The sequence below is a fragment of the Brevibacterium sp. LAARM2_SD2 genome (assembly GCF_057364785.1).
Map to the genome: position 1 here is coordinate 1 of NZ_JBNFOM010000001.1, position 56,848 is coordinate 56,848.

General features: G+C 68.4%; 47 protein-coding genes, 2 tRNA genes and 5 pseudogenes (1 of these 54 cut by a window edge). 22 read left to right on the top strand and 32 right to left on the bottom strand.

Going from position 1 to position 56,848, the window contains the following annotated elements; genetic code table 11:
* The 8 genes and pseudogenes from AC2W7K_RS00005 to pknB form a co-directional block, all read left to right on the top strand.
* Positions 1-207: pseudogene (locus tag AC2W7K_RS00005) on the top strand (hypothetical protein); the annotation flags it as partial.
* A 181-nt stretch (positions 208-388) separates the two neighbouring features.
* Entirely contained in the window at positions 389-1,264 is an 876-nt protein-coding gene (locus tag AC2W7K_RS00010; RefSeq protein WP_486005638.1) for a DUF3662 and FHA domain-containing protein, read from the top strand.
* Positions 1,261-1,806, top strand: a complete 546-nt coding sequence (locus AC2W7K_RS00015; protein ID WP_344250008.1) for an FHA domain-containing protein FhaB/FipA — start codon at positions 1,261-1,263, stop codon at positions 1,804-1,806. The genes AC2W7K_RS00010 and AC2W7K_RS00015 overlap by 4 nt, the downstream gene beginning before the upstream one ends.
* Positions 1,803-3,257, top strand: a complete 1,455-nt coding sequence (locus tag AC2W7K_RS00020; protein WP_344250006.1) for a PP2C family protein-serine/threonine phosphatase — start codon at positions 1,803-1,805, stop codon at positions 3,255-3,257. The genes AC2W7K_RS00015 and AC2W7K_RS00020 overlap by 4 nt, the downstream gene beginning before the upstream one ends.
* Entirely contained in the window at positions 3,257-4,870 is a 1,614-nt protein-coding gene (locus AC2W7K_RS00025) for an FtsW/RodA/SpoVE family cell cycle protein (protein WP_344250004.1), read from the top strand. Before AC2W7K_RS00020 ends, AC2W7K_RS00025 begins: the two co-directional genes overlap by 1 nt.
* On the top strand, positions 4,867-6,336 hold the full coding sequence (locus AC2W7K_RS00030; protein ID WP_344250002.1) for a peptidoglycan D,D-transpeptidase FtsI family protein: 1,470 nt from the start codon (positions 4,867-4,869) through the stop codon (positions 6,334-6,336). Before AC2W7K_RS00025 ends, AC2W7K_RS00030 begins: the two co-directional genes overlap by 4 nt.
* On the top strand, positions 6,333-8,144 hold the full coding sequence (locus AC2W7K_RS00035) for a protein kinase domain-containing protein (protein ID WP_344259029.1): 1,812 nt from the start codon (positions 6,333-6,335) through the stop codon (positions 8,142-8,144). Before AC2W7K_RS00030 ends, AC2W7K_RS00035 begins: the two co-directional genes overlap by 4 nt.
* A gap of 100 nt (positions 8,145-8,244) precedes the next feature.
* Positions 8,245-10,164, top strand: a complete 1,920-nt coding sequence (gene pknB, locus AC2W7K_RS00040) for a Stk1 family PASTA domain-containing Ser/Thr kinase (protein ID WP_344259027.1) — start codon at positions 8,245-8,247, stop codon at positions 10,162-10,164.
* A gap of 58 nt (positions 10,165-10,222) precedes the next feature.
* Here the strand turns inward: pknB and AC2W7K_RS00045 are convergent, their stop codons facing one another.
* From AC2W7K_RS00045 to AC2W7K_RS00060, 4 genes are all read right to left on the bottom strand, one after another.
* The gene (locus tag AC2W7K_RS00045) at positions 10,223-10,735 is read right to left on the bottom strand and encodes a GyrI-like domain-containing protein (RefSeq protein ID WP_344249996.1); all 513 of its coding nucleotides are present in this window, start codon (positions 10,733-10,735) and stop codon (positions 10,223-10,225) included.
* Between the two features lie 64 nt (positions 10,736-10,799).
* Positions 10,800-11,450: an anthranilate synthase component II gene (locus AC2W7K_RS00050; protein WP_344259025.1), complete on the bottom strand. Its 651-nt coding sequence runs from the start codon at positions 11,448-11,450 to the stop codon at positions 10,800-10,802.
* On the bottom strand, positions 11,447-11,617 hold the full coding sequence (locus AC2W7K_RS00055; protein ID WP_198500121.1) for a hypothetical protein: 171 nt from the start codon (positions 11,615-11,617) through the stop codon (positions 11,447-11,449). The genes AC2W7K_RS00050 and AC2W7K_RS00055 overlap by 4 nt, the downstream gene beginning before the upstream one ends.
* A 1-nt stretch (position 11,618) precedes the next feature.
* Positions 11,619-12,983: a class E sortase gene (locus tag AC2W7K_RS00060; RefSeq protein WP_486005639.1), complete on the bottom strand. Its 1,365-nt coding sequence runs from the start codon at positions 12,981-12,983 to the stop codon at positions 11,619-11,621.
* 297 nt (positions 12,984-13,280) lie between these two features.
* Between AC2W7K_RS00060 and AC2W7K_RS00065 the strand changes: the two genes are divergently transcribed.
* Positions 13,281-14,027, top strand: coding sequence for a cell division protein CrgA (locus tag AC2W7K_RS00065; RefSeq protein ID WP_344259021.1), 747 nt, complete (start codon positions 13,281-13,283; stop codon positions 14,025-14,027).
* Between the two features lie 193 nt (positions 14,028-14,220).
* On the opposite strand, the gene AC2W7K_RS00070 is transcribed toward AC2W7K_RS00065, so the two are convergent.
* On the bottom strand, positions 14,221-14,922 hold the full coding sequence (locus AC2W7K_RS00070; RefSeq protein WP_344259019.1) for a rhomboid family intramembrane serine protease: 702 nt from the start codon (positions 14,920-14,922) through the stop codon (positions 14,221-14,223).
* 35 nt (positions 14,923-14,957) lie between these two features.
* On the bottom strand, positions 14,958-15,500 hold the full coding sequence (locus tag AC2W7K_RS00075) for a peptidylprolyl isomerase (RefSeq protein ID WP_269780030.1): 543 nt from the start codon (positions 15,498-15,500) through the stop codon (positions 14,958-14,960).
* Between the two features lie 176 nt (positions 15,501-15,676).
* Here AC2W7K_RS00075 and AC2W7K_RS00080 point away from each other — a divergent pair, with 176 nt between their 5' ends.
* Positions 15,677-16,396, top strand: coding sequence for a hypothetical protein (locus AC2W7K_RS00080; RefSeq protein ID WP_232623786.1), 720 nt, complete (start codon positions 15,677-15,679; stop codon positions 16,394-16,396).
* Between the two features lie 78 nt (positions 16,397-16,474).
* Here the strand turns inward: AC2W7K_RS00080 and AC2W7K_RS00085 are convergent, their stop codons facing one another.
* From AC2W7K_RS00085 to argS, 3 genes and pseudogenes are all read right to left on the bottom strand, one after another.
* Positions 16,475-17,899 (bottom strand): FAD-binding oxidoreductase, encoded by a 1,425-nt coding sequence (locus tag AC2W7K_RS00085; protein ID WP_344249985.1) that lies wholly within the window; start codon positions 17,897-17,899, stop codon positions 16,475-16,477.
* A gap of 140 nt (positions 17,900-18,039) precedes the next feature.
* Positions 18,040-19,302: an MFS transporter gene (locus AC2W7K_RS00090; RefSeq protein ID WP_376870110.1), complete on the bottom strand. Its 1,263-nt coding sequence runs from the start codon at positions 19,300-19,302 to the stop codon at positions 18,040-18,042.
* 29 nt (positions 19,303-19,331) lie between these two features.
* Positions 19,332-21,067, bottom strand: a pseudogene (gene argS, locus AC2W7K_RS00095) (arginine--tRNA ligase).
* Between the two features lie 78 nt (positions 21,068-21,145).
* Between argS and AC2W7K_RS00100 the strand changes: the two are divergent.
* Entirely contained in the window at positions 21,146-22,564 is a 1,419-nt protein-coding gene (locus tag AC2W7K_RS00100) for a hypothetical protein (RefSeq protein ID WP_486005640.1), read from the top strand.
* Entirely contained in the window at positions 22,480-24,453 is a 1,974-nt protein-coding gene (locus tag AC2W7K_RS00105; protein ID WP_486005641.1) for a S41 family peptidase, read from the top strand. The genes AC2W7K_RS00100 and AC2W7K_RS00105 overlap by 85 nt, the downstream gene beginning before the upstream one ends.
* Positions 24,454-24,549: 96 nt before the next feature.
* On the opposite strand, the gene AC2W7K_RS00110 is transcribed toward AC2W7K_RS00105, so the two are convergent.
* The 4 genes and pseudogenes from AC2W7K_RS00110 to AC2W7K_RS00125 form a co-directional block, all read right to left on the bottom strand.
* Positions 24,550-25,209 carry a hypothetical protein gene (locus AC2W7K_RS00110; protein ID WP_344249977.1) on the bottom strand — a complete coding sequence of 220 codons (660 nt, stop codon included), beginning with the start codon at positions 25,207-25,209 and terminating at the stop codon, positions 24,550-24,552.
* Positions 25,206-25,472 (bottom strand): dihydrofolate reductase family protein, encoded by a 267-nt coding sequence (locus AC2W7K_RS00115; protein WP_486005675.1) that lies wholly within the window; start codon positions 25,470-25,472, stop codon positions 25,206-25,208. The genes AC2W7K_RS00110 and AC2W7K_RS00115 overlap by 4 nt, the downstream gene beginning before the upstream one ends.
* Positions 25,473-25,588: 116 nt before the next feature.
* Positions 25,589-25,999, bottom strand: a pseudogene (locus tag AC2W7K_RS00120) (dihydrofolate reductase family protein); the annotation flags it as partial.
* Positions 26,000-26,035: 36 nt separating this feature from the next.
* Positions 26,036-27,067, bottom strand: coding sequence for a Dyp-type peroxidase (locus AC2W7K_RS00125; protein WP_344249973.1), 1,032 nt, complete (start codon positions 27,065-27,067; stop codon positions 26,036-26,038).
* 252 nt (positions 27,068-27,319) lie between these two features.
* On the opposite strand from AC2W7K_RS00125, the gene AC2W7K_RS00130 reads away from it, so the two are divergent.
* Positions 27,320-27,697, top strand: coding sequence for a DUF488 domain-containing protein (locus tag AC2W7K_RS00130; protein WP_344249971.1), 378 nt, complete (start codon positions 27,320-27,322; stop codon positions 27,695-27,697).
* Positions 27,698-27,787: 90 nt separating this feature from the next.
* Here AC2W7K_RS00130 and AC2W7K_RS00135 read toward each other — a convergent pair whose 3' ends face one another.
* On the bottom strand, positions 27,788-28,516 hold the full coding sequence (locus AC2W7K_RS00135) for a 3-keto-5-aminohexanoate cleavage protein (protein WP_344249969.1): 729 nt from the start codon (positions 28,514-28,516) through the stop codon (positions 27,788-27,790).
* Positions 28,517-28,606: 90 nt separating this feature from the next.
* Positions 28,607-28,816, bottom strand: a complete 210-nt coding sequence (locus tag AC2W7K_RS00140) for a DUF5808 domain-containing protein (protein WP_344249967.1) — start codon at positions 28,814-28,816, stop codon at positions 28,607-28,609.
* Between the two features lie 200 nt (positions 28,817-29,016).
* On the opposite strand from AC2W7K_RS00140, the gene AC2W7K_RS00145 reads away from it, so the two are divergent.
* The 3 genes from AC2W7K_RS00145 (at position 29,017) to AC2W7K_RS00155 (ending at position 34,486) form a co-directional block, all read left to right on the top strand.
* On the top strand, positions 29,017-29,655 hold the full coding sequence (locus AC2W7K_RS00145) for a TetR/AcrR family transcriptional regulator (RefSeq protein ID WP_344249965.1): 639 nt from the start codon (positions 29,017-29,019) through the stop codon (positions 29,653-29,655).
* Between the two features lie 206 nt (positions 29,656-29,861).
* Positions 29,862-31,508, top strand: coding sequence for an MFS transporter (locus AC2W7K_RS00150; protein ID WP_344249963.1), 1,647 nt, complete (start codon positions 29,862-29,864; stop codon positions 31,506-31,508).
* A 398-nt stretch (positions 31,509-31,906) separates the two neighbouring features.
* The gene (locus AC2W7K_RS00155) at positions 31,907-34,486 is read left to right on the top strand and encodes an HNH endonuclease signature motif containing protein (protein ID WP_344249961.1); all 2,580 of its coding nucleotides are present in this window, start codon (positions 31,907-31,909) and stop codon (positions 34,484-34,486) included.
* 80 nt (positions 34,487-34,566) lie between these two features.
* Here AC2W7K_RS00155 and AC2W7K_RS00160 read toward each other — a convergent pair whose 3' ends face one another.
* Positions 34,567-34,968 carry a VOC family protein gene (locus AC2W7K_RS00160; RefSeq protein ID WP_211978507.1) on the bottom strand — a complete coding sequence of 134 codons (402 nt, stop codon included), beginning with the start codon at positions 34,966-34,968 and terminating at the stop codon, positions 34,567-34,569.
* 195 nt (positions 34,969-35,163) lie between these two features.
* Between AC2W7K_RS00160 and AC2W7K_RS00165 the strand changes: the two genes are divergently transcribed.
* The 3 genes from AC2W7K_RS00165 to AC2W7K_RS00175 all read left to right on the top strand — a co-directional run bounded on the left by AC2W7K_RS00165 (position 35,164) and on the right by AC2W7K_RS00175 (position 39,835).
* On the top strand, positions 35,164-36,537 hold the full coding sequence (locus AC2W7K_RS00165) for an NAD-dependent succinate-semialdehyde dehydrogenase (RefSeq protein ID WP_211978508.1): 1,374 nt from the start codon (positions 35,164-35,166) through the stop codon (positions 36,535-36,537).
* Between the two features lie 274 nt (positions 36,538-36,811).
* Positions 36,812-37,072, top strand: a complete 261-nt coding sequence (locus AC2W7K_RS00170) for a hypothetical protein (RefSeq protein ID WP_198500101.1) — start codon at positions 36,812-36,814, stop codon at positions 37,070-37,072.
* A gap of 180 nt (positions 37,073-37,252) precedes the next feature.
* Positions 37,253-39,835, top strand: coding sequence for an excinuclease ABC subunit UvrA (locus AC2W7K_RS00175; protein ID WP_211978509.1), 2,583 nt, complete (start codon positions 37,253-37,255; stop codon positions 39,833-39,835).
* Here the strand turns inward: AC2W7K_RS00175 and AC2W7K_RS00180 are convergent.
* Complete coding sequence (locus AC2W7K_RS00180) at positions 39,805-40,260, bottom strand: MarR family winged helix-turn-helix transcriptional regulator (RefSeq protein WP_137824615.1); 456 nt, start codon at positions 40,258-40,260, stop codon at positions 39,805-39,807. The genes AC2W7K_RS00175 and AC2W7K_RS00180 overlap by 31 nt on opposite strands.
* A gap of 152 nt (positions 40,261-40,412) precedes the next feature.
* Here AC2W7K_RS00180 and AC2W7K_RS00185 point away from each other — a divergent pair, with 152 nt between their 5' ends.
* The gene (locus AC2W7K_RS00185; protein WP_211978510.1) at positions 40,413-41,636 is read left to right on the top strand and encodes an MFS transporter; all 1,224 of its coding nucleotides are present in this window, start codon (positions 40,413-40,415) and stop codon (positions 41,634-41,636) included.
* Positions 41,637-41,643: 7 nt separating this feature from the next.
* Here the strand turns inward: AC2W7K_RS00185 and AC2W7K_RS00190 are convergent, their stop codons facing one another.
* The 5 genes and pseudogenes from AC2W7K_RS00190 to AC2W7K_RS00210 all read right to left on the bottom strand — a co-directional run bounded on the left by AC2W7K_RS00190 (position 41,644) and on the right by AC2W7K_RS00210 (position 45,438).
* A complete protein-coding gene (locus tag AC2W7K_RS00190) occupies positions 41,644-41,955 on the bottom strand; it encodes a FeoA family protein (protein ID WP_486005676.1) in 312 nt (103 codons plus the stop codon).
* 3 nt (positions 41,956-41,958) lie between these two features.
* Positions 41,959-42,078 (bottom strand): annotated as a pseudogene (locus AC2W7K_RS00195) (metal-dependent transcriptional regulator); the annotation flags it as partial.
* Complete coding sequence (locus AC2W7K_RS00200) at positions 42,024-42,308, bottom strand: metal-dependent transcriptional regulator (RefSeq protein WP_486005642.1); 285 nt, start codon at positions 42,306-42,308, stop codon at positions 42,024-42,026. The pseudogene AC2W7K_RS00195 and the gene AC2W7K_RS00200, both read right to left, overlap by 55 nt.
* Positions 42,309-42,333: 25 nt before the next feature.
* Entirely contained in the window at positions 42,334-43,611 is a 1,278-nt protein-coding gene (locus AC2W7K_RS00205) for a sodium:proton exchanger (RefSeq protein ID WP_249120964.1), read from the bottom strand.
* Between the two features lie 387 nt (positions 43,612-43,998).
* The gene (locus AC2W7K_RS00210; protein ID WP_249121096.1) at positions 43,999-45,438 is read right to left on the bottom strand and encodes a DHA2 family efflux MFS transporter permease subunit; all 1,440 of its coding nucleotides are present in this window, start codon (positions 45,436-45,438) and stop codon (positions 43,999-44,001) included.
* 264 nt (positions 45,439-45,702) lie between these two features.
* Between AC2W7K_RS00210 and AC2W7K_RS00215 the strand changes: the two genes are divergently transcribed.
* Positions 45,703-46,773 (top strand): Atu2307/SP_0267 family LLM class monooxygenase, encoded by a 1,071-nt coding sequence (locus AC2W7K_RS00215; RefSeq protein ID WP_211978514.1) that lies wholly within the window; start codon positions 45,703-45,705, stop codon positions 46,771-46,773.
* 19 nt (positions 46,774-46,792) lie between these two features.
* Here the strand turns inward: AC2W7K_RS00215 and AC2W7K_RS00220 are convergent, their stop codons facing one another.
* On the bottom strand, positions 46,793-47,296 hold the full coding sequence (locus AC2W7K_RS00220) for a MarR family winged helix-turn-helix transcriptional regulator (protein ID WP_211978515.1): 504 nt from the start codon (positions 47,294-47,296) through the stop codon (positions 46,793-46,795).
* Positions 47,297-47,388: 92 nt separating this feature from the next.
* Here AC2W7K_RS00220 and AC2W7K_RS00225 point away from each other — a divergent pair, with 92 nt between their 5' ends.
* Positions 47,389-48,174: an SDR family NAD(P)-dependent oxidoreductase gene (locus AC2W7K_RS00225; RefSeq protein ID WP_211978516.1), complete on the top strand. Its 786-nt coding sequence runs from the start codon at positions 47,389-47,391 to the stop codon at positions 48,172-48,174.
* A 244-nt stretch (positions 48,175-48,418) separates the two neighbouring features.
* Here the strand turns inward: AC2W7K_RS00225 and AC2W7K_RS00230 are convergent, their stop codons facing one another.
* From AC2W7K_RS00230 to recF, 9 genes and pseudogenes are all read right to left on the bottom strand, one after another.
* A complete protein-coding gene (locus tag AC2W7K_RS00230; RefSeq protein ID WP_211978517.1) occupies positions 48,419-48,817 on the bottom strand; it encodes a VOC family protein in 399 nt (132 codons plus the stop codon).
* 283 nt (positions 48,818-49,100) lie between these two features.
* Positions 49,101-49,173, bottom strand: a tRNA-Ala gene (locus AC2W7K_RS00235).
* Positions 49,174-49,324: 151 nt separating this feature from the next.
* Positions 49,325-49,398, bottom strand: a tRNA-Ile gene (locus AC2W7K_RS00240).
* 146 nt (positions 49,399-49,544) lie between these two features.
* Complete coding sequence (locus AC2W7K_RS00245) at positions 49,545-50,414, bottom strand: DUF3566 domain-containing protein (RefSeq protein WP_249120965.1); 870 nt, start codon at positions 50,412-50,414, stop codon at positions 49,545-49,547.
* Positions 50,411-52,991 (bottom strand): annotated as a pseudogene (gene gyrA / locus AC2W7K_RS00250) (DNA gyrase subunit A). Before gyrA ends, AC2W7K_RS00245 begins: the two are co-directional and overlap by 4 nt.
* A gap of 244 nt (positions 52,992-53,235) precedes the next feature.
* A complete protein-coding gene (locus AC2W7K_RS00255) occupies positions 53,236-53,862 on the bottom strand; it encodes a toprim domain-containing protein (protein ID WP_486005643.1) in 627 nt (208 codons plus the stop codon).
* Positions 53,748-55,232, bottom strand: a complete 1,485-nt coding sequence (locus AC2W7K_RS00260) for an ATP-binding protein (RefSeq protein WP_486005644.1) — start codon at positions 55,230-55,232, stop codon at positions 53,748-53,750. The genes AC2W7K_RS00255 and AC2W7K_RS00260 overlap by 115 nt, the downstream gene beginning before the upstream one ends.
* A 190-nt stretch (positions 55,233-55,422) precedes the next feature.
* Positions 55,423-55,935 carry a DciA family protein gene (locus AC2W7K_RS00265; RefSeq protein WP_198500091.1) on the bottom strand — a complete coding sequence of 171 codons (513 nt, stop codon included), beginning with the start codon at positions 55,933-55,935 and terminating at the stop codon, positions 55,423-55,425.
* Positions 55,932-56,848 carry the 3' portion of a DNA replication/repair protein RecF gene (gene recF / locus AC2W7K_RS00270; RefSeq protein ID WP_198500090.1) on the bottom strand. 238 nt of this gene lie beyond the right edge of the window, so 917 of the gene's 1,155 nt are visible here — the last part of the coding sequence; its start codon lies beyond the right edge, outside the window — the gene reads right to left on this strand; its stop codon occupies positions 55,932-55,934. The genes AC2W7K_RS00265 and recF overlap by 4 nt, the downstream gene beginning before the upstream one ends.

Sequence of the window (56,848 nt, forward strand, 5' to 3'; positions counted from 1 at the left end):
CAAAGAAGGCCTGACATGGCTCCCATCGTCCGTCCCCGTCGCCTGCGGTCGACCGCGGCCCTCCGCCGCCTCCGCTCTCCGAGGCTCCACCTCACCCCCGCCACCGTCATGCCCCCGCACCCGCCACCCCACCCCGCCGCCGCGCTCCACTCCCCCGCCAGCGACGGACCGCTCAACGCGTCCTGCCAGGCTGAACGCGCACAGTGAATCCCCGCCGAGGTGCGCCCCGAGATCGCGCAGGACGTGAGATGAGAGCGCCTCCGCGTTAGGATTGGGTGTTGGTGTACCCGAAACGGCGCCTCGCGCCGGATACGGTCACGCCCACGCGAAAGAGCAGTGCAGACCATGTGCCCACGTTCTGGCCGACCGCCCGAACACGAGACAGACGATGCCGAACCGGAGGAGGTGCCATGGGAATTCTCGATCGCTTCGAGAAGGGACTGGAGAACGTCGTCAACGGCGCTTCGCGAAGGCCTTCCGCTCCCAGGTCGAACCCGTCGAACTCGGCGGGGCCCTGCGCCGCGAAGCCGACAACAAGGCAGCCGTCGTCTCCCGCGGACGCACCCTGACGGCGAATCACTACACGATCGAGCTCTCACCCGCCGACTTCGAGCGCCTCTCCGGCATCGAGACCGAACTGCGGGCCGATCTCCGTCAGGTCATCGGCGACCACGCGATCGAGCAGGCGTACAGCTTCGTCGGGCCGGTGTCCGTCGACTTCGTCGAGGCCGACGACCTCGACACGGGCATGTACCGCGTCGTCTCGAGCACCCAGCGCCCCGACGGGTCGCCGGCGGCTCAGCCGGCCAACCGCGGCGGCTACGATCCGGTCTCCCGCTCCCACAACATCGTCGAACCGGCCCCGGCGTCGTCTTCCCGTCCCGTGCCGCAGCGCCAGGCCGCGCCGCGGCGCTCGAGCGAGCCCGCCAGGTCGGCGACCCCGATCCGCCAGGCCGCCCCGGCCCGGCAGCGCACGATCAAGGCGAGCGTCGACATCAACGGACAGACCTACCCCCTGCGTCAGGGCAGCAACGTCTTCGGACGCTCGTCGAACAGCTCGGACTTCGTCATCGACGACCCCGGTGTCTCGCGCCGCCACTTCGAGATCGTCGTCGAGGGCGACCATGCCGTCGCCAACGACCTCGGCTCGACGAACGGCACGCTGCTCCACGGACGCAAACTGACCTCCGCCAACCTCAGCAACGGTGATGTGCTCACGGCAGGCGATGCCGATGTGCGCTACACCGAACAGGACACTCTGTGAGCGAATTCACCGTCACCGTCTTCCGGTTCGCGTTCTTCGTCATCCTCTGGCTCTTCGTCTTCGGGGTGGCAGGCGTGCTCAGGCGGGACATCTTCGGCGCGCGGCGCGGACCCCGCAAGTCGAAGAAGAACAAGGCCGCGCGGGGCTCCTCGCGCCAGTCCGCCCCCGCCCAAAACCAGCAGGCGCAGAACCAGACCCAGAACCGCCCGGCCCAGCAGCCGCCGGCGCCCTCGCGTCCGGTGCCGCGGGCGAATCCCGGCTCGATCCGGGTGACGGCCGGTCCGATGGCCGGCACCTCGCTCATCCTCTCCGGGGCACCCGTGACCTTCGGGCGCGCGCCGGACAACACGATCGTCATCGACGACGACTTCGCCTCGAGCCACCACGCCCGCATCATCGCGCGGAACGGCGCCTGGGTGCTCGAGGACCTCAGCTCGACGAACGGCACGTTCGTCGACGGCTCGCGCATCACCGCCCCGTTCGACCTGGGCATCGGCACTCAGATCACCATCGGACATACGACGTTGGAGACCCAATCGTGACGACCGACGGAACGATCACCCTTCGCTCCGCAGCCCGGTCCCACACCGGGCTCGTGCGCAAGAACAACCAGGACTCCGGGTATGCGGGTCCCAACTTCCTCCTCATCGCCGACGGCATGGGCGGGCACGCCGGCGGTGACGTCGCCTCGGCGATCACCGTCGCCCGCCTCGCCGAACTCGACCGCGAGACCGGGGGCGAGGACGCCCTCGAGATCCTCCGCACCTCGATCCTCGACGCCAACGACCGCATCTGCCGCGGCGTCGCCGAACAGCCCGAACTCGCCGGCATGGGCACGACCGTCACCGCCCTCCTGCGCGCGCCGGGCAACCGCTTCGCACTCGCCCACATCGGCGACTCCCGCGGATACGTCTACCGCGACGGCGAACTCCACGCCGTCACCCACGACCACACCTTCGTCCAGATGCTCGTCGACGAGGGCCGCATCACCGCCGAGGAAGCCGACACCCACCCGCAGCGCTCCGTCGTCATGAAGGTCCTCGGCGACGTCGGCACGTCCCCTGACCTCGACCTCTCCCTGCGCGAGGCCCACGTCGGCGACCGCTGGCTGCTCTGCTCCGACGGCCTCACCGGGTTCGCCGACATCGGTGACATCACCCGGGTCCTCGCCGAGGTGGCCGACCCCGACGAGGCCTGCCGCCAGCTCATCGACCTCGCTCTGGCCGGGGGCGGCGCCGACAACGTCACCGTCGTCATCGGCGACGTCATCGAGGGCACCGTCGAGACCGCCCAGGGCAAGTCCGTGGGCTCCGTCCACCTCAACCCGCAGTACGCGACGATCGGCACCCGCCCGGAAGGCGACGGCGCGACCGCGCAGCACGACTTCGCGAACACCGATATCCCCACCGATACCGTGCCCCTGCAGACCGTGACCGATGCCGGGTCCGGTGATTCCGGGCAGGAACCCACCGCCGAGGTGCCCGCCGGGTCCGTGCGGACGCTGACCGAGGACGAGACCGAGGATGCGGCCGAGTCCGACGAGGACGACGAGCCTGAGGACGTCGAGAATCGCTCCTACCTCGGGTGGATCATCGCCGCCATCGTCATCATCGCCCTCGCCGTGGCCGGCTTCTTCGCCTACAACTACATCAACAACCACTACTACCTGACGAACGAGAACGGCCAGGTCACGCTCTACCGCGGGCTCGACACGACGCTCGGCCCCATCGAGCTCAGCCGTCTCGAGGACACCACCGACATCCAGGTCGACTCGCTCAACAGCTTCTCCCAGGACCGGCTGCGCAGCTCGATCCAGGCCGACTCCCGCGAAGAGGCGGACCGGATCATCGACAATCTCCGTCGGGAGGCCGAGAGCGCCGGCACCGTCTCCGGGAACGCCGAGGATGCGACCGCGCCGAGCGATCCCGCCCCCTCCCCGCCGAACGGGCAGAGCGCCGAACCCAGTGACGCGATCACTGAGGAGTCGCAGTGATGTCAGACTCCGTCTCCCAGGCAGCCCGGCCCAGGCCCTACCGCCTGGCCGAGCTCGGGCTCATCATCCTGGCGATCGTCGCCTCGACGAGTGCCTACGCGCTCGTCGGGCTCGGCGTCGATGATGCCATGCCGACCGACATCTACGGCTATATGGCGTGGCTGACGGCTCTCGCCCTCCTCATCCACATCGTCGTGTGGTGGAAGGCGAAGTACGCCGACCCCGTCCTCGTGCCCATCGCCGTCCTCCTCAACGGACTCGGCCTGGCGATGATCCACCGCGTCGACCTCGGTCGCGTGGAGTTCCTCGACAGCGCCACCCAGCAGCTCATCTGGATGACGCTCGGAGTGGGTCTCGCGATCGCCGTGCTCATCGTCCTCCGCGACCACCGCTGGCTGCGCCGCTACACCTACGTCTCGGGCTTCCTCGCCCTATTCTTCCTCCTGCTGCCCCTCATTCCGGGCCTCGGCAGGACGATCAACGGCGCCCGCATCTGGATCGGCATCGGACCGCTGTCGTTCCAGCCCGGTGAGGTCGCGAAGATCCTGCTCGCGATCTTCTTCGCCGGCTACCTCGTCGCCTACCGCGATCAGCTCGTGCTCGCGGGCCCGAAGATCCTCGGCATCCGCTTCCCGCGGCTGCGCGACTTCGGCCCCATCGTCATCGCGTGGATCGCCAGCGTCGGCGTCCTCGTCTTCGAACGCGACCTCGGCACCTCGCTCCTCTTCTTCGGCCTCTTCGTCGCCATGCTCTACGTCGCGACCTCGAAGGTCTCGTGGATCATCATCGGCATGTCCTTCTTCGCCGCCGGCGCCGTCCTCGCGACCCTGCTCTTCTCCCACGTCCAGCAGCGCATCGACGGTTGGCTCAATGCGCTCACTGCCGAGGAGTACAACAAGACGCCGGGCGGGTCCTACCAGCTCGTCCAGGGTCTGTTCGGGATGGCCAACGGCGGTCTCGTCGGCACCGGACTCGGCGAGGGCCGACCGAACATGGTCCCCTACGCGGAATCCGACTTCATCTACGCGAGCTTCGGCGAGGAGCTCGGTATGGCCGGTCTCTTCGTCATCCTGCTCTGCTACCTCCTCATCTTCGAACGCGGCATCAGGACCGCGCAGAAGCTGCGCGACGGCTTCGGCACGCTGCTCGCCGCAGGACTGTCGTTCACGATCGCCCTCCAGGTCTTCGTCGTCGTCGGCGGGGTCACCCGCCTCATCCCGCTCACCGGTCTGACTACGCCGTTCCTCGCCCAGGGCGGCTCGTCCCTGGTCGCGAACTGGGTGATCATCGCCCTCCTGCTGCGGATGTCGGACAATGCCCGCCGCCCGGTCGATGAATTCCACACCGGCGTCCTCAAGATCACCGAGGACCCCGACTCCACGACCGCCTCGGCGCGCCGCCGGAAGAAGTCCGACGACGACGGCGACCAGGTCGACGCTGATCACCGGAACAACCCCGGCGACCGGATCAACCCCGCCGCCGATGAGTCGCCGACGACGGTCCACGCGACGACTCCCGCCGACGAGGCGGTCACGACGAACCTCAGCACCCGCCGCCCCAGCGGCCCCGACCAGCGCCCGACCGACGAGCCCTCCCAGGGAGGAGACCGATGAAGAAGTCGCTCACGCACATCGGAGTCGTCGGCTTCGTCATGTTCGCCCTGCTCTTCGGCTCGACGAGCTGGGTGCAGTTCGTCACCGCCGACTCCCTCAACGCCAACCCGCTCAACAACCGGCAGATCCTCGATCAGCTCTCGCGCGACCGCGGACCGATCCTCGTCGACGGCACGCCGATCGCCTATTCCGAGCCCGTCGACGACCGCTACCGGTTCCAGCGTCAGTACGGTTCGGACGGCCTCGACCCCCGTGCGTACGCGTCGATGACCGGGTACTACTCGATCGTCTCCGGTGCCTCGGGCATGGAGCGCGCCGCCGGTGACTACCTCTCCGGTGACTCCGACGCCCTCTTCTACGACAAGGTCGGCAGCTTCTTCACCGGTGAGCAGCCGCGCGGTGCCGCGGTCGAGCTCACCGTCGACCCCGACGTCCAGCAGGCGGCCTGGGACGGCCTCGGCAACCAGACCGGTGCGGCGGTCGCGCTCGACCCGAAGACCGGGAAGATCCTCGCGATGGCCTCGACGCCGGGCTGGGACCCCAACCCGATCGCCAGCCACAACCCGGACGAGGCGCGGTCGGCGTTCGAGCAGCTCAACAACGACCCGGAGAACCCGGCCTACAACCGCGCGATCGGCGGCAACCTCTACCCGCCCGGCTCGACCTTCAAGGTCCTCGTCGCGGCCGCCGCCCTCGAATCGGGCGACTACACGCCGGACTCGCGGCTCAACGGCCCGGCCACCCTCGATCTGCCGCAGACGACGGCGACGATCAGCAACTCGCACGCCGGGGCCTGCCGCGGCGGCGGTCGCCCCACCCTTGCGGAGTCGCTCGCCGAATCGTGCAACACGTCGTTCGCCTCGCTCGGCATGGATCTCGGTGAGGACGCGATCGCCGAGCAGGCCGCGAAGTTCGGCTTCGGCCAGGACCTCTCGATCCCGCTCACCGTGACCCCGTCGACGTTCCCCTCGGACCTCAACCCGCCGCAGCTCGCGCAGTCCTCGCTCGGCCAGTTCGAGGTGCGCTCGACGCCGATGCAGATGGCGATGATGACCGCCGGCATCGCCAACGACGGCAGAATGATGAAGCCGGAGCTCGTCAACCGCGTGCTCAACGCGAACACTCTCGAGCCGATCACGGAGACGAGGCCGACGGAGCTCTCGCGTCCCGTCTCCGGTCAGACGGCCGAAGAGCTCAATACGATTATGCAGGGCGTCGTCACCGACGGTACCGCCTCGGTGGCGCAGATCCCCGGCGTCCAGGTCGCGGCGAAGACGGGCACCGCCCAGCACGCGCAGGGTGCGGCCCCGCATGCGTGGTTCATCTCCTTCGCCCCTGCCGACGACCCGCAGATCGCGGTCGCGGTCGTCGTCGAGAACGGCGGCAACGCCGGCAATGAAGCTTACGGTGCGACGGTCGCAGGACCGATCGCCAAGGACATGATGGAAGCGGTGGTCGACAAATGAGGCCGAGTGAAGGCACTCAGCTGGGGAACCGGTACACTCTGACCTCGCGGATCGCCGTGGGCGGCATGGGCGAGGTGTGGAAGGGCGTCGACTCCGTGCTCGGACGCGAGGTCGCCGCAAAGATCCTCAAGGACGAATACCTCTCGGACTCGACGTTCCTCGCCCGCTTCCGCGCCGAGGCACAGAACATGGGCCGCGTCTCCGATCCCGGCATCGCCGGCGTCTACGACTACGGCGACGAGGACGGCTCGCCCTACCTCGTCATGGAGTACGTGCCCGGCGAACCCCTGTCGACGATCATCGAACGCAGCGCCCCGCTGTCCGAAGAGGACACGCTGAGCATCGTCTCGCAGGCCGCACAGGCGCTCGGCGCCGCGCACAAGGTCGGTGTCGTCCACCGCGACATCAAGCCCGGCAACATCCTCATGACCCCGGACTTCCGGGTGAAGATCACCGACTTCGGCATCGCCCGGGTCACCGACCAGGCGCCGCTGACGAAGACCGGTCAGGTCATGGGCACCGCCCAGTACCTCGCCCCCGAACAGGCCACCGGCAAGGGCTCGGGTCCCGGATCCGACCTCTACGCGCTCGGCATCATCGCCTACGAGGCGCTTGCCGGCCAGCGTCCCTTCACCGGGGACTCGCAGGTCGCGATCGCGATCGCCCAGGTCAACCAGCAGCACCCGCCGCTGCCGGACACGGTCTCCGAGCCGATGCGCCGGTTCGTCGACTCCCTGCTCGAGAAGAAGCCCGAACGCCGGCCCGACGATGCGATGGCCGTGGCCAAGGCCGCCGAGGCGCTGGCCGTGGGCAACGTCGCCGCCGCCGAGGCCGCGCTGCCGCAGATGCGCCACGGCAACGCCGCATCGGAGGCGCTCACGCAGGTCTTCAACGACCCCGACCCGGTGCCCTCGACGCAGGTCCTGCCGACCACCTCGAGCAATGATGCGACCCGCGTCTACAGCGCCGACCAGCAGCCCGGCTACGGTCCGCCCACGGGAACCGGTTACAACCAGGCCGTCGCCGCGGGTGACCCGAACGATCCCAACGCCACCGATGATGAGCTGGAGAAGAAGCAGTCGAAGAAGGGCAGGATCCTCATCTGGGTCCTCGCGATCCTCGCGCTCATCGCCGTCGGGTCCCTCCTCTGGTACTTCCTCGGGCAGAACGGCGAGGAGCCGGCTCCCGCCCCGTCGACGAGTGCGACGACCTCGCAGGCGCCGCAGGAGATCGAGATCGACAGAAACGACTACATCGGGCAGTCCGAGTCCTCGGCGACGCAGAACCTCGAACGGCAGGGCCTGCGCGTCGACACGGAGACGATCGACTCGAACCGCGCCCAGGGCACCGTCGCCGATGTCGGCGAGGCCGACGGCGGCGGCTACACCTTCGAAGAGGGCGACACCGTCACCCTCTACATCTCCTCAGGGCCTGCCGAAGAGCCGGCACCCGAGCCGACGCGGACCTCGCGGCCGAGCGAACCGAGCAGCGACTCCGGCTCGAATTCGGGCTCGGGCAGCGGTTCGAACTCGGGCTCATCGTCCGACTCCGGGTCGTCGTCGAACTCGAACAGCGGATCCTCGTCGAACTCCGACTCCGGCTCGTCGTCGAATTCGGACAGCGGCTCCTCCTCGGACTCGAACTCAGGCTCGTCCTCGGAGTCGGGCTCGGAGAGCGGAGCGTCCTCGAATTCCGGCAACGGCGCGAACTCGAATCCCGGGTCGAACCCGAACGGCGGAGCGAACGCCAACGGCAACAACGGAAACGGCACGAACGCAGGCGGGGACTCCAGCGGAGACGAGGGTTAGCCGCCGAGGCGACTGGGACATGGGACGAGCGAAGAATAGTAATCTTGAGGAACTGCCCGGACTGCTCAACGCGTCCGGGTGACATACGCGGAGGAAGTACATGACTGAGCCCAAGGTGCTGTCGGAGAGGTACGAAGTCCGTGCCCTCCTCGGCCGTGGGGGCATGGCAGAGGTGCACGAGGGCGTCGACACCCGTCTGGGTCGACGCATCGCGATCAAGCTTCTGCGGTCCGATCTTGCGCGCGACCCCTCCTTCCACACGCGACTCAAGCGCGAAGCGCAGTCCGCTGCCGGACTCAACCATCCCGGCATCGTCGCCGTCTACGACTCCGGTGAGGAGGAGTTCGTCGAATCCGGCGGCTCGAGCGTCTCCGTGCCCTTCATCGTCATGGAGTACGTCGAGGGTCAGACCCTGCGCGAGGTCCTCAACGAACACGGCACGCTCACCGTCGATGAGGCGCTCAACGTCATCGCCGGGGTCCTCGCCCCGCTCGAATACTCCCACCGCAACGGCATCGTCCACCGCGACATCAAACCGGCGAACGTCATGCTCACTCCCGAGGGCGACATCAAGGTGATGGACTTCGGCATCGCCCGTGCGCTCAAGGACAACAGCGGCCTGACCCAGACGCAGTCGGTCGTCGGCACCGCCCAGTACCTCTCCCCCGAGCAGGCACGCGGCGAGGTCGTCGACGCCCGGTCCGACCTCTACTCGACCGCGTGCCTCCTCTACGAACTGCTCGCCGGTCGGCCCCCGTTCGTCGGCGACTCCCAGCTCGCCGTGGCATATCAGCATGTCGGTGAGACGCCGCAGCCGCCGAGCTTCTACAACCCCGATGTGCCCCCCGAGGTCGATCGACTCGTCCTCCACGCCCTGAAGAAGGATCGCGACGAGCGCTACCAGGACGCCTACACGTTCCGGGAGGACGTCCTCGCCGCGCGCGACGGTCGACCGCTGAGCATCGACGGCGACCTCGATCGCACGCAGGCGTTCGCCGCGGCCGGCGGGGCCGGGATGATGGGTCCGCCGCCGGCGACGCAGGCGTACCCGCTCGACGCCGAGGCGGCTCCCGAGACCGGTCCGGTCTCCCAGATCATGACCCGGCAGGAGCAGCAGCCGGTGAAGAAGCGCTCGCGGGCGTGGATCTGGATCGGCAGCATCTTCGTCCTCCTCGCCCTCGCGGCCGTCGCCCTGTGGGTGTACGAGATCAACAAGCCCGAACCGATCGTCCAGGTCCAGGTCGCCGACGTCGCAGGCATGGATGCCGATGCCGCCGAGGCGCAGCTGCGCAATCAGGGATTCGACGTCACGACGGAGGAGACGTACAACGCCGACGTCGATGAGGGCAGTGCGATCTCGACGGATCCGGCCGCCGGCCAGAGCATCCCGGAGAACAGCACCGTCAAACTCGTCGTCTCCTTGGGACCCGAGAACGTCACCGTCCCCGAGGTCGCGGGCAAGACCGAGGAGGAGGCGCGGCAGATCCTCAACGACGCGAAGCTCCAGGCGGGCACCCACATCTCCCAGAACTCACCGGATGTGAAGAAGGGCGTCGTCATCGAGACGAAGCCCGGTGAGGGCGAGAAGGTCGATGTCGACTCGAACGTCGATCTCGTCGTGTCCTCGGGACTCGTCAAGGTCCCCGACGTCCTCGGGCAGACGCAGGAGGACGCCTGCAACACCCTCTCCGGCGACGACTACAAGCTCCAGTGCAAGGTCGAAGAGGTCGAGACCGCCGATCAGGAGGAGGGCACGGTCTTCGAGCAGTCGACCCCGGGCGGCACCGATGTCGCGCAGGGTTCGGAGATCACCATCCGCGTGGCCAAGAAGCCGCCGGAGCCGTCCCCGACGATCCCGTCGATCCCCGGCGGCATCCCGACCGCACCGTCGCCGACCGACAGCCCCGACGGCAACGGTGGGGACAACGGCAACGGCGGAGGGACGTCGAACGACGGTGCCGTCGGCGGCGGCAGCTCGTGGTTCGACGACTGGGCCGACGCCCGCGGCAACGGCGACTGAGTTCTCAGCGCAGAGGGGCTCTCAGCCGCGGCGTGATGACTCAGCCGCAGGCGAGCTCTCAGCCGAGCGTGACGAAGAGATCCGTGCGCAGGTCCGCCGGATCCATGTCAGGACTCGGCTCGGTGACGTAGACCTCGAAGAACGGCATGTCCGGGTGATGGCCGGCGGCGACGAGACCCTGCATGTGCGCATTCCACGCTTCGGCAAGGCCGTCGAATCCGCCGAGGTGGGAGATCGCTCCGACCGATCCTCCGGGCAGTTCGGCGGGGATCGCGGTGAGGTCGTCACCGAGGTCGAGCGCCTGACTCAGCACCCCGGCCACCGGGATGCCCACCTGGATGTCGACGGTGTCCGTGGGCGGGCGCGTGTAGAGGGAGAACGCCGGTCCCGCGGGCTCGACCCCCGCCTCGGCGAGTGCGGGGAAGAGCCGGGAGTACACGGAGTCGAAGAGGGTCGGCAGCTCGCTCATCGGATGGTTCTGGGCTTCGACGACGACCGTGGGCACGGGCTGGGCCTCGAAGACGGTGAGTTCGCGATACGGCTCGGTCGGGAAGTAACTCGGCTCTTCCATGGGATGTCCTCTCACTGGATCGTCTGAGTCGATCCTAAGCGCTGAAGTCCGGGAGGCGGAAGAGTCAGGGAGCGGAGATCGCCGAGGCGAGCGGCGACATCGCGGCGGCCCGTGCGGCCGCGCCGGACAGTCCGCAGACCTCGAGCCAGTTGCCGAGCATGAGGTAGCCCGATTCCGTGAGGACGGACTCCGGGTGGAACTGGACGCCGTAGAGGGGCGCGCTGCGGTGCTCGATGGCCATGACGACATCATCAGGAGTGCGCGCGGTGACGACGAAGGTCTCGAGGTCGATCGTCTCGTCGACGATCGCGAGCGAGTGGTATCGGGTCACCGTCAGCGGCGAGGGGCAGCCGGCGAAGATGCCCTGCCCGTCGTGGGTGATGACCGAGGTCTTGCCGTGCATGAGGACCGGCGAATGCGTCACCGTCGCCCCGAAGACCTCGCCGAGGGCCTGATGCCCCAGGCACACCCCGAACAGCGGGCGGCCCGCCTCGGCGGCCCAGCGGATGAGGTCGGGGCACACACCGGACTCCGCGGGCACACCCGGTCCCGGGGAGAGCAGGATGCCGTCGTATCCGTCCGCCAGCTCCACGGCCGCCTCGGCGGACAGGTCGTCATTGCGGATGACGTCGGCCGTCGCACCGAGCTCACGGACATAGGCGACGAGGGTGTAGACGAAGCTGTCGTAGTTGTCGACGACGAGGATGCGGGTCACTGCCCGCCCTCGTCGGTGACAGTCGCGTTGTTGAACGGCATGTAGGGGGCGACGGCGGGGAAGACGTACTGCATGAGCAGGTAGACGACCGCCGCGATGAGGATGAGGGCGAAGACGAGCTTGACGAACCACGGCCCGGGCAGAATCCGCCAGATCAGTCCGTACATCTCACGCTCCTCCGCTCTTGCTGACTTTGTCGTACGCCTTCGAATCCTTGATCGCGTCCGGTGGGCCCTCGCCGGCCGGGCGCCATTCGGTGAGCTCGGCGTAGGCGATGTAGCGCTCGCGCGCGGAGAACATCGGGTTGCACGCGGTCAGGGTGAGGATCCGGTCCTTGCCCTTGTAATCGGGCTGGTCGGGCACCGGGGCGAGCACCTCGACGGCATCGGGGAGGATGATGTCGAAGTTGCGGAACGTGTACGTGTAGAACCCGTCCTTCGTCTGCACGACGATCTCGTCGCCGGGCTGGAGCTTCGCGATCTGGTTGAACGGCTTGCCGTAGGTGACGCGGTGGCCGGCGACGGAGAAGTTGCCGACCTCGCCGGGCATCGCGGAGTTCGGGTAGCGGCCGACGCCCATGCGGTTGAGCACGGGTTCGAGGTCGACGCCCTCGGCGAGCGTCCGGTAGTAGTCGTCGCCGAACCGCGGGATGTAGAAGATGCCGAACGCGGTGTTCTTCTCGACCGGGTCGGCCACGACGGGTTCGTCCGGGTCATCGGGCAGCTGATTGGGATCCTGGTTCGCCCAGTCCTTCGTCAGCTGGTCGGCGAGCACCTCGTTGTCGCGGTTGGCCTCGAGGTCCGTCCACCACAGCTGCCAGACGACGAAGAGGATGAGGACGAGCCCCGCGGTGATGCAGAGTTCGCCGAAGGTGCGGATCGTCCCGCGGATCGGGCCGATCGGCTGGCGCTGGACCGGCTGCTTCTTCCGTCGGCCCCCGCCCGAGCTGCCGTCCCCGGGACCGCCCGGGCCTGTCGGGCCGCCGGGTCCTCCCGGGCCCGCCAGGGCCTGCTGCTGCGGGCGCGGCAGCTGCGCGCCGCGTAGGCGGTGCCGGTGGTGTCGGTGTAGGCGGGCTGGACCATCGTCGGCTGCGCACCCGTGGGCGGGTATGGCTGGGCTGCTGCTGTGCGTGCTGCTGGGACCAGGCGGGCATCGCCTGCGTCGGCATCGCCTCGGTGGCCTCGGAGCGCAGCGGCGGGGCGTCGGCGCTTCCCGCACCGGCAGCGGTGCCGGCGGTCCCGGCACGGCTCCACCGGCGGCGGCAGCGGCTTCACGACGGCGCAGCTCGCGGCGGCTCGGCAGGGGGGCGTCGTAGTTCGTGCCGGCGGTGGCATCGGCAGCGGAGTTCGAGTCGGCGTCGCCGGTGTTCGCCGAGGCGGCGTCGATCCGGAAGGGCTCGGTCGCCGGACCCGCATCGCTCTGGTTGTATGGGCCCTGGTTGTATGGGCCCTGGTTGTATGGGCCCTGGCCGTAGTCCCCCTGGCTCGTGGCCTCATCGGCGGGGTGGGTCGGCGGGGTCTGGGGAGTGGGCATCCGCCGCTGTGCGGATCGAATGGTGGGTCGCGAAGACGCTTCGTTACCCGAGGAGGAGCTATTCACCACTTCTGCACCGTGCCTATGACCTTGAATCCGGGGCTCGCCCTGTGGACAAGCGGGGACACCCTAATGCACTTTATCGCATGAACACGGTGCTGTGGCGGGTTCACAGCTCACTCGAAGTCTGGGGTCAGGTTTTTCATTCAGCCCCGCCTCACGAGTAGACTGAGGGGCGATTGTCCCCGACCAGTGAATCGGTGGCCCGCCCCTGGGGTCGCTGTCGAAGGAGTACTCGTGGCCAAGTCCAATGGACGGACCTCGCGCCCTCAGCGCACCACGCGCAATGCGGCGAAAGCCAAGAAGACGGCTGATGACGCCACCGTGGTCGACGAGACCGACATCGAAGTCACCGAGGTGGTCGATGCCGACGGCACCGAGACCGACGTCGCCATCGTCGACGAGTTCGAGGTCGTCGACGACGATGCCGCCGACGAGGACAATTCCGACGAGGAGCCGACGGCAGTCGCGAAGTCGGGGACCACCTCGGCGAAGGCGGACGCGAAGGACGACGCCGAGGCGGACTCCGACGAGGACGCAACCGAGGACGACGACTCCGCGACCAAGGGCACCGCAACCAAGGACTCGGCGACCAAGGGCGCAGCGAAGTCCGGTACCGCGAAGTCCTCCGCCTCAGCCTCCAAGGAGAAGACCGCGGCCTCCAAGGACAAGTCGTCCGCCAAGGAGAAGTCAGCAAAGAAGGCGGGCGCGAAGCGCACGACGCGTTCGGGCAATCCGGCCAAGCGCTCGCAGGGTCGCAAGACCGCGAGCTACACCTCCGAGGCCGGCCAGCAGACGATCAAGCCGAATCCGCGCTGGTTCCTTCCGGTGCTCATCGGCCTCCTGCTCATCGGCCTCATCTGGCTCGTCACGTTCTACATCACGCAGGGTGCGTTCCCCGTCGAGGCATGGGGCAACTGGAACATTCTCATCGGCTTCGCGTTCTTCGTCGCGGGCCTCATCATGTCGACGCGCTGGCGCTAGATCAGTCGCCCCTTCCGGGCCCATCACCGCCCCTTCCTGGGCCCATCACACGGGCCGAGGGAGGGGCTGAGTTATACCCAAGCGCGCACGCTGTCCTGTGCATAACTTTTTCCACACCTTTGACCAGCAGAAATACATCGATGTGAGTTATCCACCGTGTGGATAACCACTGTGGACAAATGACGAATGCAGTTCAGGGCGCAGCGCCTGCGGTGGCTGTCTTCGCGATGACCACGACCGTCATGGCGAGGACGAGGGCTGCCGCGACGAGCCAGAACACGAGTCCCGAGCGCTTCCGCCCCACGAGCAGGGCACCGGCGCCGAGGACGAATCCGGTGACGAGACCGCCGAAGTGCGCCTGCCACGAGACTCCCGGCACGAGGAATCCGTAGCCGAAGTTGAGGACGACGAAGAGCACGACGCCGGTGATGTTGCGGTCGAGTCGCTTCGTCGGCACGAGGAGGACGCCGATGATCGCGAACACCGCGCCGGACGCGCCGATGTTGTTCGTCACCCAGTCCCGACTCCACGGTTCGGCGAGGAGGAGGACCATGACGGAGCCGCCGATCGCGCCGAGGACGTAGACGGCGAGGAACCTCCAGTGCCCGAGGGCGCGCTCGACGAACGAGCCGAAGAAGAAGAGGCCGAGCATGTTGGCGAGCAGATGGACCGGCGAGGGCTGTTCGTGGACGAGGGCCACGGTGAACAGACGCCAAGGCTGCTCGACGGTGAGCGCCGGCACGTAGCTCAACCGGTGGAGGAGATCGAGTCCGGGCAGCAGCTGGAGGAGGAACGAGAGGCCGGTGACGATCATGATCCCGGCCGTCACCGGGGGAAAGTGCACAGAGAGGGCCCGGCCGGTTTCCCGGGCCGGGCCCTGCTCTGGTGTGCTCATGCACCCATCGTAGGTCAGATCGTGTGAGGCGGTGCTCAGGCGTCCTTGATCTCGACGGATTCGATGACGACCGGCTCGACCGGCTTGTCCATCGCCCCGGTGCGCACGCCCTCGATCTCGTCGACGACCTTCTGGGAGGCATCGTCGGCGACCTCGCCGAAGATCGTGTGCTTGCCGTTGAGCCACGGGGTCTCAGCGGTCGTGATGAAGAACTGCGAGCCGTTGGTGCCGCGGCCCATCTGCTTGCCGGCGTTGGCCATCGCGAGCAGGTACTTGCGGTCGAACTGAAGCTCCGGGTGGATCTCGTCGTCGAAGACGTAGCCGGGACCGCCGGTGCCGGTGCCGAGCGGGTCGCCGCCCTGGATCATGAAGTCCGAGATGATCCGGTGGAAGCCGGTGCCGTCGTAGAAGGGGCCCTTCGTGGGCTGGCCGGTCTGGGGGTCGGTGTATTCGCGCTCACCGGTGGCGAGTTCGACGAAGTTCGCGACCGTCTTCGGGGCGTGGTTGCCGAAGAGGTTGATGGTGATGTCGCCGTGGTTGGTGTGCAGGACCGCTGTGTTCGTTGCAGATGTGGACATGCCCCTCATTCTTCCACGCCGGCCGCGAATCTGCTGATCCGTCAAGGAGGGTTTGCACAAACCTCCAGCAGATCCGCAGGCAAATTCCTCCCCCTCCGGTGGCCCCTCCCCCCGGGCCAGGCCGTAGACTGGGGAGTGATCAGTTGCCCCCGGACTTAAGAGGATTGGGAATGTTCATGTCGAAGAAGCCAGCTCGGGAACCGCTCGCGTCGAAGCTCGATTCCGCGAAGAAGACGTCGCTCCGCTTCCTGGCCGACGCCTCGGATGCCGCCGCTCCCAAACTGCGTGAGGCAGCCGACAAGGCCAACGGTCGCGTCGAGGCATTCACCGAGAAGGCCCGCCCCCAGGTCGAGGCGCTCGCCGAGAAGGCGAACCAGCAGGTCCACGACTGGGCAGACCGGATCGAGGCCTACCGGCCCGAGGCCACCGAGCGCGCCGGCAAGTTCGCCGGGACCGCCGCGACGTCGCTCGCGGCGATGGAGACCCCGCAGCTCATCGACAACCTCGCCGTGCGCCTCACCGGTGACAAGAAGGCGATGAAGAAGGCCCGCAAGGCCCTCGCCCAGGCCGGCAAGCGGATCCAGAAGGAGACCGCGCAGAAGTCCGGCGGCGGCAAGAAGGCCCTCGTGTGGACGCTCGTCATCGGCTCCGCCGCCGGCATCGGCTACTACGTGTGGAAGAAGGCCCAGCCGGTCGAGGACCCCTGGTCGACGCCGCTGCCGAACAACCGCCCGGCCGATGCCCGCCCCGTCGGATCGACCCCGGCCTCGCGCCAGGGCACGACCCCGAACGTCTCGCAGGCTCCGGTGCCCGACTCGAAGGCTCCCGCCACCCCGGCGACCCCGACCCCGAAGCCGGCCGTCGACCCGACCACGGACTCCAACGCGAAGCACTGAGCTGCCTTGGCAGCCCTGAGCTGCTCAGCACTGAGGCGGATCACCTTTCCGGTGGTCCGCCTCAGTCGTCTCTGCAGCTCAGTCGTTGGGGGTCGTGACCCGCCGTTCGGCCGCTTCCGCCCGACTGAATCCGTCGGCGTAGATCGCCCCGGGGTTGAGGATGTTGTCGGGATCGAGCGCGCGCTTGATCGTGTGGTTGAGCTCCATGACGTCGGCACCGAGGTACTCCGGCAGCCACGGCTTCTTCAGCCGGCCCACACCGTGCTCGCCGGTGATCGTGCCGCCGAGCGACGTCGCGAGATCCATGACCTCGCCGTAGGCGATGTCCGCCCGCTCCCGCTGGGCGGCATCGTTCGGGTCGACGACGAGCAGCGGGTGCGTGTTCCCGTCACCGGCATGGGCGATGACGGAGATGAGGACGTCGCGCTCGGCCGCGATCCGCTCGATCCCGGTGACAAGGTCGCCGAGGCGGGGCAGCGGCACCCCGACATCCTCGAGCAGGAGGGTGCCCTTCTTCTCCACCGCGGGAATCGCCATCCGCCGCGCGGTGACGAAGACCTCCCCTTCCTCGGCGTCATCGGTGGCATAGCATTCGGTCGCCCCGTTCTTCTCGCACAGCTCCTCGACGATGGCGATCTGACCGGCGGCGTACTCGCCGGGCTCGTCGGACTGGATGACGAGCATGCCTTCGGCCTCCCGGTCGAGACCCATCTTCAGCTCGTCCTCGACGGCGTTGATCGATGCGCGGTCCATGAACTCGAGCATCGACAGGCGCATCTGCGCGCAGATGTCGAGGACGGTCTGGGTCGCACCCTCGAGCGTCGGGAAGGTCGCCACCAGCGTCGTCGGGGGCAGCTGGGCGGGCACGAGCCGCAGGGTCACCTCGGTGATGATGCCGAGCGTTCCCTCGCTGCCGACGAAGAGCTTGAGCAGGGAGAGCCCCGCGACGTCCTTGATCCGCGGACCGCCGAGTTCGATCGCCCGGCCGTCGGCGAGGACGACGGTCATGCCGAGGACGTAGTCCGTCGTCACTCCGTACTTCACGCAGCATAGGCCGCCGGCGTTCGTCGCGACATTGCCGCCGATCGAGCAGAACTCGTACGACGAGGGATCCGGCGGGTACCACAGGCCGTGTTCGGCCGCGGCGGCCTTGACCTCGGCGTTGAAGGCCCCGGGCTGGACGACGGCCATGCGGGTCGCGGGGTCGACCGCGATGTCGCGCATCCGGTCGAGGCAGACGATGAGCCCGCCCTCGACGGCGGAGCTGCCGCCCGAGAGCCCCGAACCGGCGCCGCGGGGCACGACGGGGATCCGCGCGGCGGCCGCGACGCGCACCGCCGCCTGGACGTCGGCGGTCGAGGACGCGCGGACGATCGCCAGCGGCATCCCGGCACCGGGGTCGTTCGCCCGATCCCAGCGATAGGCGTCCATCGAGTCCGGATCGGTGATGAGGGCGTCGGCGGGCAGCGCGTCCCGCAGGGCAGTGAGGACTTCGGCCGTCATGGTTCTCCTCGGGTCCAAGCGATGCGGCGCCGCGATGCGCCGCTCGGATGTGTCGTGGGTCTCACTCTACTTGGTCGGCAAGCCGTCCTGTGCACCGGGTGGGCAGACCGCCGTGGGCAGACCCCCGTGAACGATGCTCCTCAGAGCACTTCGCGCCGGCCCGCGGGTCCCCCGGGTGTGAAGCGTCCGGCGAGGCGGGCGGCGAGGAGGCCAGCGACCGTGAACGCGAGCGTCGCGGCGAGCACGAGCAGCTGGGGTCCGACCCATCCGCCGGTCGTCGTCGCCAGCCAGCCGGCGAACGGCGGGGCGAGCGTCGCCGCGAGATAGCCCCCGCCCTGCACGCGCGCCGAGGCGGACGCGGTCTGGGCGTCGCTGCCCGCGGTGCGCGCGATGATCGAGAAGATCGCGGTGAATCCGCCGCCCTGCGCGATGCCGCCGGTGATCGCCCAGAGCACGTACTGATCCGGGGCGAGGAGGAGGCCGACGGGCAGGGACAGCCAGAGGACGGCGACGATCGCCACGGGCACCCACGGCCGGGCCCGCCCGGCGAGCAGCGGCACGCCGAAGGCGCCGAGGATCGCGGCGACCTGGAAGAGCGATGCCGTGCTGCCGGCCGCACCGGCGGCAAGTCCCTCGGTGTCGGCGAGCATCGACGGCAGCCACGTCGTCGTCGTGTAGTAGGAGATCGACTGGCCGCTGAAGGTGATGACGAGGAGGGCGACGATCGCCCGGAACTGCGGCGGCGCCTCCCGCCACGGACGCTTTCCCGGCTCGGGCGGGCGCTTGTCGGGCTCGGACGCAGCCGCGGTCGTATCGACCTCCGCGTCGAACTCAGCGTCGACCTCGGCCTCGGCACGTCTGCGCCGGCGGAGGACGAGCAGCCAGAACCCGAGGCCCGCGAGGGCGAGAATCCCCCACAGCCCGATCGCCCAGCGCCACCCGACGAGGGCGGCCAGCGGTCCGGTGCCGATGAGGGTGACCATCGAGCCGATGTTCATCGTCGCCGAATAGAGGCCGGTGACCATGGAGACCTGGTTCCACGGGACCTCGCGGCGGATGATGACGGGCACGACGATGTTGCCGAGGGTGATCGCGAGCCCGATGATCGCCGTGCCCGTGAGCACGAGCCACGTCGGCCCGACCGAGCGCAGCACGGTGCCGACGAGCACCCCGGTGAGACACGCGAGCACGGTGGCTTCGGCGCCGAGGCGGCGGATCGTCTTCGTCGCGAGCGGCGTGGCGAGGGCGAAGAGGAGGACGGGCAGACCCGTGAGGAGGCCGGCACCGGCCGCGCTCAGACCGGTGTCGGCGCGGATGTCGCCGAGCACCGCGGTCGGCGCGATGATCGGGGTGCGCAGGTTGAGGGCGAGGAGGACGATGCCCGCGACGATCCACGGCACCATCCCCGACACCGCAAGCCGGCCCGGCGTGTTCACATCCTCTCGGGCACGCGGATGCCGAGCACGCCGAGTCCGGCCTCGAGGACCTCGAGCACCGTCGCGCTCAGGCGCAGACGCGAGTTCCGCAGCTCAGGCGTGTCGGCGACGAGGACGGGGCACTGCTCGTAGAACGCGGTGAACGACTGGGCGAGGTCGAAGAGGTACGCGGCCATCCGGTGGGGCACGGACCCGGCGGCCACCTCGGCGACGACATCGGGGAACCCGAGGATCGCGAGCGCGAGATCGCGTTCGGCCGGCTCACCGAGGACGATCGGCGCGGTCGCGAACGCGCGGGTCCCGTCCTCGGCGTCAGCCCTGCGGAGGATCGAGCGGATCCGCGCCCCGGCGTACTGGAGGTAGGGGGCGGTGTTGCCGATCGGGGCGAGCATGCGGTCGAGGTCGAAGGTGTACGAGGTGTCGTGGGCGACGGAGAGGTCGGCGTACTTGACCGCGCCGATGCCGACGATGGCGGCGACCTCGTCCTCCTCACCGGGAGCGAAGTCGGCACTCGAGTCCTCGAGCGTGACCTTGGCTCGGGCCACGGCCTCCTCGAGGAGGGCGGCCAGGCGCAGCGGGGCGCCGGAGCGGGTGCGCAGGATCTTCCCGTCGGACCCGAGGACGTTGCCGATCTTCACGTGGTCCAGGGATGTGCCCTCGGGAATCCAGCCGGCGGCGCGGGCGGTCGCGAAGACCATCTCGAAGTGGAGGGCCTGCGGGGCGCCGACGACGTAGAGGACCCGGTCGGCGTGGAGGTCACGGGCGCGGCGGCGGACCGCGGCGAGGTCGGTCGTGGCATAGCCGTAGCCGCCGTCGGACTTGCGGATGATGAGCGGCAGGGGTTCGCCGTCGCGGCCCTTGTAGCCGTCCGGGAAGACGCAGAGGGCACCGTCGCTGATCCACGCGAGCCCCTTCGCCTCGAGTTCGTCGCAGACATCGGCGAGGTCGTCGTTGTACGTGCTCTCCCCCGCGAGGTCAGCATCGCGCAGCGTGACGTCGAGGAGGGAGTAGATGCTGTTGAAGTAGGTCTTCGAGTACCCGACGAGGGTGTCCCACAAGGCCAGCGTGTCGGCGTCCCCGCCCTGGAGGGCGACGACGCGGGCCCGAGCGCGGGTCGCAAAGTCCTCGTCGCCGTCGAACTTCACCCGCGCGGCCTGGTAGAAGGAGTTCGGGTCGGAGGCGATCTCGGCTTCCGTCGTCTCGCCGATGCCGACGTCGAGGAGGTGCTCGATGAGCATGCCGAACGGGGTGCCCCAGTCGCCGATGTGGTTCTGGCGGATGACGGTGTCCCCGAGGTATTCGTGCGTGCGGGCGAGCGCATCGCCGACGACGGTCGTGCGCAGGTGGCCGACGTGCATCTCCTTCGCGACGTTCGGCGCCGAGTAGTCGATGACGACCGTCTGCGGTGTCGTCGGGGCGTCGACGGCGGTGGCGTCCCCGGTCTCGAGCGCGGTGGCGAGGAACTCGGGCAGGAACGTGAGGTTGATGAATCGCCGGCCGAGATCTCCGGGGGTGCGCAGACGCCGTCGAGGTCGAGGTTCTCGACGATCGCCTCGGCGATGTCGCGGGGCTTCGACGTCAGCTCCTTCGCCAGCGGCAGCGCGACGTTGGCCTGGAAGTCGGCGAACTGCGAGCTCCTGATGACGGGGTCGCGATCGGAGAAGTCCTCCCCGAAGGCGGCGGTGAGGGCCGCGGCGAACCGGTCGTTGAGAAGTGAAGTGAGCGTCGGCATGCCCCCCATTCTATTCGCGCCATGCCGATGCGGTTTCCTCAGGTCAGGGACTGGATTCACGGCTGTAATGTGGATCACGTGACTTATCTTCGCTACCCCCATGTCAGCGGCGATCTCATCGCCTTCACCGCCGACGACGACGTCTGGCTCGTCCCCGTCGAGGGAGGCCGCGCATGGCGCCTGACCTCGGATCATGCTCCCGTGCGCAGTCCCCGGATCTCCCCGGACGGGACCCATGTCGCGTTCGTGTCGTTCCGCGACGGCCATCCTGAGCTCATGCTCGCCGAGGCGGCCACCGGTGCCCTGCGCCGGCTCACCTGGTTGGGCGGCTCGGTGACGACGATGCTCGGCTGGGCCGACGACGAGCACATCCTCATCGGGTCGAACGCCGGTGAGGCCGAGGTCCGCGATCACGTCATCAAGTCCGTCAGCCTGACCGGGGAGGTCGAGCGCCTGACGTGGGGCCGGGCCTCGGGCTTCGCCCGCCACCACACCGGGGTGAGCGCGCTGTCGACCCCGTTCAGCCGGCCCCCCGCGCATTGGAAGCGCTATCGCGGCGGCACCGCGCCGCGGCTGTGGCTCGATCGGACCGCCGACGACACGGGCGCCGGGGCGCAGTGGGAGCGGCTGCTCCGTGACGAGGAAGCCTCGCTCACCGATCCCCTGTGGATCGGCGATTCCCTCGTCGTCACCTCGGATCGGGCGGCGACGTTCCCCGACAACGCGGGCGAGCAGGCGAACCTGTGGATCTGGGACGGACTGGCGACGCGGACTCCCGGCAGCCTCGGCGAGCCGCGCCAGCTCACCCACCAGACCGAGGCCGAGGGCTACGTCCGGGACGCCACGAGCGACGGGACGCGGATCGTGTGGCACTCCCGCGGCGAGATCAAGGTCCTCGACAGCCTCGACTCGGACGTCCGCACCCTCGACGTCGTGCTGCCGGGAACGCAGGTGCAGCCGCTCACGCTTGATCCCAGCACCGGAATCGGCGCCATCGCCCCTGATCACGGGGGCAACGCCGCGGTGGTCGAATGGCGGGGCAAGGCCTTCCACCTCGCCCATCGCGAAGGTCCGGCGCGGGCGCTCGCGGCGGACTCCTCGGTGCGGGTGCGCCTGCCCGTCGTCCTCGGCACCACCGGGCAGGCCGCGTACGTCACCGACGCCGAGGGCGAGGACGCGATCGAGATCCGCGATCTCGCGGGCGAGAAGGAACCGCGGCGGATCGGTGCGGGAGCGCTCGGCCGGGTGCTGTCGCTGGCGGCCGATCCCGCGGGCAAGGTGCTCGCGACGATCTCCCACGACGGGACCGTGCGCCTCATCGAGGTCTCCGGGGGTCGGACGCACGTCGTCGGTCACTCCGGGTCCGGGGAGGCGACGTCCCCGCGCTTCTCCCCCGACGGGAAGTACCTCGTGTGGGCGCAGCCGACGCAGGGCGAGGAGCAGCTCAACCGCCTGATGATCGCCGAGGTGAAGGCCGGTCGGGAGGGCGCGCCCTGACGACGGGGAAGTACAACGACCACTCCCCTGCGTTCACGCGGGACGGGAAGTACGTCGTCTTCCTCTCGGACCGGACCTTCGATCCCGCGTACAACCAGCATTCCTTCGATCTCTCCTTCAACGGGGTGACCCGGCCGTGGCTGCTCCCGCTGTCAGCGACCGATCCGGCGCCCTTCGGTCCGAGCACGAGCGGCTGGGCGATCAGCGAACTCACCGACGATGACCGGAAGGCGAAGACCGAGCGGGACCAGGCGGTGACGACCGTCGACGTCGACCTCGAGGGCGCCGAGGAGCGGATCGTGCCGTTCCCCGTCTCCTCGGGCGTCTTCCGCGACCTCGAAGCCGCCGACGGCGGCGTGCTGTGGATGCGCGTCGGCGATGCCGAGGACGGGGAGATCGGGGACAAGCACTCCGGGGACACCGGGGAGAAGGCCGCCGAGGTCATCCAGTACTTCGACTTCGCCAAGCGGAAGCTCACGACCGTCGTCGACAAGGCCGATGACTACAGCGTGTCCGGCAACGGCAAGCTCATCGTCGTCCGCTCCGGCGACGACGTCACGGTGCGCCCGGCGAACCGGAAGGTCGAGGCCGATGACGACGAGAACGTCGCCGTCGACCTCGGCCGGCTGCGCTTCGAACTCGACCGGCGGGCCGAATGGCTGCAGATGTTCGAGGAGAACGCCCGGATCATGCGCGACCACTACTGGCGCTCGGACATGAACGGCGTCGACTGGGAGGGCGTGACCCTGCGGTGGCGCGGGGTCGCGGCGAAGGCGCTCACACACGACGACCTCGTCGACATCCTCTGGGAGACCGTCGGGGAGCTCAACACGTCCCACGCCTACGTCACCCCGCCGGCGCCGCTCGGCGATGAGGCGAAGAGGCTCGGCTTCCTCGGCGCGGATCTCACGCGGACGGACAAGGGCTGGGAGATCGCACGCATCCTCCCCGGTGAGACGAGCGAACCGGCGGCGAGGTCGCCGCTGCGCCAGGCCGGGGTCGGGGCAGCACCCGGGGATGTCATCGTCGCGGTGGGCGGTCAGAGCGTCGACCCGGACCTCGGGCCCGCGCCGCTGCTCGTCGGGGCGGCGGACACGATCGTCGAGCTCACCCTGCGGCGCGGGCGCAAGGAGCGCACCGTCGCCGTCGTGCCGATCGGCAGCGAGGAGAAGCTGCGCTACCAGGACTGGGTGCGCTCACGGCGGGAGTACGTGGCGGAGAAGTCAGGGGGCCGCGTCGGCTACGTCCACATCCCCGACATGATGGCCGGCGGCTGGGCGCAGCTCCACCGCGACATCCGCCAGGCGATGGCCGCCGAGGGCGTCGTCGCCGATGTCCGGTTCAACCGGGGCGGGCACACGAGCGCGCTCGTCGCCGAGCGCTTCGCCGACCGCGTCATCGCGTGGGGTGCGGTGCGCAGCTACGACGAGATGACCCCGGATCCGGAGAACACCCGGCGCGGTCCCGTCGTCTTCCTCGCCAACGAGTTCTCCGGCTCCGACGGCGACATCATCAACGCCCGCGTCCAGGCCAAGGGCATCGGCCCGGTCATCGGCGTGCGCACGTGGGGCGGGGTCGTCGGCATCGACGGCCGCTACGACCTCGTCGACGGCACCGGGATCACGCAGCCGCGGTACGCGTTCTGGCTCGAGGGCAAGGGCTGGGACGTCGAGAACTACGGCGTCGACCCGGACATCGAGGTCGAGCACGATCCCGGGCAGCTGTTCGCCGCCGAGGATCCGCAGCTCGATCGGGGCATCGCCGAGGTGCTCGCCGCCCTCGACGAGACACCGGCCGTCACCGCCCCCGACCTCCCCGCTCCGCGCGTGCGCAGCCCCCGCACGCCCGGCGGGGCCGCACCCGGGAACGCGCCGGGCGGGGACGCGTAGGTCCCTCACCGACGTCCGGACGCTGAGTGTCGATTCCACGGCGTCGGATCGACACTCCGCGTCCGGAAATTGCGGCCTCTGGCGGGAGCGTCGGCCTCAGGCGGGCTGCGCGTCGCGTGCGGCCGGCGCCGAGGCGGCGGGGGCGAGCGCCCAGAGTGCGAAGGCGAGCAGGACGAAGCCGGGAATGACTCCGGCGAGCACGGGAATGAATGCCGGGGCGGAGACGAAGAAGGCGATGAATCCGGCGACGCCGAGCAGCGTGACGACGGTGGCGAGGACGTGGAAGCGGCCGAGCTTGAAGACGTGCCCGAGCGCGTAGAAGTGCGTGCCGACGACGACGGCCACCCACGCGACACCGAGCTCCGGGTAGCCGAGTCCCGAGAGCAGCTTCGCTCCGCCGAAGAGAGCGAGCGCTTCGACGGCGACGATGATCCAGTAGCTGCGGGAGAACGGGTTCGCTCCCGCCGGTCGGGGCCGTCCCCGGCGGCGTCCGAGGCTGCGGAAGGCGAGGACCAGGATCCCTGCGAAGGCCGCGATGCCGAGGACGATGACGCCGATGCGGCCGACGGTCGAGAACCCGGCGCTGTTGACGATGAGGAAGACGAGGCCGAAGACGCCGCCGATGAGCGACCCAATCTCCGCGCCGTCGGCCGGTGGCGGCGCGGCGGCCGCCTCGGTGGGGGAATTCAGGGAATCACGGTGGTCGGAGACCTCGGGGTCGTGCGGGGGTTCGGGGGACTGTGGGGCCTGGGTCATGGTCGGCTCCTGAGAGAACGGCTGTCTGCGGGGAATCTGTAGAGGAGAAAGAGGTACCCGTCGTCGGTGGCGAGCACCGATGCGAGGTCGAGGGGAACCGGAGGGTCGAAGGTCGGTCCGTGGACGATGCGGGTGCCTGTCCCGCCGACGATCTCAGGGGAGCGAGTGAGGCAGAGTTCGTCGACGCATTCGGCGCGGATGAGTTCGGCGAAGACGCTCGGACCGCCCTCGCAGACGATCCGGTGGAAGCCGCGCTGACGCAGCTGATCGAGGGCGAGGCCGAAGTCGACGGCGTCGACGCGGCGACGATCACCTCGGCGACCTCGGCGGCTCTCTCCCGTGCCGGCAGCGGGGAGGACTCACTCGTGAGGATGATCGTCCGGGCATCGGCCGGGGCGTCGGTGAACAGCGGTGCCGTGAAGTCGAGGGCAAGGCTCTCGGAGACGACGGCGAGCGGCGCGGTCGCACTGCGCCCGGCCCGCAGCGCACGCCACTGCGGGTCGTCCTCGGCGGGTCCGTACTCCTCGGTGCGGGCGGTTCCGGCACCGACGAGGATGACATCGGCGAGAGCGCGGTTGAGAGCGAAGACCGCCCGGTCCGTGGCGTTGCCGAGGCCACCGGCCCGCCCGGACACGGTCGCGGCGCCGTCGACGGAGGCGACGAACACCGCCCGCACCCAGGACTGCCCAGGGTCCGCGTGGTCCTGCGGGAAGGCGAAGGCCGCGGGCAGGCTCAGCTGCGCGGATTCTCCGGGGAGGATCCGGCGCACCGTCGGAGTCTCGCTCACCACTGGGCCCTCCTGCCGTTCAGCGCGGAGCTGTGCGGTTCAGTTCGGCGCTGTGCCGGCCCCGCCGCTGTGGTCGCTGCTCGAGCCCGAGGAGCTCGACTCCGTGGTCGAACCGAGGACCGAGGCGGGGTTGTCGAGGAAGTCGGCGGTGGGCACGAAGAAGAGGCAGCCGGTCAGCGCGGTCGAGAAGTCGAGGATCCGGTCATGGGTGGCGTCGCCGTCGCCCAAGAACATCCGTTCGAGCATCGTCTCCGTGACCGTCGGATCGGCGGCGTACCCGATGAAGTAGGTGCCGAACTCGCCGGACTCGACGGAGCCGAACACCATGTTGTCGCGCACGATCTTGCGCTCGGTGCCATCGGGTTCGGTGATGGTGTTGAGCACGATGTGGGAGTCGGGGGCCTTGTCCTTGTCGGGGAACTCCATGTCGGAGAGCTTGTGGCGGCCGAACGCCGCCTGCTGCTCCTCGACGGTGATCGAGTTCCACTTCGGCAGGTCGTGGATGTACTTCTGGACGATGACGTAGCTGCTGCCGGTGAAGTCCGGGTCCTCGTCGCCGACGAAGACGGTGTCGACGGCGAGCTGGTCCTCGGGGTTGGCGGTGCCGTCGACGAAGCCGAGGATGTCGCGCTGGTCGAAGTAGCGGAACGCGTGGACCTCGTCGACGACGTCGACGTAGCCCTCGAGCTTGCTCATCAGCTGGCGGGTGAGTTCGAAGCTCATATCCGTCCGGTCCGCGCGGATGTGGAAGAGGAGGTCGCCGGGCGTCGACGGGGCGACGTGCTTGCCGCCCTTGAGCTCCTTGAAGGGGTGGAGCTTCGCGGGGCGCTTCTGCGGGAAGAGACGATCCCAGAGGTCGGAGCCGATGCCGGTCACGCAGCTGAGGCCGGCCGCCTTGACGCGGAAGCCGACGGCGCGGATGACGCCGCCGATCTCGCCGAAGAAGTCGCGCACGTGGTCCTCGGCACCGGGTCTGACGGTGACGACGAGGAAGACGCCCGACTGCGACGGCGGCTCGAGGACGTGCTGCGGGTTCGTGCTGTCCGGAGGGTTTCCATACTGCGTTGTCACTGAATCGTCTCCTCTTCCGCGAGCCCCGACAGTGCGAGGTCGGACGACAATCGTCCTTGGTCGGTCAGTATACGCGGCGAAAGCCGCCGTGAGGTGGACTCGGGCCGACGAATCCGCGCCCCCTCACCGGCCCGGCCCAGGCCCCTCGACGGTCGGTGTTCTCCCAGGTCGGAGGGTCGATGACGAGGAGCGGCCGGGTGGCGCGGAGAGCTAAACTGGGTGGCCCAGCGACGATGGAAGGTGGAGAGCACGATGGCGAAGGGGCACCCTGTCCATGTCCGCCGCATCTATGACGATCCGAGCCCCGCTGACGGGGCGCGCATCCTCGTCGATCGCCTCTGGCCGCGCGGAGTGAGCAAGGAGCGCGCAGACCTCACCAAGTGGCTGAAGGACGTCGCCCCTTCGACGGGCCTGCGGAAGTGGTACTCCCACGATCCCGCGAAGTTCGCGGAGTTCTCCCGCCGTTACCGTGCGGAGCTCGCCGATGATGACCACGCCGAGGCGTTCGCGGCGCTGCGCGAGTATGCGGAGAAGGGTCCCGTCACCCTCCTCACCGCCTCGAAGCACGCCGAGATCAGCGAGGCCGCCGTCCTCGACCACGTCCTCCAGCACTCGCCCGACGAGGCGTAGGCGGCGGACCCGTTCGACCGGGCCCGTCCCCTTCTCCGCTCAGTGCCGGCTTCGATCCGTCTGCGTTGACAACCTCGCGGGAACGCACGTCTAGGCGAGTCGGCGCACCGCCTCGGCGACGAGCTCGCTGTTGCTCTCGGCCGGCAGGCCATCGGGAAGCACGAGCGTGTCCTCGAGCCCGATGCGGGTGGCATACCCCCAGGCGGCGGCGAGGTCGAGCACCGGCCACGCGGTCGTGCCCTCTCCGTGGAGGAGGATCGGGAGCTCGGGTTCGCGAGATTCCACGCCGCCGATGAGCCGCTCGGCGACGCTGTCGACCGGCAGCAGCTCGTCGGGCTGGATCTCGATGAGCGCTCTCAGGCACGACGACCGGTGAGGGGATGCGGCCCAGGCGGTCAGTCCCTGCTCATGCCAGATCCCGGCCTCGATCCCGATCCCATGCGCGAGGAGAGCTCCGGCCACCTCGTCGGCACCGTCTTCGTGCCAGTTCACGGACGCGAAGTCGGGAAGGACCCGCCACGAGGTGATCGCGGCGATCCGCTCGGACGCTTCGGGCGCGGCCCACGCTCCCGTGGTGACGCCGACGGGCACTCCCGGGCACGACGAGCGGATGGCGCTGAGGACTCGGCCGACATCGGTTCCGAGCAGACTGTCACGTCCGCCTGATGACTTGGCATGGACGTGAACCGCAGCGGCACCAGCGGCGATTCCCGCGGCTGCCTCGGCAGCGATGTCACCGGCATCCGACGACAGCCGTGGATGATCGGCAAGCGTCCGCGAACCGTTGACGCAGACCTTGAGCAGCCCGTCCCCTCTCATGCCGCCACCGTAGCCCACGGTGCTGACGCAGAGAGCGCCGAGGCGGCCCGGCTTCTCGACCTCTGCGCGCGGACCTCTGCGCGCGGCCGGTCAGAACGCGACGCCCCAGACGATGACGGCAACGATGACGATGAGCGCGATGAGCGTCCAGATGCTGCCGAAGTTGAGCGTCCAGCCGACGCCGAATCTCTTCGGGACGAGGAAGCCGGGATCACGCGGACAGAAATAGAGGAGGCCGAACGTCCAGTTCGCGTCGTCCTCCCGCATCGCCTGCTTCTCACCTGCGCTCAGCGAACTCATCGCGTGTCTCCTCTCGCCCGACTCGTGCCGTCCGATCTGGCCGTCACGTCTCCCCGCTCGCCGACCATCCTGCTAGGTCACAGGCCTGATCGGTCAACTCTGCCAACGATGACGACGACATCCGCTGTCAGGGTACACCCGCCTCGGCGCTGGGGAAATTTTATTGGACACCAATGTCCATAATGATCTACGCTCGACCCATGGGCAGGAAGAAGACGTTCGACGAACAGGCGGTCATCGATGCCGCGATCGCCGTGTTCAGCGAACACGGGTACACGGGAACGGACGTCGGACTCGTCTGCGAGCGCGCCGGGATCGGGCGGTCGAGCTTCTACAACACGTTCGAGAGCCTCGACGCCGTCTTCCTCCGCGCGCTCAGCGACTACACAGCCACGGGCATTCCGCTGCGCGAGCACCTTGGCGCGAGCGCGCTGCCGGTTCCGGTGCTCGTGGTCGAGCGCCTCGGCGGGGCTCTGGCGCAGCAGTGCGCCGATGAGAAGCGCACCGGGTGCCTCTCAGCGAACACCGCCGCCGAACTCGGCCGGGAGGTCGACGCCGTGTGCACGATCCTCGACCCCGACCGCGCCGCGTGGCTGACGACCTATCGCGCGCTTCTCGACCGCGGTCAGTCCGAGGGGCACATCCGCCCGGACCTCGATGCCGCCGTCACCGCCGAGCTCATCCACAGCGTGCTCGCCGGCCTCCGCGTCTCCGCCCGCGTCATGCCCGCCGACAACGTCCAGGCCCAGGCCAGGACCTTCGTCGAAAGCCTCTGCACCCCGGACGGCGTGACGGCCCTTGCCGCGGCGACCCCGGTGCCGCTGCCCTCGTCCACCTGACCCCACCGATAAGGCCTGACCCCACTGATAAGGGAGGTATGTCCGTGCTGCGTGATGTGCCCCGCCCCGTTGCCAACCGAACGACGCTCCACCGACTCCCGGACGCGCTGCCGACCGAACGACGCTCCACCGACCACAGGAGACTCCACCGGCCGCAAAGCGCGCCACTGACCGCACGACTCTCCGCCGACCGAAAGCAGGACAGCATGACGACCCCGGACCGCGCCTCCGCTGAGGTTGCCCCAGGCTCTGCCTCCGCCCCCGGACACGCCTCCGGGCCCTCCACCGCGCCCTCCGCCCCCGGGCCGAAACCGCGTGTTCCCGCCCAGGTCTACCTGCTCGCCGCGGTGATCTTCTGCCTCGGCACCTCGGAGTTCATGATCGCGGGCATCCTCGAGCCGATCAGCGCCGACCTCGCCATCTCGATCCCGCAGGCCGGGCTCCTCATCACGGGATTCGCCGTCGGCATGATCGTCGGGGCGCCCGCGATGGCCCTGCTCACCCTCAAGCTTCCGCGTCGGGCGACGATGATCATCACGATCGTCGCCTTCTCAGCGCTCCACATCCTCGGCGCTGTTGCCCCCGACTACACCGTTCTCATGATCAGCCGCGTCCTCTCCGCGATCGCGTGCGGTGGGTTCTGGGCGGTTGCCGCCGTGCACACGACGCGGATCTCGCCTCCCGCCGTGCACGGCCGGGCGCTCGCGAGCCTCGTCGGCGGACTCACTGTGGCGAACCTCGTCGGCGTCCCGATGGGCACGTGGATCGGCACGCAGTTCGGCTGGCGCGCGACCTTCTGGGCCGTCGCCGTCGTCACCGCGCTCGCCGCGATCCTCATCGCCTTCGCCACCCGCCCGCGAGCGACAGCGAACGGCATGAGCGGCCGCACGGCACACGGCGCCGGCGTTGCCGCAGCCGGCGCCGACGACCCCGCGACCGTCGAGGACCATCGCGCGGACATCCACCTCCCGACGCTCATCCGCGCCGAGCTCGTCGCGTTCCGGGGCCCGCGGATCTGGCTCGCACTCGGCACGACGGCCCTCTTCCAAGCCTCCGTGTTCGCCGCCTTCTCGTACTTCTCCCCGCTCCTCACCCAGGTCGCCGGACTCTCGCACGACCTCGTCCCCGGCGTGCTCGCGGCCTTCGGCGTCGGCGCGTTCATCGGGGTCGTCATCGGCGGCCGCCTCGCCGACCGCACCGTCTTCGGCAACATCGTCGGCAGCCTCACCGCGCTCGCGCTCAGCCTGTTCGCGCTATGGCTCGTCGCCGACGTGGGCTGGGCGGCGATCGTGGCGATGGTCCTCGTCGGGGCCAGCGGCTTCTCGATCGCCGGCGCCCTCAACGCCCGAGTGTTCCAGATCGCGACCGAAGCGCCGACCCTGGCGGCCAGCGTCAACACCTCGGCGTTCAATGTCGGCAATGCGCTCGGACCCGCCGCCGGGGCGGCGGTCATCGCCCTCGGCTGGGGATTCCGGGCACCGGTCATCGTCGCAATCCTCCTCGCCCTCACCGCCCTCCTCGTCGCCGGCATCGCGATCCGCGTCGAACGCCGCTGGCGTGCGGTTGGGCGGCAGCCCCTCGCCGAGGTGACCGCCCCCACGCCATCAATTGCTGAGTCCGCGTCCGGTGAGGGTGCGTGTTCCAGGGGTGCGACCGGTGAGGTTGAGTGCGCCGAGGCTGCATCCGGTGAGCCTGAGCGGCCTGCGTCCGCGACCGTTGGGGTTGAGTGCGCCCAGGCTGCGTCCGGTGACTCTGCGCGCCCCGGGATCGCGCCCGGTGGGACTACACGTTCGGAGGCTGAGCGCGCTGAGGCTGCGTGCGCCGCGAGGGGCGGCATCGACGAGGAGCGGTGAGCCGCCTCGCGGGTCATCTTTCCCTGCCCGCAGCCCTTCATCGGCCGGTCGTGGTCGCAGCGTCGGTCCCTTCCTGCGCGGCGACCGCCCGGGAACGCTCCGGGAACGTGAGAAAGCCCGCGGCGAGAGGGTGCATCGATGCCCTCGTTCGTCCACGGACCCCGAGTCAGATCTTTGCCGCGGTTCGAATCAGCGCACTCTCGTGTCAGTGCCGAATGCCATCATTGGAGGACAAAGAGGAAATCTGATGGGATTGAGATGAAAAATACTTCGAATGGATTTCGAATCGAGAGTTGACTTTGACTCTACTAATTCGTTACTATTGATGTACTAGTTCGTTCCATTGATTCGTGGCACCACTCTTCCCCGACACTGTTGTCTGAGGCAGGTGAAACACAATGCGCGGCACCACTGCTCCCCCGAGCAGTCACGATGATCCGATCCCCGCCGATGTCCCCGACATCGACGCACACTCACCTGCGCGCGCCACTGGATCGCCCGATTCTCTCACTGAGTCCCCCGTCTCCCCGTCGTCGGGCAATGACTCCCCGTCTTCGGGCAACTCCCGTTACACGCTGCGCGTCGGGTCGAGCATCACGGATTTCGCTCAGGCATCGGCGGCCGTCGATCGTGCTCAGATGACGGTCTTCGAGCTCACCGCCGGAATCATCCTCGGCGAGGCCGCTGCCGACCTCGACCTTCCCGCGCCAGGCGACGGCGAACCATACAGGTTCGCGTCACTCTCGGAATCGGTCTCGCGTGCCACCACGGGCGCAGGCGGCGAACCGGAGGGCGCCGATGGAGACGGAGACGAGACCCCCGCACTGCCCGACTTCCTCCACTTCTCGCTCGACACGACCTTCGCGGCGTGGGTGCACGACCATGTGCGCAGCGAACACGTCGCTGAGACATCGACGATCCTCGGCACGACCACCGCCCGCTCATATCGGCACTTCACCCAGTCGATGACCCTGATCTTCGGACTCCCGCGATTCACCGCTCGCGCCCTCGACGGCCAGTTCACCCACGCTCAGGTCGTCGCCGTCGCCGACCTCTGCCAGACCGTGGCCTTCAGGCATCTGCCTGAGCTCGACGACCATCTCGCAACCCGTCGAGCCGACATCACCTCCGACACCCTGCGCGCATCGCTGCGCAAGAAGATCAATCTGCTCCAGACACCGGCCGACCGCGCCGAGGTGGCCGCCGAACGGCGCCGCGTCAGCGTCGAAACATTCTCCGACGGTTCGGCCTGCCTCATGGTGAACGGACCCGCGGACGAGATCCATGCCTGCTTCGCCCGCGTCCAGGCGATGGCGAGGGCGATCCATGCCGGTCAGACGAACACCTTCGGGCTCCCATCGCGGATCGAGATCATCGATGAACGCGACATCAACGCCCTCATGTGCGACATCCTGCTCCGCCCCCAGCCGAAGCTGCGCATCCGGGTGCGAGAGCTCGACCCGGTGACGGGGATCGAAAGCGAACGGTCGGCCTCGATGCTCGATGACACCGGAGAGCCGCTGTTCTCCGCTGACGAGCGGAGCATCTCCGGCCTCACGGATCTTCTCGATCCCCCAGCGGCCCCAGATCGGAATACGACCGCTGACCCGACCGCCACGGGCGATAGACCCTCCGTCGCGGATCCGCGCACCGGCGGCGACAACAGTCCGCCCGCCCACACGTATGCGCCCGGCGATCCGCGCACCAGCACAAGCCCGGACACCAGCCGCGAGTCGCGCGACGGCACACCTGTGTCTTGCAGTCCGGGCAGCCCGGGTTCGGCCTTCTTCCCCGGTCCGCAGCCACATCCCGTGCCACGGGAGTATTTCATCGACGTCTCCATGCCGACGGGTCCGCACTGGATCCGCAATCAGGCAGGACTCGTCGTCACGCTTCCGCTCATGTCGCTCCTCGGAGACTCGAACCTTCCCGGCGTCCTGCCCGACGGCTCTCCGATCCCCGCGGAGACGGCGCGTCGCATCGCCGCCGGCTCACCCACGCTCACGCGCATCCTCACGGACCCGGCCACGGGCACTCCGATCAACGCCCAGGCGAAGACGTATGCGATTCCCCAGCAGGTGAGAAGGACGCTCATCTCCCAATGGATGATGTGCACCGTGCCAGGCTGTCGGAGAACAGCGGAGAAGTCTGAGATCGACCATGTCGACCCCTTCAATCACGACGACCCGAGCCACGGCGGGCTGACGCGATTCGGCAACCTCCATCCCCTGTGCAAGAAGGACCACGCGCTCAAGACCGCCCGGCGATACTCGGTGCGCATGGCGGACCGGGGGTCGGCGACCCCGGCCGTCGACTACCAATTCGGGCACGGCCTCATGACCACGGTGACAGCACCCGACCAGCCGATCAATGCGGCGCAGGCGATCGAACTCTGCGAACTCCTCCGGGAGAAGCCGCTGCGACGAGCCGTGCCGGACCATGCGGTGCCCGACGAGTCCGCGATCGTCGAGGTCATGCCCACCGAGGCGCAGATCGCCGAGTGGGAGGCCGAAAACAGTCGGGTCGCGGACGAGGCCGCTCGGCAGACGGCGATGAAGGACGCCATCGCCCGCTCCGAAGCCGCTCGGCGCAGACGCCGGCTCTGGCAGGCGCTCCATTGGAATGAGATCGACTGGAACGAGATCGGCCACCAGAAGAGCCTCCCGCCGGGATCCGATCTGCTCACGATGAAGGCACTGCCACCAGGCCCCACCGTTCGCAGACCCCGTCGCGACGAACCCGATCCCGGACAGCTGCAGGCGGAGCGGAGATGGCGAGCCCGATCGTCGACGCCGTGCGCCTACTTCGACACGAGGATCGCCGAGGCGGTGGCCGAGCATTTCCCGGGCAATGAGACGTTCACCGATGACGGCGTCATCGGCCCCGACGAGCCACTCGAATACCCTCAGACCTTCGGTGGAGGCTCAGATGAGAGGATCTGGGACCACGACCCGACATGCGATCCGCCCCCGTTCTGACCGGGACCGAAGCTCCGTGGGCCGTGCAGGAGCCCAGTGGGCTGTGCAGGCACTCGGCCAGGAGGAGTATCGCACCGTCATCAGAGCTTCTCCGAACTCTGCGGGAACTCCGCTCCCGGGGCAGGCTCCCACAGTTCGATCCGGTTGCCTTCGGGATCGGTCACCCACCCGAAGCGTCCGATGCCCTCCATCTCCTGGATCTCATCGACGACGTCCGCCTCGGCGGCCTGCAGCTGCTCGAGCATCGCATCGAGATCGTCCACTCGGAAGTTGAGCATCGTCTGCTGCCGATCGACACCATCGGGCCGTGACCCGAAGTAGTCGGTCTCGTCCTCGAACGCCGCGACCACCGTCGGTCCCGCCGCCTGACGCCACACCCCGTCCGTCATGTCGATGCCGAGCATGTCCTGATACCACGCGGACAACGCCTCGGGGTCACGGGCACGCATGAAGTATCCGCCGATTCCGGTCACTCTCTCCATGCCAGCCACCTTACGTTCGGCCTCGACCCACGGGAACCCCCACCGCTCGTCGGAACTCCCCGTGCACCCGGCCCCCACCTCGGCGCGCATCCCATCATTCGGGAATCTCAGGAATGGGACCCGCACACGATGCGTTCCGCTGACAGGTCTACGCTCGACACTGACCACGACTCCCACATGCGAAAGGACATCCCCATGAGCAGATTCGCTGTCACCAACGCCAACACCGGTGAGCTGGAGGAGGAATTCCCCTCGGTTCCCGTCGGGGAGATTCCCGGTTACATCGACCGCGGTCATGACGCCTTCACCGCGTGGAAGGACACCCCGCTCATCGAACGCTCGGCGATCCTCCGTCGGTTCGCCGACCTCGTCGACGCCAATGCCGACGAGATGACCGACATCATCGGTCGGGAGATGGGCAAACCGAAGCAGCAGGGCCTCGCCGAGGTCGACAAGGTCGCCCGCACCGCCCGCTGGTTCGCCGATCACGCCCACATGCACCTCAATCCCACGGAGCTGCCGTCTGCCGGAGCCGCCCGCAGCTACGTCCGCCACGACCCCCTCGGCGTGCTGCTCGGCATCATGCCGTGGAACTTCCCGTACAACCAGATCGCCCGCTTCGTCATCCCCAACCTCGTCGTCGGGAACGCGATCATCATGAAGCAGGCGTCGATCTGTCCGAAGTCCTCCCAGTACTTCGCCGACCTCCTCGTCGAGGCGGGCCTGCCGGTCGGCGTGTACCAGAACATCTACCTCGACAGCTCCCACGCCGAGGAGGTGCTCAAGGATCCGCGGGTCAAGGGCTTCTCGCTCACCGGCTCCGAGGCCGCCGGCGCCTCCGTCGCGGGAATCGCGGCGAAGTACCTCAAGCGCTCCGTCCTCGAGCTCGGCGGCAACGATCCCCTCGTCGTCCTCGACTCGACCGACGTCCCGGCGCTGGCGAAGAAGGTCGTCGGCATCCGCCTGACGAACGCGGGCCAGGTGTGCACCTCACCGAAGCGCTTCATCGTCGTCGACGAGCTCTACGACGAGTTCGTCGCCGAGGCGAAGAAGGCCGTCGAGGCGACGAAGGTCTCGACCTTCGATGATCCCGAGGTGGGCATGGGACCGCTGTCGTCGGAGAGCGCCCGCGATGAGATCGTCGAGCGGATCCAGAAGTCCGTCGAGGACGGCTCGACCCTGGTCACCGGAGGCCAGAAGCTCGACCGTCCCGGCTGGTTCATGTCGCCGGCCCTGCTCACCGACATCGACCCGGACTCCGATCTCGGCTGCAACGAGCTCTTCGGACCGGCGGTGATGATCTACCGGGCGAAGGACGAGGAGGACGCGCTGCGCATCGCCAACCACTCCGACTACGGGCTGATGAGCTCGGTGTGGACGGACGACCTCGAGAAGGGCGAGCGCTTCGCCGCCCGGATCAACGCCGGCATGAGCTTCGTCAACTCGCACATGGAATCCGGTCCGGAGTACCCGTTCGGCGGCATCAACCGCTCCGGCTACGGGCGCGAGAACGCCGAGTGGGCGCTGCGCGCGTTCACCAACGAGCACCTCATCCGCGTCCACCCCTGACCCCGCGGCGAGCCCGACCGTGCCGCGCTGACTGGTCTGCGGCGGGTCCCGACACCTGAGCGCCCACCGTCATGCGGACGGTGGGCGCTCGCGCAGTGATCGGCGGCGGTGTCCAGGGCGGGCCTGTCATCGGCGGCAATGCCAGCTGACAATGATGTTTGTCGCCATTCGGGGTGGACAGTCGTACCGGGCGGTGCCAGACTGAACTTCCATCCAACGGGGCCCGACCCATCGCGCCACGGGGTATCGCCCCACTGTCGAGAAAGGTCTGCACATGTCCGAGAACACCAACGAATCCGGTTCCGTCACCGCTTCCGAAGCCGCCCGCATCATGGACGACCCCAACTCCACCGAGGAGCAGCGTTCGGTCGCCGCCAGTGTGCTGCGCCAGTCCGGCGGCCGCGACGGTGAGACGAGCGCGTGGGTCGCCTCCGAAGCCGGAGACCTCACCCGCGAAGGTGACTCCGAGGAGGTTCGCTCCGTCGCCGCAAGCGATCTGTCCCAGGCGGACAAGGAACGCGACGAGAACTCCTGACCCCTGACGGCACTGCCCTTTGCGGCACCGCCTCAGGCCGGTGGCGATCCCGCCACCGGCCTGTCGCATGTCCGGGTCACCTCCGCCGATGGCATGATCGAGTGCCGATGGCATGATGGAAAGCCGCCGACACCGCCGCCGTGACGGCGACGGCGCGAATATGACGGAAAGGACGCTGACATGGACGAACGCGACGTCGTTCCCGGGCACATCGCGGTTCGCGGCGCCCACGAGCACAACCTCCGCGACATCGACATCGACATCCCCCGCGACACCGTCGTCGCCTTCACCGGCATCTCCGGTTCGGGCAAGTCCTCGCTGGCCTTCGGCACGATCTACACGCACTCGCGGCAGCGCTACCTCGAATCCGTCGCCCCTTACGCCCGGCGCCTCATCGACCAGGGTTCGCCCCCGCGGGTCCGCCTCATCACGGGTCTGCCGCCGGCCGTCGCCCTCCGACAGCAGCAGTCCGGCAGCACCCGCTCGACCGTGGGCACCGTCTCCCGGGTCTCCAACGTCCTCCGCATGCTCTACTCACGGTCCGGCACCTACCCCGAGGGCTACCGTCCTGCCGATCTCGCCGGCAAGTTCCCCCGGGACGCCGCACCGCTGGACTCCGACAGCTTCTCCCCGAACACCGCAGTCGGCGCATGCCGCACCTGCTCCGGCATGGGGCGTCTCCTCCAGGTCGACGAGGACCTCCTCGTCGGCGATCCCCACCTGAGCATCGACGACGGCGCGATCGTCGCGTGGCCGGGGGCCTTCGGCGGGAAGAACAACCGGCGCGTCCTCCGCGACCTCGGCATCGACATCACCGTCCCGTTCGACTCCCTGCCCGCCGACACCCGGGAGTGGGTGCTCACGACCAGCGACCGGCCCACCATCGTCGTCGAGGAGGGCTACAAGGGCACGTACATGAGCCCCAAGCGCTGGGTCGAGCACACCTTCGCCGACTCGCCGTCGGCGCGGATGCGGGCGAAGGCCGCGTCCTTCATGACCGACAAGCTCTGCCCGACCTGCCACGGCAAACGGCTCAACCCCGAAGCCCTCGCCGTGACGATCGCCGGCATCGACATCGCCGAGGCGGCCCGACTTCCCCTCACCGGTCTCGTCTCCTTCCTCGAAGCCGCCCGCACCCATCCGGCGACGACCGAGCTCTCCGTCGAACGCCACCAGGCCGCGCAGGCGCTCATCGACGCCCTGATCAGCCAGCTGGGCACGATGGTCGACCTCGGCCTCGGCTATCTCGAAGTCGCCCGCCCCACCTCGACGCTCTCGAGCGGTGAGCTCAAGCGCCTCCACCTGGCCACGCAGCTGCGCAGCGGCCTCTTCGGCGTCCTCTACGTGCTCGACGAACCCTCGGCCGGTCTCCATCCCGCCGACCTCGAGCTCCTGCTGACCGCCCTCACACGGCTCAAGGACGACGGCAACACCGTCTTCGTCGTCGAGCACAGCGCGCAGGTCGTCCGCGCCGCCGATTGGATCGTCGACCTCGGTCCCGGAGCCGGTCGGTACGGGGGTGAGGTGCTCTTCAACGGACCGTCGGCCGGTCTCGCCGAGGTGGCCGACTCGGTCACTGCCCGCTACCTCGGCGCTGCGCCTCCGCTTCCGCCAGGCGGGTCGGGGGCGCGGCAGCTCACCGATTGGGTCGAGCTCCGCGACGTCACCGGACACAACCTCACCGGCATCGACGTCCGGCTGCCGCTCCACGCGCTCTCGGCGATCACGGGAGTCTCGGGCTCCGGGAAGACCTCCGTGCTCACGGCCCTGGCCGATGCCATCCGGGCCCGCCTCGACTCGGCCGAGGTCGCAGCTGATGAGGAGCGCAATCCGGCCGCAGTCGAGATCGGGGACGAACTCGTCCACGGGGTGCCCGTCTGGGACCTCGGCAGCGATGAGCTGACGACGGGATCGACGTCCGGCCTCGAGGCCCTCGAGCGCATCATCGTCGTCGACCAGAAGCCGATCGGGCGGACCTCCCGGTCGACACCGGCCACCTACACCGGCCTCTTCGACGGCGTCCGCAGGCTCTTCGCGGCCCAGCCCGGGGCGAAGGAGCGCGGGTTCGGGGTCGGGCGGTTCTCGTTCAATCAGCCGGAGGGACGGTGCCCGGTCTGCCTCGGCGACGGAGTCGTGAGCATCGAGCTCCTCTTCATGCCGACGGAGACGGCGCCGTGTCCGGAATGCCACGGCAAGCGCTACAACCCCGAGACCCTCGAGGTCACCTACCGCGACCGGACGATCGCCGATGTGCTCGCGATGACCGTCGATGAGGCCGCGGACTTCCTCGCCGAGGTGCCGGTGGCGACGACGATCCTCACCCTGCTGCAGAACATCGGACTCGGCTATGTCAGCCTCGGGCAGAGCGCGCCGACCCTCTCCGGCGGAGAGGCGCAGCGGATCAAGCTCGTCTCCGAACTCCACCGGTCATCGCGGGGGCGCAGCCTCTACATCCTCGACGAGCCGACGACGGGTCTCCACCCGGCCGACATCGACATGCTCATCGGTCAGCTCCAGCGGCTCGTCGATGCCGGGAACACAGTCGTCATCGCCGATCACGATCTGCGCACGCTGCGCGTCGTCGACTGGATCGTCGACCTCGGACCCGGGGCCGGCACGGACGGCGGGTCGATCGTCGCGAAGGGAACCCCCACGGACCTCGCCGCCCAGGGCGCCGCTGCTGCCGGCTCCACGGCCAACGGTGCCGGCGCAGCGGCCGGCCTCACCGCCGCCTACCTCGCAGCGGCCGGGGCCTCTGCGTAGAGCGCGGTGACGAGCGGTTCGAGTTCGGGCATCTCGCGGGCTTCGGCGAGGGTCTCCTCGAGCACCCGGTCATGGGTCGGGTGCGCGGCGAGGAGCAGCTTCTCCCCCGCCGGTGTGAGCTCGGTGTAGATGCCGCGCCGGTCATCGGCGCAGAGGATGCGGGTGAGCAGCCCCCGATCCTCGAGGCGCGTGACGAGCCGCGTCGTCGCGCTGCTCGAGAGCGCCGCCGCTCGGGCGAGCTGACTCATCCGCATATGCCATCCGTCCTGCCTGCTCAGGGCGTCGAGCACGGTGAACTCGACGACGGAGAGCTCGTGTTCGCGTTGCAGGCTCTTCTCGAGCCGGGTGTCGATGAGGCCGTGGAGCGCGGCCAGGGTGCGCCAGCCGCGGGCGCGGATCTCCACGGCGTCGTCCCTGATGCCCATGTGTTCCTCCTCGCAATCTCGATCTCCCTATGATACACCACTTGCGCCGATAGACCGCGTGTGCAAGTATTTATTTCCATGCGTCTGCAACTACTGCACACGCCGCATATTGCACAAGCACCTCACAGACCACCGTTCCGGAAGGACACCTCATGCCACTCGCGCTCCTCGCACTCGCCATCGGCGGGTTCGGAATCGGACTCACGGAGTTCGTCATCATGGGCCTGCTGCCCGAGGTCGCCGCCGACTTCGCCGTCACGGAGACCGTCGCCGGCTACCTCATCTCCGGTTACGCCCTCGCCGTCGCGCTCGGCGCCATCCTCATCACCGTCGCCCTGACCAGGGTCAACCGCAAGACCGCGCTCGTCGGCCTCATGGTCCTCTTCATCATCGGCAACGCGCTCTCCGCCCTCGCCCCGACCTACGAGATGATGATGATCGGGCGCATCGTCGCCGCCCTCTGCCACGGCGCGTTCTTCGGCATCGGCTCGGTCGTCGCCGCCGGACTCGTCGCCCCGAATCGGCAGGCCGCCGCCATCTCGATGATGTTCGCGGGCCTCACCAGCGCCAACGTCCTCGGCGTTCCCCTCGGCACGTTCCTCGGCCAGGCCGCCGGCTGGCGCTCGACCTTCTGGGCGATCGCGATCATCGGCATCATCGCCCTCGTCGGCATCGTCACCCTCATCCCCAGGGACGCCGGACGCGCGACCGCGACCGGCAGTATCCTCGGCGAGTTCCGGATCTTCCGCACGCCGCAGGTGTGGGCCTCGATCCTGCTCACCGTCCTCGGCTACGGCGGCATGTTCGGCGCCTTCACCTACATGGCGTTCACCCTCACCGGCGTCTCCGGCTTCGCCGCCTCGACCGTGCCGTGGCTCCTCGTCCTCTTCGGCGTCGGACTCTTCATCGGCAACTTCCTCGGCGGGCGCGCCGCCGATCGGAGCCTCGGTGCCACTCTGCTCACCCTGCTCATCGGCCTCGTCGTCATCCTCGCCGTGTTCTCGCAGGTCGCAGGCTCGCAGCCGGCGACGATCATCGCGCTCTTCCTCATGGGCGGCTTCGGCTTCGCCACCGTGCCGGCGCTGCAGATGCGCATCATGAACCATTCGGGGACGGCGCAGACCCTCGGGTCGGGCGCGAACATCGCCGCGTTCAACGTCGGCAACGCCTTCGGCGCCTGGGTCGGCGGACTGACGATCGCCGCGGGCCTCGGCTACGCCTCCCCGCTCTGGGCCGGCGCGCTCGTCACCCTGGCCGGCCTCGTCGTCTTCGTCATCGCCGGACTCTCCCGCGGGGGAGAGCTGCGCCGAGGCGGTCCGGCCTCCCGGGACGAGTCGACGCGAGAGACCGCTGAGGCTCCGGCGACCGCGGGCTGAGGTCTGCTCACCATGCCACCCGGATCGCCTCGGCGGCGCTGAGGGCGAGTTCGACGGGCACTCCGTCGATGCTCACCCCGATCGCCGAGGCGGCCGGGTTGACGGCTGTCACCTGGAGAACCGTGCCGAGCACGATGCCGCGGGCCTTCAGGTAGCGCAGCAGTTCGGGGGAGCGATCGGAGACGCGGACGACGGTGACATCGCGACCGGGAGTCACCTCGGCGAGTGAGAGGTTCGGTGCCGCTTCGGTGCGACCGTCGGCATCGGGGATCGGGTCCCCGTGCGGATCCCGGGTGGGGCCGCCGAGCACGGCATCCATCCGCTCGAGCACGAGGTCGGAGACCGCATGCTCGAGGCGGTCGGCTTCATCGTGGACCTGATCCCAGCTCAGTCCGAGCTTCTCGACGAGGTAGGTCTCGACGATCCGGTGCCGACGGACGATCTCGACGGCGATCTCCCGCCCGGCCGGGTGAGGGCGATCGCCCCATAGGGCTCGTAGTCGAGGTAGCCGTCCTTCGCGAGCTTCTTGAGGTTCGCCGAAACCGTCGAGGCGGTCACGCCCAGCTGTTCGGCGAGATCCGTCGTGGCGGGACGGCCTCCGGGCCATTCGTAGGCCTTCCAGATGAGGGTGACGTAGTCCTCGACCATGCGGGTGACTGCGGGACGTGGCACGTTGACCATTCTATGCATGGGGATCCTACGCGCGCGGTCCCGTCGTCGCCCCCGCCTCGGCGGGGTCCGTCCTCTCCGCCGCGGCCGCCGTCAGCTGCGTCGTGCGGCGGAACGGGGCGGCAAGGGTCGGAATGATGTCCCTGCGGTGGAGGATGAGGAAGATGATCGCGAGGACGACCTGGATCGCCGAGAGCACGTAGCGTCCGGTCGTGTCGGTGACGAAGAACTGGATGCCGAAGAGCGCGGCGAGTCCGACCGCGGGGATCCAGTGGAAGCGCAGGGCCAGGATGATGGCGACGCCGAGGATGGTCTGCGTGGCCGTGAGCGTGAACTCCTCGACCTGCCGGGCGTCGAGGGGCAGCATCGTGTCGCCGCCGCCGAGGAAGTGGGCGACGGGCAGGGAGCCGACGAGCAGGCTCCACTGGTTGACCTTCGAGGCGATGAGCGTGGCGATCGCCGCACCGCCGAGTCCGCGGAGGGCGAACATCGCGGCGATGATGAACTCCGGTGACTCCGAGGCGAGCGGGGCGAGCCACTGGACGAGGAAGTAGGAGTCGATGCCGAGCGTCGAGCCGGAGGCCACGAGCGCCTCGGCGAAGGGCTCAGCCGAGGTGAGGATGATCGCCGCGGAGACGATGAACATCGCCACGACGGTGACCCGGCGGGCCCGCGTCGGCATCGAGACGATGAGGGCTGCGGCGCCGACGAACTCCTCGTCGCTGGTGTCGGCGCCCTGGCCGGCCCGCCACAGGTAGAGCCCGAAGATGACGATGAGGCCGATGCCGAACCACAGCGGGATGCTGCCGATGAGCGGGATGATGAACGCGATGAGGGCGAGGATGACGAGGAAGCCGATGTCCATCCGGCTCTCGCCGCTCAGCTGCAGGGCGCGGTTGACCGGGCCGCCGGTGCGCTTCGAGACGCGGTAGGCGACGAGGAGGGCGATGATGACGACGAGCGGCCAGCCGAAGCCGAGGAGCAGGCGGTTCGACCCGGTCATGTTCGCGGCCGCGAAGTGGAGGTACTGCGGGTCCGAGCCCGACCGGTACGCGTAGTAGAGGTCGACGGCGTACTCGGGGAGGACGGCGATGAGGGCGAGGAGCGCGATCGCCAGCGCCCCGGCGATGTCCTTCTGGGCGGCCTCGGCGGCCCAGGCGAGGAGGAACGCGGCGGCGACGATCGCGGCGCCGAAGAGGACGAGCTCGATGACGGGGGCGATCTCGATGCCGGCGATGCGCACGACGACGGCGGGAGCGGCGACGAGCAGGCAGAGGATGATGCGGCGGATGAGTGCAGGGGGCACGTGGACTCCTTCAACGTGCCGCAGCCGGGGAGGACCTCGGACGCGACAAGCGGCCGAAGGTCTCGTTCGCCTCACGCGCCCCATCTCAGTCGATGAGGTCCCTGCGAGGTGCCGCGCCGGGCGGTCCTCGTGACCGCCAGTGTGTCGACAGGGCTCAAGCCGGTGGTCGCCGGCGAGGAACTACTCCCCTTCGCCCTCCAGGCTCGTCCACGCGGGTTCGGTGTGTCTACGCACACCTGAGACTTGGGCATCCCACACAATTGCCGCAGCCCTCGTCTACCCCGAGATCTCGGGGCAGACGAGGGCTGTCGCCGGTGTGCTAGTGGCTCAGATCACCGGAGCGGGGACGGTCGCGACGTCAGCGGCCGGCAGTCGGATGCCGCCGGCTCACGAGTTGTCGTCGACGAGCGGAGCCTCGTCGCGGGTGACCTCCCGCTGGTCCTCGGGCTTCTGGATGAAGAACGCGAGGACGACGGGGACGAGCCCGATGATCGACGCGAGCAGGAACGCATTGTGGGCGCCGGGGGCGCCGGCTTCGGCGACGCTCTCACCGGCGGCCTGTCCGGTGTGCAGCGCCGAGGAGTAGATCGAGATGAGCAGGGCGGTGCCCGCCGCACCGGCCACCTGCTGCAGCGTGTTGAGCGCCGCCGATCCGTGCGAGTAGAGGTGCCGTTCGAGGGATCCCAGCGACGCCGAGAAGAGCGGGGTGAACGATCCGGCGAGGCCGAGGGACATGCCGATCTGGATGATGACGAGGACCCACACCGGGGTGCCGATGCCGACGTTCGAGTACGCGAACATCGCCGAGGCGATGAGGATCGTGCCGGGGATGAGCAGCGTCCGCGGTCCCTTGGCGTCGTAGATCCGACCCATCACCGGGCCGAGGAGGCCCATGAGGATCGACCCCGGCAGCAGGACGAGGCCCGACTGGGTCGCACCGAGGCCGACGACGTTCTGCAGGTAGAGCGGCAGGAGGGAGAGCGTGCCGAACATCGAGAGCGCGACGACGGCCATGATGATGACCGAGAGGACGTAGTTGCGCGAGGTGAACACGCGCAGATCGAGCAGCGCCCGATCCGCTCTGATGAGGACGAGCTGCCGCCACACGAAGAGGCCGAGGAAGATGAGGCCGCCGGCGATCGCCGTCCACGCCAGGCCCGTGCCCGCCGAGGCGCCGGCACCGGATTCGCCGCCGCCGAACTGGCTGAGGCCGAAGACGATGCCGCCGAAGGCGAACGCCGAAAGGATGATCGAGACGGCGTCGATGGGGGCGTGGGTGGTCTCGCCGAGGTTGGTCATCCACTTCGCGCCGAGACCGAGGGCGATGAGGCCGATCGGCAGGACGATGCCGAAGAGCCAGCGCCAGCCGAGGGAGTCGAGGACGATGCCCGACATCGTCGGGCCGATGGCCGGAGCCAGGGAGATGACGAGGCTGACCCGTCCCATCATGCGGCCCCGCTGATGCGGCGGGACGACGTTCATCATCGTCGTCATCAGCAGCGGCATCATGATGCCCGTGCCGCCGGCCTGGACGACGCGTCCGAGCAGGAGCATCGGGAAGCCCTGCGAGAGCAGGCAGATGAGCGTGCCGAGACAGAAGAGGATCATCGCGGTGAGGAAGATCTGCCGCGTCGTGAAGCGCTGGAGGAGGAAGCCGGTCGTCGGGATGACGACGGCCATCGTGAGCATGAACGCGCTCGTCAGCCACTGGCCGAGTTCCGGCGGGATGTGGAGCGAGCGGTTGAGTTCGGGTATCGCGATCGCCATCGTCGTCTCGTTGAGGATCGCGACGAAGGCGGCGACGAGAAGCAGCCAGATGACCCGCATCCCCGCTGGATCGATGACGTCATCGCTCGAGGCTGAGGCAGGGGTGGTGTTCTTGTCGGTCGACAAGTCAGGACTCCGATCGGACGTGGTGGTCGGTCTCCGCAGATGAGGCGGGATCTCAGGCAGACACAGCACTCAACGGCGACGTCGTTGGGCTTATTCCGGCTGCAGGAAGAATTGTCGCACAGTTCTCCTCTCCGGCCTCCAGCGTCGCATGCGGTGCTGACACGGAATCTTTCGCACCGCCTCGGCGTTGGCAGGATCATGACGGACACTGAGGATACGACGCAGACAGACTCAGCAGGCAGGGACGTGGAGTTCGGGGTCGACACCTTCGGGGCGGTGACGATCAGCGGTGACGGTTCCCCGGTGACGCAGTCGCAGGCGATCCGCGACATCGTCGACGACGTGGTCCTCGCCGATGAGGTGGGTCTCGACTTCTTCGGGGTCGGGGAGCATCACCGGCCCGACTTCGCCGTCTCGAGTCCGGAGATGGTGCTCTCGGCGGCTGCGGCGCGGACGAAGTCGATCCATCTCGGATCGACGGTCACCGTGCTCAGCTCCGATGACCCGGTGCGAGTCTACGAGCGCTTCGCGACCCTCGATGCGGTCTCGCACGGACGGGCCGAGATCGTCGCGGGACGCGGCTCGTTCATCGAGTCGTTTCCGCTCTTCGGGTATGACCTCAGCGACTACGAGGTGCTCTTCGAGGAGAAGCTCGAGCTGCTCGCGAAGCTGCTGCGGGACCAGCCGGTGACGTGGCAGGGAACGACGCGGGCGCCGCTGTCGAACCAGTCCGCGTACCCGACCACGGAGAAGCCGATTCCCGCCTGGGTCGGGGTCGGCGGCAGCCCCGAATCGGTGGTGCGCACCGCGAAGTACGGGTTCAACCTGTTCCTCGCGATCATCGGCGGCGCACCCGAGCGGTTCGCCCCCTATGTCGACCTCTTCAAGCGCGCGCAGGACGAATACGGTGTGCCGCATCGGCCCGTGGCCATCCACTCGCCGGGCCTCGTCGCCGACACCGATGAGGCGGCGCGCGAGCTCGTCGCCGAGGGCTGGCTGCGGTCGCGGAAGAAGATCGGCCGCGAACGCGGCTGGCCCCCGCCGCAGCCGGGCGACTTCGAGGCGGAGATCGAGTCCGGCTCCCTCTACGTCGGCTCCCCGGAGACCGTGGCGAAGAAGATCGCGAGAACCGTGCGCGCCCTCGGCGTCAACCGCTTCGACCTCAAGTACGACCAGGCCGAGGTCACGCACGCCGCGCTGCAGACGTCGATCGGCCTCTATGGGGAATCGGTGGTCCCGCTCGTCAAGGACATCCTCTCCGGCAGCTGACCGCGGGCGGGAGCCGAACTCACTGTTTCGGACGCCAACCGGCACCCGCGTCGATGGCATCGGCGATTCTCAGGCTGGCGTCCCGGAGCGCCATCGCCTGATCGTCGCTGAGCGCATCGAAGACCAGACGACGGACCAGCTCGGCGTGGGCCGGAGACGCGTCGGAGACGATGTCGAGGCCGCTCTCAGTCAGTCGCGCAACGGTGACCCGACCGTCGTCGGGATCGGCGTTCCTGATTGCCAGCCCTCGCTTCTCAAGACGTGCGACTGCACGGGAGAGGCGAGAAAGAGTGCTGTTGGCAAACCGGGCCAAGGCACTCATTCGCAACGTGTGCCCGTCGGCTTCTGACAGGGCGAAGAGGATGCCGAACTCGAAGTGGCTGATCCCCCAGTTCTCCTGCAGCTGCGCATCGAGCACCGGCGGCAGCCATTCGAGCACTGTGGCCAGGGCCGACCAGGTCTCGAGCTGAGACCCCGAGAGGGGACCGCCGCGCTGCAGATCTGAGGATTCCTCGGAGGTCATCCGACCACAGTAGTCGATTACTTGACCAGGAAACCATTCGCGCTTAGTTTTTACTTGTCTGAGAAAGTAAATGAGCGGCAGGGAGTGCAACGATGAGTCTGCAGGGCAAAACTGTGTTCATCAGTGGGTCGACTCGTGGAATCGGCCATGCCATCGCTGTGGGGTGTGCGGCTGACGGCGCCGAGGTGATTGTGCACGGACGCACCGAACCGGCAGTCGACGCGGCCATCGATCGAATCCGTGCTGCGGTGCCCGGAGCGTCGATCAGCGGGTGTGCGGCCGATCTGGCCGTAAGCGTGGAGGTATCAGGGCTCCTCGACCGGCTCCGAGACCTCGGGGTCGACGTGCTCATCAACAACGCCGGGATCTTCGACGTCGCCGACTTCACGACGATCAACGATGATGAGTGGTCGCGGTATCTCACTGTCAACCTCATGGCCGGAGTGCGGCTGTCGAGGGCCCTCCTCGGCGGCATGCTCACGCGGAATTGGGGCCGAATCATCTTCATCGGAACCGAGTCGGCCGTCGATGTGCCCGCGGATATGATCCACTACGGAACGACCAAGGCCGCGGCGCTGGCACTGAGCAACGGACTCGCGAAACTCACCAAGGGCACTGCGGTGACCGTGAATACCGTTCTCGGTGGTCCGACCTATTCTGACGGGGTTTCCGCACGCATCGAGGAGATCGCGGCAGAACGGGAGATTTCGACCGAACAGCTGAAATCCGGCCTCGTGCGCCCGACGTCGCTGCTCGGACGCTTCATCGACCCGGAGGAAATCGCCGACGTGGTGGTCTTCCTCGCCGGTCGTCGTTCCTCAGCGATCAACGGAGCGGCGGTGCGAGTCGACGGCGGCGTCCTCACGACGCTGACGTGAGTGCACTCGCCATGCAACTCGTTCAACGCGCGGCGCAGGGAGCACCGTGTCCATCGCTGTCCGGATGCTCGATCAAGCGCTCGTGCGGATGAGTTGAGGCCGCACAGTGTGTCCGTCCCCGACGTGCGGCCTCCGCGGAGGCTGTATCCGGTACCGCCGGGCGGGGAAGCACCGAGGGAACAGACAGGAGCCGAGCAGCACCCGACGGTGAGCCTGTCGCGCGAACGCAACCTGGGCTGGGACCTCACTCCGGATCCGTCGCCACCCCGGATGCGTCGGCGCCAGCCGGTTCCCAGAGCTGGATGACGTTGTCTTCCGGGTCGGTGAGGATCGCGAACCTGCCGTTGGGATAGGTCTCCGGATCGACGTCCACCGCGATCCCGGCCTGCCGCAGCTGCGAAACCATCAGGTCGAGGTCGGCGACGCGGAAGTTCACCGACCAGGTCTTGGCCGGTCCACCGAAATGCTCCGAGTCCGCGGGCATGGCCGCGAACACGGTCGGGCCGGACTGCTGCCACCACGAGGGCGTGTCGTAGGTCTCGGGAGGTGCCTCGACTCCCAGATGCCGTTCGTACCAGGCGGTCAGCTCATCGGGCCGCTCAGCGCGAAAGAAGACCCCACCGATACCGGTCACACGTTCCATGCCCTCCTCGCTTCCGTCGTTGAGCTCTGGATGGTCCGCCGTTCGGGGCAGTCTGGTCTGGGCAGTCTAGTTCACTCCGGCTGTGTGTGACGCCCGAGACGGGTCGGAAGGAGACGAATCGTCTCTGCGGAACGGGATCCGGTATCGAGGATGACAGTCAGTATCGAGGACGGCAACAGTATCGAGAAGGGCTGGGGCAGCAGACACATCCCGGGCACGACGAAGGCCCCGAACCAGAGGTCCGGGGCCAACGCCTGCGAGTGCTGTCTCAATTGCTCTCGAGTGGAGGTAAGGGGACTCGAACCCCTAACCCTCTGCTTGCAAAGCAGATGCGCTACCAATTGCGCCATACCCCCAGGTGGGTTATCACCCTACACCGAGTCGGTGTGCTTTGACCATTCGGCCTGGGCACGCTGATTCGTGTGCCGCCACCGGAAGAACACCCCCAGCCCCACAAGGGTGAGACCGGAGAGAATCCACTTCTTCATGATCCTCCTCGAAAGGAAGTGGGCCTACCTGGACTTGAACCAGGGACCTCTTCGTTATCAGCGAAGCGCTCTAACCGCCTGAGCTATAGGCCCTTTTCGGGGTGAACCCGAAGTAAAAATATACCGAACGGCGCATCCCCTGCACAAATCCGCGCGCCGTGACACGCCTCACAGCGTGCCGGCGCGCGGATCCTGTGCTGCCGGACCGGTCAGTTCAGACCGGTCATTTGAGACTCAGCTCAGTCGTCGGTGAGCGTCAGGTGGAAGCCTCCGGCGATGAGGGAGCCGATGTTGTAGACGAAGGCCGCCAGCGTCGAGAGCGCAGTCATGAGGACGATGTTGATGACCGCGATGATGAAGCCCGCGGCGACGACCCGGCCGAAGCCGAAGATGCCGACGATCCGCTCAGCCGACTCCGCGCCGGCGAGCTCGGTCATCGTCGCCTCCAGGCCGCTCATCACGCCGGTGGCCTGGAGGACGATCCAGAGGACGACGAACGCGACGATCGTCGCGATGCCGATGGCCACGGACATGAGGAACGACATCTTCATGACCGACCACGGGTCGACGGCGGCGACGGTGAGGCGGACGGTCCGGGGACCCTTCCGCTTCTTCCCCTTGCCGTTGTCGACCATGTTCTTCACGCCCATCTTCACGCCGCCGGAGCTTGCGCGCACCGTGTTCGCGACGTTGCCCATCACCGAGGTGGCCGGACCGCTGCCGGTCCCGCCCGCGGTTTGGGAGGCGGTCGACTGGGAGTCAGCGGTCTGCGTGCTCGCCGAGGTGGCCGGGGCGGTGGGTGCCGATCCCGTCGACGGTGCGCGGCCGGGCTTGGGCGAGGCCTTCGGGGCCGGCGGAGCGACGACTGTGGCCTTCTCCGTCGCCGGGGCAGCGGACTTCTCCGCCTTCGCCGAGGTGCCGGTGCGCGGCGCAGAACCGCCGCGCCCGCTGTTCGACGATCCCGAGGAGCCCGAGCGGCCGGAACCGGAGGACCCGGACGAACCCGAGCTCGCAGCGGTCTCGCTCTTGCCGGAACCGGCGGTCAGACGGGTCGATCCGCTCGATGTGCGGATGATCTTGCCGGGTCCTGACTGCTTGTTGTCGCTCACTCTTCCACATCCTCGCTGCCGGTCTCGGGGTCCAGACCTTCAGGTTCTGCGCCGGCGGTGTCGGCACCATCGGTCGCAGCACCCTCGGGCTGGGCACCCTCGGTCTCGGGTGCCGCGGCCTGAGGAGCTGCGCCCTCGAGTGCCGGAACCTCGGCGTCGTCTTCGTCTTCCACTGCGGTTTCGGGTCCACGGGTTACTGCGATGATACGGTCATTCTTGCCCGGCTTCGCGAACACCACACCCATGGTGTTGCGTCCCTTCGCAGGAACCTCGTCGATATTCGATCGCACCACCTTACCGCGCTCCATGACGACGAGGACCTCTTCTCCCTCGTCGACGATGAGGCCTCCGACCAAGTCTCCGCGCTGCTCGGTGATCTTCGCAACTCGGATTCCCAGGCCGCCGCGGCCCTGGACGCGGTACTCGTCGACCGGGGTGCGCTTGGCGTAGCCGCCCTCGGTGACGACGAAGACGTACGTGCCCGGCTGGACGACGTCCATGGTGAGCAGCTCGTCGTCCTTGAACTTCATGCCGGTGACACCGCCGGTGACGCGGCCGAGCGGCCGGATCGAGTCGTCGTCGGCTGCGAAGCGGATCGACATGCCCTTGCGGGAGATCATGAGGAGGTGGTCCTCGGATCCGACGATGCGTGCGGAGACGAGTTCGTCCGGCTCCCCCTTGTATTCGCGCAGGTTGATGGCGATGACGCCGCCGGTGCGGTTCGAGTCGTACTCGCTCAGGCGGGTCTTCTTGACGACACCGGACTTCGTCGCGAGGACGAGGAACTCGGCTTCGTCGTAGTCGCGGATCGAGAGCACCTTCGCGATCGTCTCACCCGGCTGAAGTGCCAGGAGATTCGCAACGTGCTGTCCCTTGGAGTCCCGGGAACCCTCAGGGATCTCATAGGCTTTCGCGCGGTAGACGCGGCCGGTGTTCGTGAAGAAGAGGAGCCAGTTGTGCGTCGAGGTGACGAAGAACTGCTCGACGACGTCGTCGCCGCGCAGCTGAGCGCCCTTGATGCCCTTGCCCCCGCGATGCTGGGCGCGGTAGAGGGTCGACTGGGTGCGCTTGGCGTAGCCGCCGCGCGTGATCGTCACGACGACCTCCTCCTCGGGGATGAGGTCCTCCATCGACACGTCGCCGTCGAACCCGGCGAGGATCTTCGTGCGGCGGTCGTCGCCGAACCGGTCGACGACCTCGTCGAGCTCCTCGGAGACGATCTCACGCTGGCGCGCAGGCGTTTCGAGGATGTGGTTGTACTCGGCGATGAGGGCCTCGATCTTCTCCGACTCCTCCTGGATCTTCAGCCGCTCGAGGGCCGCGAGGCGACGCAGCTGGAGGTCGAGGATCGCGTTGGCCTGGAGTTCGTCGACCTCGAGGAGCTCCATCAGCCCGGTCCGCGCCTCGTCCGAGGACGGGGAGCGGCGGATCAGGGCGATGACCTCGTCGAGGGCGTCGAGGGCCTTGAGGTAGCCGCGCAGGATGTGGGCGCGCTCCTCGGCCTTGCGGAGGCGGAACTTCGTCCGGCGGACGATGACCTCGATCTGGTGCTTGACCCACAGGCGCAGGAACGAGTCGAGCGAGAGGGTGCGCGGCACGTTGTCGACGAGCGCGAGCATGTTCGCGGAGAAGTTCTCCTGCAGCGAGGTGTGCTTGTAGAGGTTGTTGAGCACGACCTTCGCGACGGCGTCGCGCTTGAGGACGATGACGAGGCGCTGGCCGGTGCGGCCCGAGGACTCGTCGCGGAGGTCGGCGATGCCGGCGACCTTGCCGTCCTTGACGTACGAGGCGATCTTCGCCGCGAGCGTGTCGGGGTTGACCATGTAGGGCAGCTCGGTGACGACGAGGCACGTGCGGCCCTGGATCTCCTCGACCTCGACGACGGCGCGCTGGGTGATCGATCCGCGGCCGGTCCGGTAGGCGTCCTCGATGCCCTTGTGGCCGAGGATCGTCGCCCCGAGCGGGAAGTCGGGACCCTTGACGATGCCGAGGAGGGCTTCGAGCGCCTCCTCCTTCGTCGCCTCGGGGTGGGAGAGGAGCCACTGGGCGCCGGCGGCGAGCTCGCGGAGGTTGTGCGGCGGGATGTTCGTCGCCATGCCCACCGCGATGCCCGCCGAGCCGTTGGCGAGCAGGTTGGGGAACCGGGAGGGCAGGACGACGGGCTCGAGGCTGCGGCCGTCGTAGTTCGGCTGGAAGTCGACGGTGTCCTCGTCGATGTCGCGGACCATCTCCATGGCCAGCGGCGCGAGCTTGCACTCCGTGTACCGCGGTGCTGCGGCCCCGTCGTCGCCGGGTGAGCCGAAATTGCCCTGTCCGGCGATGAGCGGGTAGCGCATCGTCCACGGCTGGACGAGGCGGACGAGGGCGTCGTAGATCGCGGAGTCGCCGTGCGGGTGGTACTGGCCCATGACGTCGCCGACGACGCGGGCGCACTTGGAGAAGTTGCGGTCGGGGCGGTACCCGCCGTCGTACATCGCGTAGAGGACGCGGCGGTGGACGGGCTTGAGTCCGTCGCTGACGTCGCAGCGCGCGCCCGACGATGACGCTCATCGCATAGTCGAGGTACGACTTCTGCATCTCGAGGTTGAGATCGACCTGTTCGACGCGGTTGATCTCGGTGGGGGTTTCAAAATCGTCAGCCAATGTGGGCTCTTCCCTTGTGTCGTGACCGTTCTTCTGGCCTCGGTGCCCTCTCCCTCAGCGGGAGCAGCGCTCCCGCCCGTGAAGGCGCGGGGTCCGTGGCGAACGGCGGCGGATGGAATGTGCGTGGCAGGAGTGCGGATCCGGCGCCGAGGTGGGGCATCCGGATCCGCATGCCGGCTCAGATGTCGAGGAAGCGGACGTCCTTCGCGTTCTCCTGGATGAAGCGGCGACGTGAGTCGACGTCGTCGCCCATGAGGACGGTGAAGATCTCGTCGGCGACGATCCCGTCGTCGAGGGTGACCTGCCGGAGCAGACGCGTGTCGGGATCCATCGTCGTCTCCCACAGCTCTTCGTAGTTCATCTCGCCGAGGCCCTTGTAGCGCTGGATCGCCTGTTCCTTGGGCAGCCGCTTGCCCTCGGCCTTGCCGGTGGCCAGCAGCGCGTCGCGCTCCTTGTCCGTGTAGGCGAACTGGTAGGGCGCGTTCGACCACTTGATCTTGTAGAGCGGCGGCATCGCGAGGTAGACGTAGCCGTGTTCGATGAGCGGCTTCATGTACCGGAAGATCAGGGTGAGCAGCAGCGTCGTGATGTGCTGGCCGTCGACGTCGGCGTCGGCCATGAGGATGATCTTGTGGTACCGGAGCTTGTCGAGGTCGAACTCCTCGCCGATGCCGGTGCCGAAGGCGGTGATCATCGCCTGGACCTCGTTGTTGCCGAGTGCCCGGTCGAGCCTGGCCTTCTCGACGTTGAGGATCTTGCCGCGCAGCGGCAGGATCGCCTGCGTGAACGGGTTGCGTCCCTGCACGGCCGAACCGCCGGCAGAGTCGCCCTCGACGATGAAGACCTCGGAGATGTTCGGGTCCTTCGACTGGCAGTCCTTGAGCTTGCCGGCATGCCCGAGGACTCGAGGAGGCCCTTGCGCCGGGTCGCCTCACGGGCCTTGCGCGCGGCGAGTCGGGCCTGCGAGGCCTGCAGCGCCTTGCGCACGACGTCCTTGGCCTGGGCGGGGTTCGACTCGAGCCAGTGTCCGAGCTCGTCGCGGACGACGCGCTGGACGAAGCCCTTGACCTCGGAGTTGCCGAGCTTCGTCTTCGTCTGTCCCTCGAACTGCGGGTCGCCGACCTTGACGGAGATCACGGCGGTGAGGCCTTCGCGGATGTCATCGCCGGTGAGGTTGGGGTCCTTCTCCCGCAGCAGCTTCTGCTCGCGGGCGTAGCCGTTGATGAGCGAGGTCAGCGCGGTGCGGAAGCCCTCCTCGTGGGTGCCGCCCTCATGCGTGTTGATGACGTTGGCATACGTGTGGACCGACTCGCTGAAGGCCGTCGTCCACTGCATCGCGATCTCCAGGGAGAGCGTCTCGGAGGTCTCCTCGGCTTCGAAGACGATGATGTCGGGGTTGATGAGATCGACCTTCTTCGCCGAGTTGAGGTATTCGACGTAGTCGAGCAGCCCGTGATCGTACTGGTACGTGACCTCGCGCGGCTTTGCGTCGGCCTCTTCGTCCTCGTCGATCTGGACATTGTCGTCGTCGACCTGGGCGTGGCGCTCGTCGATGAGCCTGATCTTCAGACCCTTGTTGAGGAAGGCCATCTGCTGGAACCGCGCGCGCAGGTACTCGTAGGAGAAGTCGGTGGTCTCGAAGATCTCCGCATCGGGCCAGAAGGTGACGATCGTGCCGGTCCTGTCCGTCGGCTCCCCGCGCTGCAGCTCACCGGTGGGCACGCCCCGGCGGAAGTCCATCGTCCAGTGGTAGCCGTCGCGGAGGACCTCGACGTCGAGGCGCTCGGAGAGCGCGTTGACGACGGTCGAGCCGACGCCGTGGAGGCCGCCGGCGACCGCGTAGCCGCCACCGCCGAACTTGCCGCCGGCGTGGAGGATCGTGAGGATGACCTCGACGGTGGGCTTGTGCTCGGTCGGGTGCATCGCCACCGGCATTCCGCGGCCGTTGTCGGCCACGCGCACTCCGCCGTCGGCGAGGATCGTCACGTCGATGTCGTCGGCGTATCCGGCCATCGCCTCGTCGACGGAGTTGTCGACGATCTCCTGCACGAGGTGGTGGAGTCCGCGCTCCGAGGTCGACCCGATGTACATGCCAGGGCGTTTGCGGACCGCTTCGAGACCTTCAAGTACCGTGATGTCCCCGGCGTCGTAATGGGGCTGTTCCTCGGTCGTCATGTGACTCCTCGTGCAAATGGACGTTATCAGCTCACTATTCTACCGCGCACGGCTGACAAATGCCCGCAAGCGGCACAGAAACGTCCATATCGGGATTTTCGACCCGGCAGACGTACCCCCGGACGCAGACGGGTCCGATTATCGCCGCTACAGGCCTTCTGCTGATTCTGCCGACATCGCCGATCTCCCTCTATCCGAAGGTGTCGCGCGGACCGCGTCCGCGCACGCTGCGGCGGCCCTTCTTGAAGGTCCGCCCGGCCGGCCCGCGGATCTCGAGTTCGGTGATCGTCGAGGATCCCAGTCCCGCCTCGAGGGCCCGAAGGATCGTCGGACGCAGCACCCGCAGCTGCGTGGCCCAGGTCGTCGAGTCCGCGGCGATGACGAGCAGCGGCGGAGAGAAGTCGACGGGAGTGCAGTGGCGGGCGACCTGTTCGCCGACGAGGTCGGGCCAGCGCCCGAGCACCTTGCCGATGTCGATCGACGACGACCAGCCGCGGGAACTGATGAGTCCGCCGAGGACCGAGGAGATCGCCGTGGGATCGCGTCGGTCCTTGCCCGCCGAGGTGTACGTGACCTCCGCGCGGATGCGGGAGCGGCGGCGACTGCGGACGAATCGCGCCTCGGTCGCCTCCATCCGCCGCACCCGGTCGAGGGCTTCGAGGGCGGCGACCGGGGTCGCCTCGTCGCGTTGAATGCCGCTCATGAGGCGGGCTCCTCATCCGGGCCGTCGGTCCGGAGCATTGTCGACTGATCGATCCGCGCGCCATCGAGACCCGCGGGCAGGTCGGCGTCGACGGCGGCGGTGACGAGGACCTGCTCGGCCGCGGTGATCCGTGCCGCCAGCCGGTTGCGTCGCCCGGTGTCGAGTTCGGCGAAGACGTCGTCGAGGACGAGGATCGGCTGTTCGGCGGTCGATCCCGCGTCCGCGCTGAGGAGATCCCAGCCGGCGAGCTGCATCGCCAGGGCGAGCGACCACGTCTCACCGTGGGAGGCGTACCCTTTCGCCGGGTGCGAGCCGATCATCAGGGAGAGGTCGTCGCGTCCGGGGCCGTGGAGGGTGACTCCGCGGTCGATCTCCGTCGTCCGGCGCCGCTCGAGGGCGCCGAGGAGGAGTTCGCGGGCCTCGCTCGCCGAGGTGGTCTGCGAGTAGTCGATGCGCGAGTCGTAGGTCGCGCTCACTCCCTGCCTCTCCAGGCGGGCGTCGGCGGCGATGTAGGCGAAGTTCTCCTTGAGCGGGTCGACGATGTCGGCGAGCACCCTCTGCCGGCCGAAGACGAGTTCGGCGGCCGCCTCGGCGTAGGCCATGTTCCAGATGTCGAGGGTCGCCTCGAGTCCGGGATCGCGGTCCTCGCGGAGGCGCTTGAGGAGGGCGTTGCGCTGCTTGAGGGCACGCTCGAAGTCCGTGATCACCGAGGCGAAGCGCGGATTGCGGGCGACGACGAGGGTGTCGATCCACGACCGCCGCTCGGCCGGTTCGCCGCGCACGAGGGCGAGGTCCTCGGGAGCGAAGACGACGGCGGAGACGAGTCCGAGGATCTCCCTGATCCTCACGGGTGAGCGGTTGACCCGGGCGCGGTTGGCGCCTTTGGCCTGGATGGAGACTTCGACGGCGGCAT

Coding starts and splice junctions, on each gene's coding strand:
- AC2W7K_RS00010 (WP_486005638.1), top strand. CDS start 389: ATGCCGAACCGGAGGAGGTGCCATGGGAATTCTCGATCGCTTCGAGAA.
- AC2W7K_RS00025 (WP_344250004.1), top strand. CDS start 3,257: ATGTCAGACTCCGTCTCCCAGGCAGCCCGGCCCAGGCCCTACCGCCTG.
- AC2W7K_RS00030 (WP_344250002.1), top strand. CDS start 4,867: ATGAAGAAGTCGCTCACGCACATCGGAGTCGTCGGCTTCGTCATGTTC.
- AC2W7K_RS00035 (WP_344259029.1), top strand. CDS start 6,333: ATGAGGCCGAGTGAAGGCACTCAGCTGGGGAACCGGTACACTCTGACC.
- pknB (WP_344259027.1), top strand. CDS start 8,245: ATGACTGAGCCCAAGGTGCTGTCGGAGAGGTACGAAGTCCGTGCCCTC.
- AC2W7K_RS00045 (WP_344249996.1), bottom strand. CDS start 10,735: ATGGAAGAGCCGAGTTACTTCCCGACCGAGCCGTATCGCGAACTCACC.
- AC2W7K_RS00055 (WP_198500121.1), bottom strand. CDS start 11,617: ATGTACGGACTGATCTGGCGGATTCTGCCCGGGCCGTGGTTCGTCAAG.
- AC2W7K_RS00060 (WP_486005639.1), bottom strand. CDS start 12,983: ATGCCCACTCCCCAGACCCCGCCGACCCACCCCGCCGATGAGGCCACG.
- AC2W7K_RS00070 (WP_344259019.1), bottom strand. CDS start 14,922: ATGAGCACACCAGAGCAGGGCCCGGCCCGGGAAACCGGCCGGGCCCTC.
- AC2W7K_RS00075 (WP_269780030.1), bottom strand. CDS start 15,500: ATGTCCACATCTGCAACGAACACAGCGGTCCTGCACACCAACCACGGC.
- AC2W7K_RS00080 (WP_232623786.1), top strand. CDS start 15,677: ATGTCGAAGAAGCCAGCTCGGGAACCGCTCGCGTCGAAGCTCGATTCC.
- AC2W7K_RS00085 (WP_344249985.1), bottom strand. CDS start 17,899: ATGACGGCCGAAGTCCTCACTGCCCTGCGGGACGCGCTGCCCGCCGAC.
- AC2W7K_RS00090 (WP_376870110.1), bottom strand. CDS start 19,302: ATGGTGCCGTGGATCGTCGCGGGCATCGTCCTCCTCGCCCTCAACCTG.
- AC2W7K_RS00110 (WP_344249977.1), bottom strand. CDS start 25,209: ATGACCCAGGCCCCACAGTCCCCCGAACCCCCGCACGACCCCGAGGTC.
- AC2W7K_RS00130 (WP_344249971.1), top strand. CDS start 27,320: ATGGCGAAGGGGCACCCTGTCCATGTCCGCCGCATCTATGACGATCCG.
- AC2W7K_RS00135 (WP_344249969.1), bottom strand. CDS start 28,516: ATGAGAGGGGACGGGCTGCTCAAGGTCTGCGTCAACGGTTCGCGGACG.
- AC2W7K_RS00140 (WP_344249967.1), bottom strand. CDS start 28,816: ATGAGTTCGCTGAGCGCAGGTGAGAAGCAGGCGATGCGGGAGGACGAC.
- AC2W7K_RS00145 (WP_344249965.1), top strand. CDS start 29,017: ATGGGCAGGAAGAAGACGTTCGACGAACAGGCGGTCATCGATGCCGCG.
- AC2W7K_RS00150 (WP_344249963.1), top strand. CDS start 29,862: ATGACGACCCCGGACCGCGCCTCCGCTGAGGTTGCCCCAGGCTCTGCC.
- AC2W7K_RS00155 (WP_344249961.1), top strand. CDS start 31,907: ATGCGCGGCACCACTGCTCCCCCGAGCAGTCACGATGATCCGATCCCC.
- AC2W7K_RS00160 (WP_211978507.1), bottom strand. CDS start 34,968: ATGGAGAGAGTGACCGGAATCGGCGGATACTTCATGCGTGCCCGTGAC.
- AC2W7K_RS00165 (WP_211978508.1), top strand. CDS start 35,164: ATGAGCAGATTCGCTGTCACCAACGCCAACACCGGTGAGCTGGAGGAG.
- AC2W7K_RS00170 (WP_198500101.1), top strand. CDS start 36,812: ATGTCCGAGAACACCAACGAATCCGGTTCCGTCACCGCTTCCGAAGCC.
- AC2W7K_RS00175 (WP_211978509.1), top strand. CDS start 37,253: ATGGACGAACGCGACGTCGTTCCCGGGCACATCGCGGTTCGCGGCGCC.
- AC2W7K_RS00180 (WP_137824615.1), bottom strand. CDS start 40,260: ATGGGCATCAGGGACGACGCCGTGGAGATCCGCGCCCGCGGCTGGCGC.
- AC2W7K_RS00185 (WP_211978510.1), top strand. CDS start 40,413: ATGCCACTCGCGCTCCTCGCACTCGCCATCGGCGGGTTCGGAATCGGA.
- AC2W7K_RS00190 (WP_486005676.1), bottom strand. CDS start 41,955: ATGGATGCCGTGCTCGGCGGCCCCACCCGGGATCCGCACGGGGACCCG.
- AC2W7K_RS00210 (WP_249121096.1), bottom strand. CDS start 45,438: ATGCGGGTCATCTGGCTGCTTCTCGTCGCCGCCTTCGTCGCGATCCTC.
- AC2W7K_RS00215 (WP_211978514.1), top strand. CDS start 45,703: ATGACGGACACTGAGGATACGACGCAGACAGACTCAGCAGGCAGGGAC.
- AC2W7K_RS00220 (WP_211978515.1), bottom strand. CDS start 47,296: ATGACCTCCGAGGAATCCTCAGATCTGCAGCGCGGCGGTCCCCTCTCG.
- AC2W7K_RS00225 (WP_211978516.1), top strand. CDS start 47,389: ATGAGTCTGCAGGGCAAAACTGTGTTCATCAGTGGGTCGACTCGTGGA.
- AC2W7K_RS00230 (WP_211978517.1), bottom strand. CDS start 48,817: ATGGAACGTGTGACCGGTATCGGTGGGGTCTTCTTTCGCGCTGAGCGG.
- AC2W7K_RS00260 (WP_486005644.1), bottom strand. CDS start 55,232: ATGACGACCGAGGAACAGCCCCATTACGACGCCGGGGACATCACGGTA.
- AC2W7K_RS00265 (WP_198500091.1), bottom strand. CDS start 55,935: ATGAGCGGCATTCAACGCGACGAGGCGACCCCGGTCGCCGCCCTCGAA.